The following is a 57,031-nucleotide window of genomic DNA, read 5'->3' as shown; positions in this document are numbered from 1 at the left end:
GTTGCTTTGGGAATTGGCGGCCTTCCCCGTGGCCGCGTTGTTGAAATCTACGGGCCGGAGTCCTCCGGTAAGACCACCGTGGCCCTCCACGCCGTAGCCAATGCCCAGCGCCTGGGCGGCATCGCCGCCTTCATTGACGCCGAGCACGCCCTGGACCCCGAATACGCCGCGAAGCTTGGTGTGGACACCGACGCCCTCCTCGTCTCCCAGCCGGACACCGGCGAGCAGGCCCTGGAAATCATGGACATGCTGGTGGGCTCGGGCTCGCTGGATGTCATCGTGATCGACTCCGTCGCTGCGCTGGTGCCGCGTGCCGAAATCGAAGGCGACATGGGTGACAGCCACGTCGGCCTCCAGGCCCGACTCATGAGCCAGGCCCTGCGTAAGATCACCGGGCGCCTGAGCCAGACCAAGACCACCGCGATCTTCATCAACCAGCTCCGCGAGAAGATCGGCGTTTTCTTCGGCTCCCCGGAAACCACCACCGGTGGTAAGGCCCTGAAGTTCTACGCCTCCATCCGTATCGACGTCCGTCGCATCCAGACCCTGAAGGAAGGCGCCGACTCCGTCGGCAACCGGACCAAGGCGAAGATCGTCAAGAACAAGATGGCTCCGCCCTTCAAAGTGGCCGAATTCGACATCATCTACGGCCAGGGCATTTCCCGTGAGGGCGGCATCATCGACATGGGTGTGGAGCACGGCATCATCAAGAAGTCCGGCTCCTGGTTCACCTACGACGGCGACCAGCTCGGCCAGGGTATGGAAAACTCCCGCAGGTTCCTCCGGGACAACCCAGAGCTTGCTGCAGAACTTGAGCGGCTGATCAAGGAAAAGCTCGGCGTGGGCGTCAAGCCTGCAGAGCCGGAGTCCAAGGACTCCCCGAAGCTGAAAGCCGTTGACGGGTTCTAGCAGTTGACGGATTTTGACACTCCGCGTCCCCGCCGTGCGAAAGCCGGCGGGCGGCGCGGCGTTTCACATGGCGGCGCGTTCCAAGACGGCCCGGATCCAGGTTCCTCCGTTGCCGGGGATGCCGAGGCGGATCCGGTGTCCGTTGCGCAGAACATCGTCTACCGGCAACTGACCGCATCGGCGAAGAGCAGGCTGCAGCTTGCCAGAAAACTAGCCGAGCGAAACATCCCGGAGGACGTCGCCGAGGCAGTCCTGGACAGGTTCCAGGAAGCACGCCTGATCAACGACGCCGACTTTGCGGACATGTGGGTGAGGAGCCGGTCCCAGTCGCGGAAGCTGGCCAAGGGAGCCCTCCGCCGCGAACTCGCGGAAAAGGGCATAGACCAGGACACCGCGGCCGCAGCGTTGGAACAGTTGACGGATGCGGATGAGGAAGCCGCCGCACGGCAGCTTGTGGAGCGGAAGCTCCACCCGGGAACGGATTTCGAGGACCGGGCGGAGAGGGACAAGGCAACCCGGCGGCTTGCATCAATGCTCGCCCGGAAGGGCTATCAGCCCTCGCAGGCGTTCCGGATTGTCAACGAGGTCCTGGAGTCCTGCGCCGGACCCGATAGTGCGAACCTGTAAAACCGGTACCCTTAACAGGTGAGTTTGACCATCCCTTCCCCCCTTTCCGGTACAAGCCCCTTCGCAGAAGCTGAAGGTGCCCCGCAAGCCGACGGCCCCAGGCCCCGCACGTACCAGGTGCGTACGTTCGGCTGCCAGATGAACGTCCATGACTCAGAGCGGATGGCCGGCATGCTGGAGGACGCAGGGTATGTGCCTGCGGAGGATGAGCAGGCCGACGTCGTGGTGTTCAACACGTGTGCGGTGCGGGAGAACGCTGACAACAAGCTCTACGGCAACCTGGGCATCCTGGCTCCTGTGAAGGCCGCAAACCCGGGCATGCAGATCGCGGTGGGCGGCTGCCTGGCGCAGAAGGACAGGGAAACCATCCTGAAGAAGGCGCCGTGGGTGGACGCTGTCTTCGGCACCCATAATGTTGGCGCCCTGCCCGCACTGCTGGAACGTGCGCGGCACAACAACGAGGCGCAGCTGGAAATCCTGGAGTCGTTGGACGTCTTCCCGTCCACGCTTCCCACCAAGAGGGACTCCGTCTACTCAGGCTGGGTATCCATCTCCGTCGGCTGCAACAACACCTGCACCTTCTGCATCGTGCCCGCCCTCCGCGGAAAGGAGAAAGACCGCCGGCCCGGAGACATCCTTGCCGAGATCCAGGCGCTGGTGGACGACGGCGCCATCGAAGTCACCCTCCTGGGCCAGAACGTCAACTCCTACGGTGTGGAGTTCGGCGACCGGCAGGCCTTCTCCAAGCTCCTCCGGGCCTGCGGGGACATCGAAGGCCTGGAACGCGTCCGCTTCACCAGCCCGCACCCAGCCGCGTTCACCGACGACGTCATTGATGCCATGGCCGAGACCCCCAACGTGATGCCGCAGCTACACATGCCGCTGCAGTCGGGGTCGGACAAAGTACTCCGGGACATGCGGCGTTCCTACCGGTCCAGCAAGTTCCTGGGCATCCTGGACAAGGTGCGCGACAAAATCCCGCACGCGGCAATCTCCACCGACATCATTGTGGGGTTCCCCGGCGAAACCGAAGAGGATTTCCAGGCAACACTGGATGTGGTGGAGAAGTCACGCTTCGCCACCGCCTTCACGTTCAAGTACTCCAAGCGCCCGGGCACACCCGCCGCTGACTTGCCGGACCAGCTGCCCAAGGCCGTGGTGCAGGAACGGTTCGAGCGCCTGACCGCCCTTCAGGACCGGATTGCGGCGGAGGAGAACCGGCGCCAGCTCGGACGCCGGGTTGAGGTCATGGTCACGGCGCAGTCCGGACGGAAGGCAGGGGAGACGCACAGGCTCTCCGGCCGTTCCCAGGACCAGCGGCTTGTGCACTTCTCGGTCCCTGAGGGTGCGCCTGCGCCGCGGCCAGGAGACCTGGTCACAGTCACCATCACCGAGGCCGCAGCTTTCCACCTCGTCGCCGATCCCGCGCCCGGAGATTACAGCCTTCGCCGTTCCCGCGCCGGTGACGCCTGGGACAGGTCGCAGGCAGACTCCTGTGGAGCACCCGCACCGGGGTCCGGTGGCGGCGGCAAGGGCGTATCGCTGGGCATGCCATCGTTGCCCGTCCGCACCCGCTGACCCGTGGGCTCACCGCCTGTCATCGCCGTCGTTGGTCCCACCGGGTCCGGCAAGTCTGACCTCGCCGTCAACCTTGCCCTGGAACTGGACGGCGAAGTCATCAATGCCGACGCCATGCAGTTCTACCGGGGCATGGACATTGGCACGGCAAAAATCACCGACGCTGAACGCAAGGGCGTTCCCCACCACCTGCTGGACATCCTGGAGGTAACCCAGGAAGCCAGCGTGTCGCAGTTCCAGCAGCAGGCCCGGGAGTTCATCGCGGACATCCACGCCCGCGGCAAGCGCGCCATCCTGGCCGGCGGCTCCGGCCTGTACGTGCGGGCCGCGCTGGACGTTCTCGAGTTCCCGGGCACTGATCCGCTGGTACGCCAAAGCCTGGAATCCGAACTCGCCGGCCAGGGGACCGCAGTGCTGCTGGACCGGCTGCGTGCGGTGGATCCGGTGTCTGCCGGCCGGCTGTCAGATGACCGGAGGATTATCCGCGCCCTGGAGGTCCACCAGCTCACCGGACGGCCGTTCAGTTCCTTCATGCCGCAGCGCGAGTACTTCCAGCCTGCCGTCCAGGTAGGCCTGGCGGTGGACCGTGAGGCGCTTCGGGACCGGCTTGCCCGACGCGTGCACAGCATGGTGGACGCCGGCCTGCTCGCCGAGGTCCAACGGCTGGATGCCCGCGGGCTGCGGCAGGGAAAGACTGCCCCCCGCGCCCTGGGGTACTCGCAGTTCCTGCGTGTTATCGACGGCGAATGTACCGTTCCCGAGGCTGCGGAGGACACCATCGTGGCCACCCGCCAGTTCGCCCGGCGCCAGCTCACCTGGTTCCGGGCCGATCCGCGCATCCACTGGCTGGACTGGCAGGATCCGGCCCTGCTGGCCACAGCAGTGGGGCTCTGCCGTTTTTAGGGCTGCACCGCACGGCCGGTACCCTTGGAACCATGGACACAACCCTCGCAGAAACCACCGAGCCGGCCTTAAGCACCCTGAGCGGGCTCCGCTTCTCCAAGGGGCACGGCACAGGCAATGACTTCGTCCTGGTGGCTGATCCCGAAGGCGTCCACACCATCACGGCCGAAGCAGTTGCAGCCCTGTGCGACCGGCACCGCGGGATCGGCGGGGACGGCCTCATCCGGGCGGTCCCGTCGCGGTTCCTCCCGGAAGGCCGCGAGCTGCTGGCTGCCGCCCCCGACGCCGCGTGGTTTATGGACTACCGCAACGGGGACGGCTCGCTGTCCGAAATGTGCGGCAATGGCGTCCGCGTTTTTGTCCATTTCCTCCGGACCGAGGGCCTGATCGAGCTGCCCGACGGCGGCGCCCTCACCATTGGCACGCGGGCCGGGGTCAAAACCGTGGTGCGGACGGGCGAAGGCTATGCCGTGGACATGGGGCCCTGGGAGTTCATCTTCCCGGGTGAGGCCACGGCCAAGGCCATGGACTCACTGGTGACCGCCGAGGGCCTGGAGGTTCCACGCCCGGCCCTTTCCGTCAGCATGGGCAACCCGCACACGGTTGTTGCCCTCGCCGAGCTTTCCGAACTCGCGGGAACACGGCTGTTCACCGCGCCCGTGGTTGACCCCGTTCCGGCCAACGGGACCAACGTGGAATTCGTGGTTCCATCCGAGCCGCTGGTCCACGACGGCGTTGGCTCGGTAACCATGCGCGTGCATGAACGGGGAGTGGGGGAGACCCAGTCCTGCGGAACGGGTGCCTGCGCCGCCGCTGTGGCCATCCGCCACTGGGCGGGCGCTGAAGCCCCGGACGCCTGGCGCGTCCACGTTCCCGGAGGCGTGGTGGGAGTCAAGTTCTTCGCCGGTCCAGGAGGCCACGAACACGTGGAGCTCAGCGGTCCGGCAGTTATTGTGGCAAACGGGACGCTTTCCTGACCTTCAGGATCCGGAACGACTTCGAGGTTGACTCCCGGCTGACCGTGAACGATTCGTCCAGCTCAGCTGCAAGCCACCGCTGAAGCGAATCGGCCCCGAGGTTCTTCTGCACCACCAGCCAGGCCGTCCCGCCCGGAGCCAGGCGCGGAATCCACAGCTTCAGCAGTGAGTGCAGTTCGTCCTTGCCGATCCGGATGGGCGGATTGGACCAGATCGTGTCAAAGCGCAGCTCGGGATCCACGGCGTCGGGGGTGCTGGCTGTGACGTTGGCAAGCCCCAGTGCTGCGGCGTTCTCGTTCGTCAGCGTGATGCAGCGCTCATTGACGTCCACGGCGTAGACCCGGGCGGAGGGCGCCTTGAGGGCCATGGTCAGGGCAATGGGTCCCCAGCCGCAGCCGATGTCCAGGAGGTTTCCCTGGGGCGCGGGAGCGGGAACCTCGCTGAGCAGGATCGCCGTGCCTTTGTCGATCCCGTCGGGGCTGAAGATGCCGGAGGAAGTCTGCAGCCTGCGCGTCTGCCCGGCGAGCTCAACAGCCAGTGGCTTGCGGGTGAAAGGGCCGGCCGGTGTTGCGCTGAAATAATGTGCGGACTCCATAACTGGCCAGAGTAGTTCCCCTTGCAGCGTAAAGGGAAACCGCGGGTATGGCCCTCTGCTACGCTGGAGGGCATGTTCCTGATCTTCGAGTAGCCGGCTCGGGCCACGCCCGTCCCGAAGCCTGTCCTCAAGCGACAGCATGTCCCACCCAGCGATGCGGTTTCTCCGAATCTTCCGCTGCGTGCACCGGACCTGGCGGAATCCGCCTGTTCCGGTCGCCGGACACACTCGAAAGTCAGCTTCCTGCTGGACTTATCGCCGTTTCCGGCTGCTTCCTTCTCCGCCACGAGTCACCATGTGGCACCTCTGCCGTTGTTGCTCTCCGCAGCGCCGGCCCAGCAAGCCAGGAGGCTTGGATGACCGCAGGCCGTCAGCCCACCGCGAATACTTCCCCAACCACCAGCAATCGGCACTATTCTGGAACTGCCGAATCTTCAAAGGAGACCATGACCAGCCAGCCCAACACCGGATCAGATCCAGCCGCCCAGGACATGAGTCCCGAGGAAATCCAGGCTGTCATTGACCGGATTCTCTCCAAGGACGTACCGGCCAGGACCCCCAGCCCGCACAGCGGCGAGGCGAAGGGCAGCGACGGAAAGTCAGTGTTCGGCAAAGCCCAGGCAATTTCCCGTCTGGACGAAGAACATTCAACGTACGACGGCGACCAGCAGGACCTCGAGGAACGCCGCGCCCTGCGCCGTACCGCAGGACTGTCCACCGAACTGGAAGACGTCACTGAGGTCGAGTACCGCCAGCTGCGCCTTGAGCGCGTTGTCCTGGCGGGGCTCTGGTCCGAAGGCACGCTGGCCGACGCCGAGAACTCGCTGCGGGAACTCGCCGCCCTTGCCGAAACTGCCGGCTCCGAGGTCCTGGACGGACTGGTCCAGCGCCGGGACAAGCCGGACCCCGGAACGTTCCTTGGCTCTGGCAAGGCGCTTGAGCTACGGGACATCGTAATGTCCACCGGCGCGGACACTGTTGTTGTGGATGCCGAGCTCGCACCCTCGCAGCGCCGAGGCCTGGAGGACATCGTCAAGGTCAAGGTCATCGACCGGACAGCCCTGATCCTGGATATCTTCGCCCAGCACGCCAAGAGCCGCGAAGGTAAGGCGCAAGTGGAGCTGGCGCAGCTCGAATACCTCCTGCCGCGCCTGCGCGGCTGGGGCGAGTCGATGTCCCGCCAGGCCGGCGGGCAGGTGGGTGGCGCCGCGGCCGGCATGGGCTCACGTGGTCCCGGTGAAACGAAGATCGAGCTGGACCGCCGTCGCATCCGCACCCGGATGGCCAAGCTGCGGCGTGAGATCGCCGCAATGAAGCCGGCACGCGAGACCAAGCGGGCCAACCGCCGTCGTAATTCCGTGCCGTCCGTTGCGATCGCCGGCTACACCAACGCGGGCAAGTCCTCGCTGCTCAACCGCCTGACCGACGCCGGCGTCCTGGTGGAGAACGCACTGTTCGCTACCTTGGACCCGACTGTCCGCAAGGCGGAGACCGCGGACGGGCTGGGCTACACGCTCGCGGACACTGTGGGCTTCGTCCGGTCGCTGCCTACGCAGCTGGTGGAGGCGTTCCGCTCCACGCTGGAGGAAGTTGCCGACGCGGACCTCATCCTCCACGTGGTGGACGTCTCGCACCCGGACCCGGAAGGGCAGATAGCTGCAGTCCGCAAGGTCTTCAGCGAAGTGGACGCCCGCAAGGTGCCGGAGATCATCGTGCTCAACAAAGCCGACGCCGCCGATCCCTTCGTGGTGGAGCGGCTTAGGCAGCGCGAGCCGCGGCACGTCGTGGTGTCCGCCCGCACGGGAGAAGGCATCGCGGAGCTGCTCAAGGCGATCAGTGACGCCATTCCCAGGCCAGGCGTCAAGCTGGAGCTGCTCATTCCGTACGATCGCGGAGACCTGCTCAGCAAACTCCACGAGTCTGACGCCGAGATCATCAGCGTGGACCACGTGGAGGAAGGCACCCGGGCCGTGGTGATGGTCCGGGAGGGCTTTGCGGCCGAACTGGAACCCTTCGTCAGCAATGACTGACGTCGTGGCCCCGGAAGCCACGGAGACGGCCGGCGAGCAGTTCGTGATCGAACTGCTCGACCGGGCCGTTGCCGGCATGGGCGGACAAAGCCGTGAGGGCCAGCATGAGATGGCCAGGCAGGTGGCCCGTGCGCTGGGAACGGGGGACCACCTCCTGGTCCAGGCCGGCACGGGCACCGGCAAGTCGCTGGCCTACCTGATACCCCTCATCGCCCACGCCCTGGAAAGCAACAAGCCCGCCCTGGTGTCCACGGCCACGCTTGCGCTCCAGACGCAGATCGTTGGCCGGGACCTTCCCCGGCTGCTCAAAGCCATTACTCCCGCCCTGGACAGGCCGGTCAAGGTGGCCCTGGTCAAAGGGCGGTCCAACTATGTCTGCCTGCACAAGCTGGAAGGCGGCTTCCCCAGCGAGGAACCGGCGGAAGGCCAGCTGTTCAGCCTGGGCGAGGACACCAGTGTGCCGCACTTCGCGGCAGCCGCTGGCGGACCCTCGTCCCAGCTGGGCAAGGAAGTGGTGCGCCTGCGGGAGTGGGCGGAGAAGACTGCCACGGGCGACCGGGACGAGCTGCTGCCGGGTGTGACGGACCGCGCCTGGCGCCAGGTTTCCGTGACGTCCATGGAATGCCTCGGTGCCCAAAAGTGCCCCATGGCAGCAGAGTGCTTCAGTGAACTTGCCCGTCAGGACGCTGCGGAAGCCGATGTTGTGGTCACGAACCATGCGATGCTCGCCGTCAGCGCCTTTGAGGGGCTTGCGGTCCTGCCCGAGTACGACGTCGTGGTGGTGGATGAGGCGCACGAACTCCAGGACCGGGTCACGGGGGCGGTCTCCGGCCAGCTGTCCGTGGCCATGGTCCATGCCGCTGCAGCCGGTGCCCGCAAGCACACCGCCATCACCGTTGACGCGCTCAACGCCGCGGCCGCCAATCTGGAACTTGCCCTAGCAGGAGTGCCGAACGGACTGCTGCCCAACGGGCTGAATGACGAACAGCTGGATTGTGTGGACCAGCTGCGCGATGCCTGCCGGGCCGCCCTCTCTGATTCGAAGGGGGACGGCAATGCAGCGCCCGACGGCGGGAGGCAGCTTGCGCGGTCCCGCCTGATGCTCATCCTGGAACTTTGCGAACGGCTCCTCGCTGCCCGGGAGAACCGCGAAGTAGTGTGGTTTTCCCGCGCCAGCTCCTTTGATCCAGCGCAGGGGTTTTCCCAGCCCGATGAGACGGCGCCGGCTTTGATCAACGTTGCGCCCCTGTCCGTGGCCGGGCGGCTGCGGGAGGGCCTGTTTGCCGGGCATACGGTTGTGCTGACTTCTGCCACGCTGGCCATCGGTTCAGCGTTTGAGCCTGCCGCCGGCGGTCTGGGACTCGTGGGTGAGGGTGCCCCGCGCTGGAAAGGTGTGGACGTGGGGTCTCCCTTCGACTACCCCAAGCAGGGCATCCTTTACGTTGCCGGGCACCTGCCGAAGCCCGGAAGGGGTGCATCCCCGGAAGCACTGGACGAGCTCGAGGCCCTTATCCGTGCGTCCGGCGGCGGCGCACTGTGCCTGTTTTCCTCCCGGCGCGCCGCAGAGGAAGCCGCCGAAGCGCTGCGCCCCAAGCTGGACATGACGGTCCTCTGCCAGGGCGATTCCACCATGACCGCCCTGGTGAAGCAGTTCGCCGACGAGCCCGATACCTGCCTGTTCGGGACCATGTCCCTGTGGCAGGGCGTGGACGTCCCTGGGGGGTCCTGCCGGCTGGTTGTGATAGACCGCATTCCATTCCCGCGGCCGGACGATCCCCTTATGACTGCGCGTTCCCGGGCCGTGGCACAGGCAGGCGGAAACGGCTTCATGTCGGTTTCGGCCACCCATGCCGCCATCCGGCTCGCCCAGGGCGCAGGCCGGCTGATCCGCTCCACGGGGGACAAGGGAGTGGTGGCTGTGCTTGACTCCCGGCTGGCCACCGAGCGCTACGCCGGGTTCCTCCGGGGAGCGCTGCCGCCGTTCTGGTCCACAACGGACCGGAAGACGGCAATCGCGGCCCTGGAGAGGCTGGCGGGCGAGAACGCCTGATGCCCAGGCCGGGGCAGTGTTTGGCTGAGCGGAGTGTTTGGCCCTGCGCAGGGCCAAACACTGCCCGGACCTGCTGTATCCAGCGGGGAACCTGGCTACAGGGACCGGAGCACTGACACGACCTTGCCCATGATGGTGGCGTGGTCTCCGAGAATGGGCTCGTACTGCGTGTTCTGCGGGAGCAGCCAGGTGTGGCCGTCACGCTGCCGGAACGTCTTGACGGTGGCCTCGTCGTCGAGGAGGGCAGCGACGATGTCGCCGTTGGCTGCATCCGCCTGGCGGCGGACCACTACCCAGTCACCATCACAGATGGCCGCGTCCACCATGGAATCCCCGGCCACCCTGAGCATAAACAGCTCACCCTGGCCCACCAGCTGCCGGGGGAGCGGCATAACGTCCTCCACCTGCTGGTCAGCCAGGATGGGACCACCAGCTGCGATGCGGCCAACAAGGGGAACCATTGCCGTGTCCAGGGCCGTGGGCAAATCCGTGACAGTGGCGCCGCCGCCTGGTGGCGCCACTGATGGCTGACTTGCCGGCCTGGCCGCACCGCCGTCCAAAGTCAGGGGCATCAGGACCTCCATGGCGCGCGGACGCTTCGGGTCACGGCGGAGGTAGCCCAGTTTTTCCAGCTGGGACAGCTGGTGCGTGACGCTGGAAAGGCTCGCCAGGCCCACGGTATCTCCGATTTCCCGCATGGACGGGGGATAGCCGTTCTCATTGACGGAACGCTGGATGGTTTCGAGGATCTTCTTCTGCCGTGGCGTCAGGCCCTTGGCGGTCCTCTTCGGTTGCGCGGTTGCCCTGCCCCCGGCGGCTGCTGCTGCCATATTCGCCAATGCCTTTCGGTGTCCGCCGGGCCTCTCCACGGCAAGGCCCTGGACGATCCCGCCCCATAATGTCAGACCCTGCTGATCGACTGTCCGGGTGGTTGTTCTTTCGTTCAAAACTAGGCCAGCCACACTGCTTTTTCAAACATTTGTTCTAGCGAGTCTCGACAATGTTCGTTGATAGGTGCTAAAACAGAAGAAGCAAAGTTCGAACATATGTTCTACTGCGAACACCAGCCATTCGAAAATGGCACCGGAAAGCCCCAGGGGGCGTCGGAGCAGAACATCCGGGCAGCACAGTATGGTCCAGGAGGGCTCAGTTCATGTCAGCTACATCTGTTTCGCGGGGTTCACGTCCACAGCTGCTCTCTGTGCAGCACCTTCTGTCCCGGCCTGAAGAGCGGCAGCCGGAACGGCCGGCCCCCCTTCCGCCCCTGCGGCTGACCCGGCGCGGCCGCATCGTGCTGATCGGGATTCCCCTGGTTCTTCTGGCCGCCCTGCTGCTCTCGCTGGCAGGCTTCTTCAACTCCCCGGCAAAAGCCTCCGACTCAGCCGCGGAGCTCCAGACGACCTCCGCGGTCACCGTGACGGTCCAGCCCGGCCAGTCGCTGTGGGGGATCGCAGCCGCCGTGGCGCCTGATCGCGACGCACGCGATGTTGTTGCCGACATCGTGCAGCTCAACAACCTCTCCGCAGGCGCAGTCTTCCCCGGCCAGCAGTTGTTCGTTCCCGCCGGCTGAGCTGCCATAGCCGGCAGCAGAGTCCGGACCGGCGGATGCGGCTTCATGGAATCAGCCAGTGGTGCACGCCGAGGGCGAACAGGAAGCCGTCACATTTTCCGGCGTCCGGCACGGGCACTAAACTGTTCAGGTGAATGACCAGCTAGAACGCCTGAACCGGCTTCCCCTCCGCAGCAACCTCCGCGGGCTTACCCCTTACGGTGCGCCACAGCTGGACGTCCCCATCCTTCTGAACGTCAACGAGAATACCCATGGTGTCCCGGCGGACGTGAGGGCGGCCATCAGCGCCGCGGTATCCGAAGCCGCCGCGGGCCTGAACCGCTACCCGGACCGGGAGTTTACGGAACTGCGCAAAGCGCTGGCGGAGTACTTGGGCCACGGCCTGGATGAGACCAACCTCTGGGCCGCGAACGGCTCTAACGAGGTGCTCCAGCAGATTCTCCAGGCCTTCGGCGGTCCCGGGCGCACAGCGCTCGGCTTTCCGCCCACATACTCCATGTATCCGCTGCTGGCCAGCGGAACGGACACCGAATACATCGTCGGTGAACGCGCCGAAGGCTACGGCCTCAGCGCCGAATCCGCAGCGCGGCAGGTCAAGGAACTGCAGCCCAACATCGTTTTCCTCTGTTCGCCCAACAACCCCACGGGGACCGGGCTCGGGCTGGATGTCGTGGAGGCCGTGTACGAGGCAGGTGAAGCAAGCCAGACCATCGTCATTGTGGATGAGGCGTACCACGAGTTCGCACACGACGGGACGCCAAGCGCACTGACGCTGCTGCCCGGCCGGGAGCGGCTGATCGTGTCCAGGACCATGAGCAAGGCATTCGCGCTGGCCGGAGCCCGGCTGGGCTACATGGCTGCCGCACCCGAAGTTGCCGACGCCCTCCGCCTGGTCCGGCTGCCGTACCACCTCTCAGCCATCACGCAGGCCACTGCCCTGGCTGCCCTCCAGCACCGCGAGGCACTGATGGCGGATGTGGAAGACATCAAGAAGCAGCGGGACCGCATCGTGTCGGAGCTGACGCGGATGGGCCTCAAGCCAGCAGCGTCGGACTCCAATTACGTCTTTTTCGGCGGACTGGAGAATCCGCACCGGGTCTGGCAGGAGCTGCTGGACGCCGGAGTGCTGATCCGGGACGTGGGGATTCCCGGCCACCTCCGGGTCACGGCCGGAACTGAGGCCGAAACCACAGCCTTCCTCACATCCCTGGAAAGCATCCTTGCAAGCCAGGCCACGCTTCCCGCCTAGACTGGAAGCAGCGGCGCTGGACGCCCTGAACCACCCCATCTGCCCAAAAGGACCCAAAGCATGAGTACCACCGGATCGAACGTGGCTGCGGCCCGCACTGCGCGCATGGAACGTGCCACCAGTGAGTCGTCCGTGCTCGTGGAAATCAACCTGGACGGCACCGGCACCTCGGACATCGACACGTCGGTACCTTTCTACGACCACATGCTCACGGCGCTCTGCAAGCACTCGCTGATCGACATGACCGTCAAAGCCACAGGTGACATCCACATCGATGTCCACCACACCGTGGAGGACGTAGCCATCACCTTCGGGGAGGTGCTGCGCACCGCGCTGGGAAACAAGGCCGGCATCCGCCGGTTTGGCGAGGCCACCGTTCCCCTTGACGAGGCCCTTGCCCACGCCGTCGTTGACGTTTCCGGACGTCCCTACCTGGTGCACGGGGGTGAGCCCGCCGGCCAGGAATACCACCTCATCGGCGGCCACTTCACGGGATCCCTTACCCGGCACGTCTTCGAGGCCATCACGCTGCACGCGGGTATCTGCCTGCACATGAACGTCATCGCGGGCCGCGATCCGCACCACATCGTAGAGGCCCAGTTCAAGGCGTTCGCGCGGGCGCTCCGTGCTGCCGTGGAACCTGATCCCCGTGTTGAGGGGATTCCCTCCACCAAGGGTGCGCTGTGAGCGGCCAGGTCCTGCGGGACGGTGCCATCATCGATCCCTCTGCTTCCCACAAGCTGCCCTCGCCCGAGGGCAAGCCCACCGTCACCGTCCTGGATTACGGCTCCGGAAATGTCCGGTCCGCCGTGCGGGCGCTGGAACGGGCCGGGGCGGAAGTCATCCTGAGCTCCAAGCCCGAGGACGTCCTTAACGCCGACGGCCTGGTGGTTCCCGGAGTCGGGGCCTTCGAAACAGTGATGCGTGAGCTCAAAGCCGTGGACGGCATCCGCCTCATCGGCAGGCGGGTGGCCGGCGGCCGGCCGGTCCTGGGCATCTGCGTAGGCCTCCAGGTCCTTTTTGAGGCCGGCGTGGAGCATGGCACCGAAGCTGAAGGCATGGGTGAATGGCCCGGCAAGGTGGAACTCCTGCCGGCCGATGTGGTGCCGCACATGGGCTGGAACACCGTCAAGGTGCCCGAGGGGTCGAAGCTGTTTGCCGGCGTCGAAAACGAACGCTTCTACTTCGTGCACTCCTACGGGGTCCAGGAATGGAACTTCGATGTCATCCAGCCGCGGATGGCCGCGCCCCTGGTCACCTGGTCGGAGCACGGCGCCCCGTTCATCGCTGCCGTCGAAAATGGCCCGCTCTGCGCCACCCAGTTCCACCCCGAGAAATCCGGTGACGCGGGCGCGCGCCTGCTGCACAACTGGGTGGATGCCCTGCGCAGGCCCTCCGCTGGCGGCCAGGCTGACAGCACGCAGGCCAACAGCACACCTGCCAACAACACTCCGGCCGACGGCGGGGCGCCGGCTTCGGAAGAGGGCTCCGCCTAGATGTGGTCCGTTCTCCTGATGGGGCTCGCCGGCGTACTCGTCGGCGGCGCCCTGTCTTTCAGGCAGCAGCACAAGCCGCTCTGGACCCAAATATCGTTTTATGTTCTTGCGGGCATGTCCCTGCTCGCCGCCTACCTGCTGACGCTGCCTGGCAACTGACCGCGGCAGGCCATCCTGCCCCCATCCTGAGGATTCAACATGAGCACTGCAACTGACCTGCCCGTTCTCGAACTGCTGCCCGCCGTCGACGTCGTCAACGGCCAGGCCGTCCGGCTGGTGCAGGGCGAAGCAGGCAGTGAGACGAGCTACGGAACGCCGCTGGAAGCCGCACTGAACTGGCAGCAGCAGGGAGCTGAATGGGTTCACCTGGTGGACCTGGATGCAGCCTTCGGCCGCGGCTCTAACGCGGAGCTCCTCCGCGAAGTGGTGGGCCGGCTGGACATCAAAGTGGAGCTGTCCGGCGGGCTGCGCGACGACGAAACCCTTGAAGCGGCACTGGATCTCGGCGTTGCCCGCGTAAACCTGGGAACCGCAGCGCTGGAAAACCCCGAATGGACCCGCCGGGCCATCGAGCGGTTTGGTGACAAGATCGCCGTCGGCCTCGACGTCCGCGGAACCACCCTCGCCGGCCGCGGCTGGACGAAGGAAGGCGGAGACCTCTGGGAGGTCCTGGGCCGCCTCGAGGAAGCAGGCTGCAGCCGGTACGTGGTCACGGACGTGACAAAGGACGGCACCCTGCAGGGGCCCAACGTGGAACTCCTCCGCCAGATGGTTGAGAAAACGGGCAAGCCCGTTGTCGCCTCCGGAGGCATCTCCAGCCTCGACGACCTCAAGGTCCTGCGTTCCCTGGTGCCGCTGGGCGTTGAAGGGGCGATCGTGGGCAAGGCCCTCTACGCCGGCGCCTTCACGCTGCCCGAAGCCCTCGACGTGGCCGGCCGCCGCTAAGGGCGCTCGCCGTCATGGGCAACGAATCAGGCACTCCGCCGCCCCGCCAGCTGCCGGGGCATATCGCTGCGGCGCTGGCAGGTGCCGGCGGCGCCACGGACTCCGCAGGACAGCCCTGGGCGGGCCGGAGCCTGGCAGGCGACGACGCCAGGATCCACAACTTCGAGAACGACGACGGGACGGCCAGCGGCGCCTACCTCGCCGCCATCGCGGCACTCCGGAAGGGAAACGGGGACGAGGCGGGCGTCGTCGCCTCGCTCGCCACCGCACGCGTGTTCATTCCGATTGTTGCCCAGCTCGCGGAGGAAGCGGAAGGGCAGGACGGCCTGCAGGCAGACAAACAGGCGGACATGGCGCTGGTCACGCTCAAGGCCCCGGATGGCAGGACGGCGATGCCCGCCTTCACCTCCGCAGCGGCCCTGTCCGCCTGGCATCCGGACGCCAGGCCCGTTGCCGTGTACGCCGCCCGCGCCGCCCTCTCAGCCGTCTCCGAAGGCGCAGAGCTGCTGGTTCTTGACCCAGGCTCTGACTTCACCTTCGTGGTCCGGCGGCCGGCCGTGTGGGCGCTGGCCCAGCAGCAGCAGTGGACGCCTTCCTACAAGGACCAGGAACTCGCTGAGGAAATGGGCAGGGCCGCCGCCGGCTTTCCAGCCGTCCGCAACATCGAACTGGTGCCCGGCAGGGGAGTGGCCGCCCGTGCCGCCGACGGAACGGTGGTTGCTGGGGGCGGTGCCGGGCCTGAACTGCAGGTGGTGCTCTACCTCGAGGACGGGCTGGATGCCGAGGGGGTGCAGGAGCTCGTGTCCGGACTCCAGGCCCAGTGGTCCCGGAATGTATTGTTTGGGGAGCGCGTCGACTCGATCGACGTCAAGTTGAGGCGCGCAGACCACTAGCCGGCAGCCAGCGGGGTGATCCCCGGCCGCTGCGGCAGACCTAAGGATCGCTCCGTGAATTTCGCTCTCTACCGGGAGTTGCTCGCCGTCCGGCCAATCCGCCGGCTGCTGCTGGTGGGCATGGTTGCCCGCATTCCCCACTCCGCCGCCGGGGTGCTGCTGACGCTGCACATCGTCCTCACCCTCAACCAGGGGTACGCAGCCGCAGGCGCTGCCGCGGCCGTCATGACCATCGGCATTGCGGTGGGTGCACCATGGCGCGGCAGGCGGGTTGACACCGTGGGCCTCCGGACAGCACTTATCCCCTCGGTGATCTCGGAAGCAGTTATCTGGTCCGTTGTTCCGCATGTGTCCTACCAGTGGCTCCTTCCGCTGGTGTTTGTGGGCGGGCTGCTCACACTCCCCATTTTCAGCGTGGTTCGCCAGTCCCTGGGCGTGCTGGCCGACGGCGACCAGCGCCGTACAGCCTTCGCCCTCGACGCAATCACCACTGAGGTGGTGTTCATGATCGGTCCCGCAGCAGGCGCAATCGTCGCCACCAGCGGCTTCACGGTGCTGGGCCTCACCATAGTGGGGGTTTCCACGTCGCTGGCCGGACTGTTCCTGATGTGGTTCAACCCGCCCACCCGAAGCCCTGCGCAGGACGAGGAACGCAGTGCCGACGAGCGCCACGCCGCCGAAGCCGCCGTGGTGTCCGCCGCCCCCGCGCACCTGCAGGAGGCTGCGGCAGAACTGGTCCCTGCGGGCACCTCGCGTCCCGGACCAGGCCTGCGCGGCAAAGTGGCCCACAACTTCGCCTGGTTCACCGCCACCGTGGCGGCCGTCTTCGCTGTGGCAGCAGGGGCGGGAATGGTGCTGAGCGGGACCGACGTCGGCATCGTCGCCGCCCTGGAAACGGGAGGACGCCAGGCCGAAATCGGCATCGTCTTCCTCTTCTGGTGTGCCGCGTCCGTGGTGGGAGGCCTGATCTACGGGGCCATGCACCGCCCCGTCTCGCCGATCCTCCTGCTGCTCGGCATGGCGGCCCTAACCATTCCCATGGGGTTTGCGCACGATACCTGGTCGCTCGCGCTTGTCTCAATCCTGCCGGGACTGCTCTGCGCACCCGTGCTGTCCTCCGCATCGGAAAAAGTTGCGGAGCTGGTGGCTGAGGAACGCCGCGGCGAGGCCATGGGCTGGTACGGCTCGGCCCTGACCGGAGGCGTGGCCCTGGGTGCACCCCTCGCGGGCGTCTTCATCGACGGCACAGGGCCATCCGGCGGCTTCGTTGCGGTGGGCGCAGCCGGCGTCGCGCTCTGCTTCGCAGGCCTTGTCCTCCAGCAGCGCCGCCGGGTCAGGGTCGAGTAATTCCCACCCCGGCAGGCGGAGTTTTTGTCCACATATGCAGATTTCCGAGGCGTTAAAGTCGGCATATCTGGACAAAAACTCCTTAAATGGACGACGGCGGGACGACCTTTGAAGGCCGTCCCGCCGTCGTCGGGGGTTTAGAAAAGGGTGTTGCGGTCCGGTCAGTTAACTGCCCCGGTGTACTTCTCGCCCGGGCCCTTGCCCGGGGCGTCGGGGATCAAGGACTCTTCGCGGAACGCCAGCTGCAGGGACCGCAGTCCGTCACGCAAGGGTCCGGCGTGCTGTGAACCGATCTCCGGGGCGGCGGCGGTCACCAGGCCGGCCAGGGCGGTAATCAGTTTCCGGGCCTCGTCCAGGTCCTTCAGTTCCTCGGCATTGTCCTCGGCCGCCAGCCCCAGCTTCACTGCGGCTGCACTCATCAGGTGGACGGCCGCTGTGGTGATGACCTCGATCGCCGGCACTTCGGAAATGTCGCGGATCTGCTGCGAGACGTCGCCAGCGGCACCTGCCTCATCCGCCGCAGGCTCGAAAACGTATGAATTACTGTCTGGGGTGCTCATACTGGTAAGCTTGACACAGACCGACTGGATGTCGTTATTTCAGAGATTGTTCCAACGATCAAGGTTCCCACCGGCGCTGCACAGCGTTGACGGGAATTTTTTCTGTATGATGGCATGCAGTTTGCAAGCGGAGTTCTCTCCCACCCGCGCCAGCCGCTGTTCCGGATGTTTTGGAACTCAAGGTTGCCGGGTACCTGGTTGGGCATGGCCCCGGTATCAGCCGGAGCGGTGTGCGCAGTCCCTTCGCGGGATCTGCATCCGACCTATCAGAGGCCTTCGATTGCTCCGGCAATTGGGGGCCTTCTCTATTTGCCGGGATTCCACAACAACAACAGGAGCTTTAACATTAGCGAGCCAAGAATCAATGAGCGTATCCGCGTCCCCGAGGTGCGGCTGGTCGGCCCTGCAGGTGAACAGGTAGGAATCGTCCGTATTGAGGATGCCCTGCGTCTGGCTGCCGAGTCTGACCTTGATCTCGTTGAAGTTGCACCTCAGGCGAAGCCTCCGGTGTGCAAGCTGATGGACTTCGGCAAGTACAAGTACGAGGCCGCGGTTAAGGCACGTGAAGCGCGGAAGAACCAGACGAACACCGTTCTGAAGGAAATCCGCTTCCGCCTGAAGATCGACACCCACGACTACGAGACCAAGCGCGGGCATGCACTGCGCTTCCTCGGTGCCGGTGACAAAGTCAAGGCCATGATCCAGTTCCGTGGCCGCGAGCAGCAGCGTCCGGAGATGGGCATCCGCCTGCTCCAGCGCTTCGCCGACGACGTCGCGGAGGTTGGTGTTGTTGAGTCCAGCCCCCGCATCGACGGCCGCAACATGGTCATGGTGGTTGGTCCGCTGAAGAACAAGGCAGAGGCCAAGGCCGAAGCCCGCCGCGCTACGCAGCGTGCCGAAGCGAAGGCGCAGAACGAAGCCAAGGCTTCCGGCCGCGTTGACACCTCCGGCGACGACCAGGCACCCATGACCCAGTCACTGGCGGATCTGCTTCCCGAGGGATTCACCGTCTCGACCGAACCCGAGGCAGCAGCCGAGGCTCCTGTCCAGGAGCCGGCAGCCGTCGTCGAGCCCGCCGCAGCCGAAGCGCCGGAGCAGGAGGCCCCCAAGGCCGCTGCTCCGAAGCAGGAAGCCCCGAAGGCCGAAGCCCCGAAGGCCGAAGCGCCGAAGGCTGCCGCTGCACCCAAGGCGGCTGCTCCCAAGGCAGCAGAGCCCAAGGCCGCGCCGGCACCGAAGGCTGCTGCAGAGAAGCCTGCTGCAGCTGCTCCGGCCGCCGGGCCGAAGCCTGCGGCAGTGCCTGCTCCGCCGAAGCCGGTGGCCAGGCCCGCTGCGCCGAAGCCTGCCGCACGGCCCGCCCCCAAGGCAGCGCCAAAGCCGGCCAGCAAGAAGACCACTTAGTCCACAGCTGCCGGAGGTCGCCCTCCGGCAGTCAGCAACCAGCACGCCGCCCTGAGGGGCAGCTGCGCGATAGAGCTGCAGGCCCAGCCTGCGGAACGTAAGGAGATCGGTTCCCATGCCGAAGATGAAGACCCACAGTGGTGCCAAGAAGCGCTTCAAGCTGACCGGCAGCGGCAAGCTGCGCCGCCAGCAGGCCAACCGCCGCCACTACCTCGAGCACAAGTCCTCCAGGCTGACCCGCCGCCTCGCCGGCGACAAGATCGTCTTCAAGGGCGACGCCAAGGTCATCCGGAAGATGCTCGGCATCTAGTTTCCAAGTTCTTTGACTGACCACCACCTGGTGTAAGTCACCTACCAAAAAGCCTTCTCAGGCCGCCGGGACTACCGGCAGTAGATGCTTGGGAGCAGAATTTTCGAAGGAGTACGCACGTGGCACGTGTGAAGAGGGCGGTCAACGCCCACAAGAAGCGCCGGGTTATTCTTGAACGCGCAAAGGGCTACCGTGGACAGCGTTCACGCCTGTACCGCAAGGCCAAAGAGCAGCTGCTGCACTCGTTTGTGTACAGCTACGGCGACCGCAAGAAGAAGAAGGGCGACTTCCGCCGCCTGTGGATCCAGCGCATCAACGCTGCATCCCGCGCCAACGGCCTCACCTACAACCGTCTGATCCAGGGCCTGAAGGCCGCTGAGGTTGAGGTTGACCGCCGCATGCTCGCCGAACTGGCCGTTTCCGACGCCAACGCTTTCGCAGCGCTGGTCAAGGTTGCCAAGGATTCCCTGCCTGCCGACACCTCCGCCAAGAAGGTTGTTGCCTAGCAGCTGACTGTTCCCGCCAGGGACGGTTCAAGAACCGGTGGCAGCAGCCACTAAAGTTCTTATATGAACGAAACCGGGCGCCCGCAAGATTTTCCACTGTCCAATCCCCGAGCTGATCGGGTGAGGGACGTGGCGAAACTTGCCGGGCGCCCGGCCCGTTTAAAGCGCGGACAGTTCCTTGCCGAAGGGCCCCAGGCAGTGCGGGAAGCGCTCCGGCTCCATCAGCAGCGGGTGGCCGATGGCCAGCCCGGGGTGGTCACCGAAGTTTTCGCCAGTGAAAGCTGCCTTGACCGGCATCCGGAATTCGAGGAACTGTCCCAGGGAGTCAGTGCCCGCCTGGCCACGGATGAAGTCCTAGCTGCCATGGCGGACACCGTCAACCCGCAGGGCATCATCGCCGTCTGCCGTTTCCTTGACGTTGCCCTGCAGGAAGTGCTCGACGCCGGGCCCCGCCTGATTGCCGTGCTCTGCCAGGTCCGCGACCCCGGTAACGCCGGAACGGTCCTGCGCGCGGCGGACTCGGCCGGAGCCGACGCCGTTATCCTGACGGCCTCCAGCGTTGACATCTACAACCCCAAAGCCGTCAGGTCCACAGCAGGCTCACTGTTCCACCTTCCTGTGGTGCTGGGCGCGGACGTTGACGAACTTGCGGCCGCCTGCCGTGCCAGGGGGATCGGCGTCCTGGCAGCGGACGGTTACGGGACCCTCAACCTGGACACCCTGCAGGACGAGAACGCCCGGCGCCGGCTGACCGGCGAAGGCCCGGAATCCGAGTACGCCCTGGAGCAGCCGACGGCCTGGCTGTTCGGCAACGAGGCCCAGGGACTTTCGGAGGAAGAGCTCGCGCTTGCGGACCACCGGGTAGCCGTGCCGGTGTATGGTTCCGCGGAAAGCCTCAACCTGGGCACAGCGGCTACGGTCTGCCTCTACGCCAGCGCGCGTTCCCAGCACCTTCCGGTGCCGGTGACGGCCTAAGCATCCGGCCGCTTCAGCTTCCCAGGCCCAAGGCTGTGCGCGCTTCAAATAAATTGGGCACGCTTAAACATGTAAGGGCTCCGGTTCACCGGAGCCCTTGTTAGTTGATGTTCTTCCCGAGAGCGGATCAGGGTGCGCGGGTAGCCTTTCCGCGGCCGGTGATTGCTCCGTAGATGCCGGCCACAACCAGGCCGCCGACGATAGCGAGAATCCAGGTGCCGAGGTCGAAGAAGGCAAGATCGCCCCTGTTGAACAGGAGGCTTCCAATCCAGCCGCCCACGATGGCGCCAACGACGCCCAGAACCAGGCTGGTCACCCAGCCGCCGCCAACCCGTCCGGGCATGACGGCCTTAACAATGGCCCCTACGATGAGGCCCAGAATAATCCAAGCAAGAAAACCCATGTCTCCTCCTTATAGTGACCGGGATCTCATGGTCCCGATGTGGCTCAAGCTAACATAAGGGCCACGTAAAGTCAGCAGGCCTCCAGGCGGGGGATCCGTATGCCAGCGGGTAGGGCGGCCGGGTGCGGGGCGCGGGTGAATCAGCACTTCAGGGATCAGGCGGCCAGCGGCTTCTTCCGCTCGAGCAGTCCGCTGGCTATTGCGACGCCGAGCCCCAGCAGGGCGAGGACGGCACCCACCAGGGCGGGAGCTGTGTAGCCCCATCCCAGAGCGATCACCAGTCCGCCCATGAATGCCCCGAGGGCGTTGGCGACGTTCAGGGCCGCATGGTTCAGCGATGATGCCAGGGAGGGGGCATCCGGCGACGCGTCCAGGAGCCGGGTCTGCAGGGCCGGGATCAGCATGGACCCGGAAGCACCCACCACGAATACCATGACAAAGGCTGACCAGGGCCACTGGACGGCCACGGCGTACACCACCAGGGCAACGGCGATGCCGGGCAGCACCTTGTAGAGGGTGCCCATGACGGACCTGTCCGCAATCCGGCCGCCCACAATGTTGCCGGCCACCATCCCCAGCCCGTACAGGGCCACCACCATGGGAATCAAAGAGGACGGAATGCCCGCCACCATGGTCATGGTGTGGGCGATGTAGGTGTAGGTGGCAAAGAAGCCGCCAAAGCCCACAATGCCGATCAGAATGGCCAGCCACACCTGAAGGCGTTTGAGCGCACCCAGTTCACGCCGAATGCTCGCATCCGGATGGGCCTCATGGAAGGGGACAAACTTCCACACTAGGGCAAGGGTCAGCAGGCCGATCAGCCCCACCAGGATGAACAGGAGCCGCCATCCGTACGCCTGGCCCAACCAGGTGGCAAACGGAACTCCCACCACGTTGGAAATGCTCAGGCCGGCCATCACCATTGAAATGGCCCAGCCCCTCCGTGTGGGTGGCACCAGGGAGGCGGCGATGACTGCTGCCACCCCGAAAAATGCGCCGTGCGGCAGGCCGGCTGCGAAGCGCGACACCAGCATTGTTCCGTAATCCGGGGCCAGGAATGAGGCCAGGTTGGCCACCGTGAAGAACATCATCAGTCCGAGCGCCAGGTGCTTGCGTGGGAGCTTGGCGCCCACCGCGGCCAGCAGCGGGGCTCCCACCACGACCCCCAGGGCATAGGCAGAGATGAGGTGGCCTGCTTCGGGCGTGGAAACCCCAAGGCCCTGCTCGACTTCGGGCAGCAGGCCCATCATGGTGAATTCGGTAACTCCAATGCCCACCCCGCCCATGGCGAGGGCGAGGATGGCCATGGCCAGGTTGGTGGATCGGGCGGGGGCTGCCGTGGACGTTTGGAGGACGCTGCTCATAAGCCTGCTTTTCGAAGGAGGAAAGTAGTGATGGACCAATGCCACGGCAGTGGGGCAGGAGAAGTCCGGACCCTGCAGACAACCCGGAAAGGGGAACCAGTATTCCCGTTGCGGGTGGAGACTTGCAGCTGGTCCATTCATTGTCCCCCATAGAATGGGGCGGTGAATGGACTGATACAGGTAGTAGGCGGAGCCGTTGTGGACAGCCTGGCTGAACCTTCCATGCTGCTGGTGGCGCGGCGCAGCGCTCCGGAGCAGTTGGCAGGACTCTGGGAGTTCCCGGGCGGCAAAGTGGAGCCCGGTGAGGAACCGAAGGCGGCGCTGGCCCGCGAACTGCTCGAGGAACTGGGCGTCGGTGTCCGGCTCGGCGCCGAACTCGCGTCCCAGGTTCCGGGCGGCTGGCCATTGAACCCCCGCGCAAGCATGCGGGTGTGGTTCGCGGAGATCACCCACGGGGAGCCGCAGCCCCTTGAGGACCACGACGACCTTCGGTGGGTAAGACTGGACAACCACAGTGCGGTCCTGGACCTGCCATGGATTCCCGCGGACTTCCCCATAGTCCGGGCCCTGCTTGACGCGGTCGCCGTCAAGGCAGAAAGCACACTGCCCTAGAAAAGCGTTGCCTGCCCCCCGGAAGCACCGTTGCCCCCGGCTGCTGATGTGCCTGCGGCCGCTGACTTCCCTCGCGCCGCTGCCGCCTGGGGAATGATGCCTTCGGGATACTCGGCTTCCTCACCGCGGGGATCGTCCTCGAGGTCCCTGTGGCTGAAGCCGGAGGTGTTGGTAAACCCGTGGCGGGCTTTGAAGTACCGGACTTTGCCCGCAAGCCACGAGCGGTACTCCTTGGACGCGTACGAACCCGTCCCGTAGAGCCGGCGGTAGCGGCCTGCAAGCCCGGGATGGTTGGCCGCAATCCACTTCATGAACCACTCCCTGGTCCCCGGCTTGAGGTACAGGGCTCCGGCCGTGACGCCGGTGGACCCCGCGGCAGCCAGGGACGCAAACAACGCATCAAGGGCTTCATCGCTGTCCGAGAGCCACGGCAGGATGGGCATGGCCATGACGCCGCAGGGCAGGCCGGCTTCACGGAGGCGGGAAACGAGCTTCAGGCGTGCCCGGGGACCCGGTGTTCCGGGCTCAATGGCCTCGGACAGGGCTTCGTCTGTCATGGCCAGCGAGATGCCAAGGCCCACGGGCACTTGGGCAGCCGCGCTCTTGAGGAGGGGAATGTCCCGGGCAAGCAGGGTCCCCTTGGTGAGGATGGACAGGGGAGTGCCGGACTCGGCAAGGGCGGTGATGATGCCGGGCATGAGCTGGTATCGACCTTCGGCCCGCTGATAGGGGTCCGTGTTGGTACCCAGGGCAACCTGCTGGCGCATCCAGGATGGCTTGGCCAGTTCTTTCCGGAGTACCTCGGCCGCGTTGACTTTCACTACTACCTGGCTGTCAAAGTCCAGCCCGGCGTCGAAATCAAGGTAGGTGTGGCTCTTGCGGGCAAAGCAGTACACGCAGGCGTGGCTGCAGCCCCGGTAAGGGTTGATGGTCCATTCAAAGGGCATCCGTGAGCCGGCAGGCACCTTGTTGAGCACCGATTTGGCGGTGACCTCATGGAAGGTAATCCCTGCGAACTCGGGGGTTGTGATGGAGCGGACCAGGCCGGCCAAGGGAAGCAGCGCGGGGGACGGGGCATTCGCAGCCGATTCCGCGGGCCGGGCCATCAGTGCTTGGGCATCCCATCTCATGCCGTCCATTCGAATCTATGTTCGAACTAATGTCAAGCATTGGGGGTTGCCGCGGCTCCTGGTCTCTTTCCGGGAGTGTGCCTACGTGTCGGCCAGGAGTTCCCACTCCACGGCCACTGCCGCATCCACCACGGAATTGCCGGCCTCCACGCTGAGGGATTCCACGGCAGCAGCCCGCTGCATCCGCGGCAGCGGCACTGGACCGTGGACTGCGCCTTCCTCCGCTACCGAAAGCACGCGTCCCAGCCGGGCCGAGGCAAGCTGCGCGTACTGCCTGGCGGTGCTGAGGGCGTCAAGCCAGGCGGCCTCCCGGGCGCGTGCCCGCACAGCCGCGTCATCGCTGAAGGTGAGTTCGACGCCGTTCAGCCGGACGTCGTTCCCGCCCTCCTCTACGGCTTCCGAGATGGCGGCTGAGACGGAACCGGGAGCCCTCAGCTTCACGGTGAGGGTGCTGGACGCGACGTATCCGGTGACGCGCTGCCCTTCGCCTTCGCGCCAGGCGAGGTCCGCACGGACGTTGAGGCCCGATGTGCGGATGTCGGAGCCGGTAACCCCGTGGCTGCGGAAGGAGGCAGTAACGGCGGCCAGGCCGGCTCCGGCCCGGGCGTAGGCTTGCCCCACCGAATCGGCCCGGCATTCCACACCGATGGAAACCACCGTAAGGTCAGGGGCAGCTTCCGCCGAGCCTGTTCCCGATACGCGGACCGTGCCGGGGGAGACGCCGGCGCTGGTGGCGCCGCCCCTTTCATCGGCGTCATGAGCAGTGGGCATGCGTCAGACCTCCACTTCAGTCCGGGGGCGGCGCGAGGGCCGGCGGCGGGTTTTGTGTGCTGGATATCCGCCGGCTTCCAGTCCGGCGTGGCGCTCAAAGGGATTGCGCGTCCCCGGGTTGCCGGTGCGCACCAGCGACCACCCTGCGGCCAGGAGATACAGGGGAAGGAACGGCGCGCCCAGGCACCATGCGTATTGCGTGCAGTGCTTTTCCTCGTGGCCCAGCAGGGCCGGCCTGGACAACAGCTCAGCGGAGCTGCACCGGCACAGCACCACGTTGCCCAGTGTGAAGGCCCCGGCGACAGGCAGCCGCAGCCTGTACCCGGACGCCAGGATCAGGCCGCGTGGGCCCCTGCTGATCCGCGTGCGCGCGGCGAGGGCCACGGCGAGGCCAAGGACGGTGCTGCCGTTGGCCAGGTTCGCCGCCTGCCGCAGTCTCTGCGCAGCGGTGAGGCGCTTTTGGGCTACCGGGCGCCGCGGCACTGTCATGAGGCTATGGTAGCCGGAGCCTTCAATTAGACTGGAGGGCAGTGGCCGCCGGCTCAGCCGGTGTGCCCTGACCTGGTCATTGAATGAACCGGAATGCACAGTTGGCATTGGGGACATTCATCCATGACCTGCCAGTGACGGACGCGCCCCCGGGAAACCGTGCAGGGCTGCCCCGTTCACCGGCAGCCACGACTCGTAGCTAAGAACAGTAGATGACTGAAACTTTGCCGGGCGCCGCCATCCCGAACCCCACGGATGAAGCCGCCATCACTGCCGCTGTAGACCAGGCCATCGCCGCCATTGCCGGCGCTGGCACCCTTGACGAGCTGAAGGCGGTGCGGCTCGCCCATACCGGCGAGAAGTCCCCGCTCAGCCTTGCCAACCGTGAGATTGGCAAGCTGCCCAAGGACCAGAAGGCCCTCGCCGGAAAGCTGATGGGCGCTTCGCGCGGACGGGTCAACAAGGCGCTCGCCGACCGTACGGCGGAGCTGGAAGCGGAAAACGACGCCCGGATCCTCCTGGAAGAGACCGTGGACGTCACCGCCGCGCCCCGCCGCCGCCGTGCCGGTGCCCGGCACCCGCTCTCCACGCTCCAGGACCGCGTGGCGGACATCTTCGTGGGCATGGGCTGGGAAATCGCCGAAGGCCCCGAGGTCGAGTCGGAATGGTTCAACTTCGACGCCCTTAACTTCAAGCCGGACCACCCCGCCCGCGAAATGCAGGACACCTTCTTCGTGGAGCCGCCCGAAGCCCACCTGCTGATGCGCACGCACACCTCGCCGGTACAGGTCCGCTCCATGCTCGAGCGTGAGCTGCCCATCTATGTGTTGTGCCCGGGCAAGGTGTTCCGCACCGACGAACTCGATGCCACCCACACCCCGGTGTTCCACCAGTTCGAGGGCCTCGCCATCGACAAGCACCTGAGCATGGCTGACCTCCGCGGCACGCTGGAGCACTTCGCACGGCAGATGTTCGGCGACGAAGCCCAGATCCGGCTGCGTCCCAACTACTTCCCGTTCACTGAGCCGTCAGCGGAGCTGGACATCTGGCACCCCGGCGCCAAGGGCGGCCCGCGCTGGATCGAGTGGGGCGGCTGCGGCATGGTCAACCCCAACGTGCTCCGCGCGGCCGGCATCGATCCGGACGTGTATTCAGGTTTTGCCTTCGGCATGGGCATCGAGCGCACCCTTATGTTCCGCAACGAAGTGGGGGACATGCGCGACATGATCGAAGGCGATGTACGTTTCAGCGAGCACTTCGGGATGGAGATCTAACAGTGCGTATCCCACTTTCCTGGCTGCGTGAATTCGCAGAGGTACCGGCCGGAGCAACGGCAGAAGACGTCATGACCGAGCTGGTCAAGGTCGGTTTTGAAGAAGAGGACGTCCACCGCCCCACGGACACCTTGCAGGGGCCCATCGTGGTTGGCCAGGTCCTGAGCCTGGCCAAGGAGCCCCAAACCAACGGCAAGACCATCAACTGGTGCCAGGTCCGGGTGGTTCCCGAAGGCCAGGAGCAGACCCTCACCGGCGACGGCATCGACCCCTCCGGCGTGCAGGGCATCATCTGCGGCGCCCACAACTTCGTTGAGGGCGACAAAGTGGTGGTCACCCTCCCGGGCGCCGTGCTGCCGGGCAACTTCCACATCTCGGCGCGGAAAACCTACGGACACCTGTCCGCAGGCATGATCGCCTCCGTCCGCGAACTCGGCATCGGCGAGGACCACGACGGCATCCTGGTGCTGTCCCGCATCGGGCTGGACCCCGAAATCGGCACTGACGCCATGGAGCTCCTTGGCCTCTACGACCAGGCCGCCGAAATCAACGTCACGCCGGACCGCGGCTATGCGTTCTCCATCCGCGGGGTTGCCCGCGAGTACGCCCACGCCACCGGAACCACCTTCACGGATCCCGCCTCCCGGGTTACCGCTCCTGCAGAGCTTTCGGGCGGCTACGGCGTCAAGATCAATGACGATGCCCCCATTTACGGCAAGCCCGGATGCGACAGGTTCGTGGCCCGCACCGTCCGCGGCGTGGACGCCACCAAGCCCACGCCCCCGTGGATGGTTTCACGGCTGCGCCTTGCCGGCATCCGTTCCATCTCCCTGCCCGTGGACATCTCCAACTACGTGATGCTGGAACTCGGCCAGCCCACGCACTGCTACGACCAGGACACGCTGTCCGGGGACATCGTGGTGCGCCGGGCCCTGGCCGGCGAGAAGATCACCACCCTCGATGGCAAGGAACGCGCGCTCGACGCCGAGGACCTGCTGATCACGGACGCCTCCGGCCCGATCGGCATCGCCGGAGTGATGGGCGGCGCGGCAACAGAGGTGGGGGATTCGACTTCGACCATTCTGGTGGAAGCTGCGCACTTCGACGAGGTGTCCATTGCCCGTTCCCGGCGCCGCCACAAGCTGCCGTCTGAAGCGTCCAAGCGCTTCGAGCGCGGCGTGGACTGGCACGTGGCCGGCATCGCCGCCCAGCGGGTGGTTGACCTGCTCGTCGAGCTGGCCGGTGGAACGGCGGACCAGGCCGGAACCGATGTGGGGACCGCCCCGGACTCCGTCAGCATCGAACTGCCTGAGGCCTTCGCTGCCGCCCGCATCGGCATCGACTTCACCGAAGAGCAGATCGTCACGTCCCTGGAGGACCTTGGCGCGGCGGTGGAGAAGAACGACGGCGGCTGGACCGTTACGGCGCCCAGCTGGCGGAACGACTTGGAAACCAAGGAGGACCTCTCCGAGGAGATTGCCCGGCTGGTGGGCTACGACAAGATTCCCGCCACGCTTCCGGTGGCGCCTCCCGGTCGCGGCCTGACGCGGGTGCAGCAGCAGCGCCGCCGCCTGATCCAGGCGCTGGCGGATGCAGGCCTCACCGAAGTCCTGTCCTACCCCTTTGTGTCCAAGGCGGCCAACGACACCTTCGGTGTAGCCGAACAAGGAGCGGACCGGACCGCGGTCAAGCTCGCGAACCCGATCAGCGAAGAGCAGGGCTTCCTGCGCACGTCCATCCTGCCCGGACTCATCGAGGTGGCCAAGCGGAACCATTCGCGCGGTTTCCGCGACCTGGCACTCTTCGAATCAGGCCTGGTGTTCCTGCCCGGCGGCACAGTGGGCACTGCCTCCATCCCGCCGCTCGGCGTCAAGCCCTCCGATGAGGTGCTGGATGGACTCTACGACGGCGTCCCGGACCAGCCGTTCCACCTCGCCGCAGTGCTCACAGGACATGACTCCCCGGCAGCGGCCGGCCATGCGCCGCGGCCTTGGGACTGGGCTGACGCCCTGGACCTTGCCCGGGTTGCCGGGGACGTGCTGGGCGTGGAGGTGCTGGTAAGCCAGGGCACCCACCAGGCTTTCCATCCCGGCCGTGCAGCACAGTTGTCACTGCGCAACGGTGAGGTGGTGGGCTACGCCGGTGAGCTGCACCCCAAGCTGTTGGCGGCATCGGACATGCCCGCCCGCTCGGTTGCACTGGAGCTCAACGCCGACGCGCTGTTCGACGCCGCGCCGGACGTGATCGTGGCGCGCCACATCTCCACGTACCCGGTGGCCACCCAGGACGTGGCGCTGGTGGTTCCTGCTGAAGTCCCCGCCGATGACGTCCTGGCGGCCCTGCGCGAAGGTGCCGGTGAACTGCTGGAGGACGTGGCGCTCTTCGACGTCTACGCAGGCAAGGGCATCGAGGAAGGCAAGAAGTCACTCGCGTTCGGGCTTCGGTTCCGCGCCAACGACCGGACCCTCACGGCGGACGAGGCATCAGCCGCACGGGAAGGCGCAGTGGCCCTGGCAGCCGAACGCTTCGGCGCCGTCCAGCGCTAGCCGCAAACCTGCACCAACAGGAAAGGTCCCCGCAGCCACACGGCTGCGGGGACCTTTCCATGTCTGCGGAGGCTGCCCTACGGAACCAGGATGACCTTTCCCGTGGTGCGCCGCCCTTCCAGGTCCCGATGGGCCTGGGCAGCCTGCACCAGGGGGTACCGGGCACCGATGCGGACCTTCAAACTGCCGTCCGCCGCCGCTGCGAATACTTCGCCGGAGCGCCAGCGGCGCTCCGCGGCGTCCCTCAGGTAGTGCCCAATGGTGGGCCTGGTCAGGAACAGCGAGCCGCCGGCATTCAGGCGCTGGGGATCAACGGGCGGAACCGGGCCGGAGGCAGCACCGAAGAGGACCAGCATCCCCCTGACGCGCAATGCGGCCAGTGAGCCGTCGAAGGTGTCCTTCCCAACGCCGTCGTACACCACGTCCGCGCCGGTGCCGCTGGTGATGTCCCTGACCCGCGCAGCGAAGCCTTCATACCGCAGCACATGGTGTGCGCCGGCCTCGCGCGCGAGCTGCTCCTTCGCGTCTGTGGACACGGTGGTGATGACTTCCGCCCCGCGGGCCTTGAGCAGCTGGATCAGCAGCAGGCCCACACCTCCCGCGCCCGCGTGCAGCAGGACGGTGTGCCCCGGCTCCACCTTGAAGGTGGAGTTCATCAGGTAGTGGGCGGTGATGCCCTGCAGGGGCAGCGCGGCCGCCGTCAGGTCGTCCAGGCCGTGCGGAACCGGCAGGGCTGCGGCCTCATCAACCAACGCATAGTCCGCGTAGCAGTAGATGCCTTCCGCCGTGGCCACCCGGTCGCCGGGGACGAACCCCGTGACGCCGTCGCCCACCTCTTCAACGGTGCCGGCGGCTTCTGACCCTGGGGTGAACGGGAAGGGGACCTTGTAGGTGCCGCTGCGCTTGTACGTGTCGATGAAGTTAACGCCCGCTGCTCCCACCTTCACCAGGAGCTGGCCAGGTCCCGGGACAGGGCGTTCTATGTCCTCGTAGGTAAGGACTTCCGGTCCGCCTGCCTGACGTGCGACGATTGCGTGGGTCATTGCTCACCTTTCCCGGTCCCGGCGTTTCCGGCTCCGGCTGCTGCCACCATCCTAGGGACAGTCCACGGAAGCCCCATAGCGGCCACCTTCCGCTGCATGCATAAATATCGGCCTCAGTGAATACTTTTGCTGTATGGTTGTGGTCATGACTATTTCTGTTGCAGTGTCCGGTGCCAGCGGATACGCCGGGGGAGAGGTCCTGCGCCTCCTGGCTGGGCATCCTGGCGTCACCATTGGAGCCATCACAGCCCACAGCAATGCCGGTTCCCGGCTCGGCGAACTGCAGCCCCACCTGCACGGGCTGGCAAGCCGCATCCTCGAGGACACCACCGTGGACAACCTGTCCGGCCACGACGTCGTCTTCCTGGCCCTGCCGCACGGCGCCTCTGCTGAGATAGCAGCCCAGCTGCCGGCAGGGACCGTCGTCATAGATGCCGGCGCGGACCACCGGCTGGAGGACCCGGCGGCCTGGGAAAAGTTCTATGGTTCCGCCCACGCCGGCACGTGGCCCTACGGCCTGCCGGAGCTCCCGGGCCAGCGCGAAGCCCTCAAGGGCGCCAACCGCATCGCCGTGCCCGGCTGCTATCCGACGTCGGCCCTGCTGGCCTTGGCGCCCGGGTTCGCCGTCGGGCTCCTCCAGCCCGACGACGTCGTCATCGTCTCTGCCTCCGGCACCTCCGGCGCGGGCAAGGCCGCCAAGGTGAACCTCATCGGTTCAGAAGTCATGGGCTCCATGAGCCCCTACGGCGTTGGCGGCGGCCACCGGCATACGCCCGAGATCGAACAGGGACTGTCCAATGCCGCGGGTGAACAGGTCACCGTGTCCTTTACTCCCACCCTGGCACCCATGAGCCGGGGCATCCTCACGACGGCGACGGCGAAGGTCAAAGCCGGTACCACGGGGGAGCAGCTGCGCCAGGCCTGGACCGACGCGTACGACGACGAACCGTTCGTCCACGTCCTCCCGGAAGGCCAGTGGCCCGCCACGAAGTCCGTGCAGGGGTCAAACCACGCCGCCATGCAGCTGGCGTTCGATTCCCACACCGGCCGGGTGATCGTTACCTGCGCCATCGACAACCTCACCAAAGGGACCGCCGGCGGCGCCGTCCAGTCCATGAACATTGCCCTCGGCCTGGCGGAAACCGCTGGCCTTGACCTGCAGGGAGTTGCCCCGTGACCGTTACCGCCCCCCGTGGATTCCGGGCCGCCGGCGTCACCGCCGGACTCAAAGCCTCCGGCAAGCCGGACCTTGCCCTGGTAGTCAATGACGGCCCGTCCAAGGCCGCCGCCGCCGTCTTCACCAGCAACCGCGTCGCCGCCGCCCCTGTGCACTGGTCCCGCCAGGTGGTCTCGGACGGCCGCGTGGACGCGGTGGTCCTCAACTCCGGCGGAGCCAACGCCTGCACCGGGCCAGCCGGTTTCCAGAACACGCACAGCACCGCCGAAAAGGTGGCCAAGGTCCTGGACATCTCCGCCACGGACGTTTTTGTGTGTTCCACAGGCCTGATCGGCGAGCAGCTGCCCATGGACAAGATCCTTCCCGGCGTGGAGGCTGCGGCTGCCGCGCTGAGCGCCGACGGCGGCCCCGAGGCAGCGACCGCCATCATGACCACCGACTCCGTTCCCAAAGCGGCGCTGTTTATTGGCACCGATGCCGATGGCGAGGAGTTTTCCATTGGCGGCATTGCCAAGGGTGCGGGCATGCTGGCTCCCGGCCTGGCCACCATGCTGGTGGTCCTCACCACGGATGCGGCAGTTGACGCGGAACTGCTCGACGTCGTCCTCCGCGACGCCACCCGGGTCACGTTCGACCGGGCAGACTCGGACGGCTGCATGTCCACCAACGACACCGTCGTCCTGCTCTCCTCCGGCGCATCCGGCGCCGTGCCGTCAGCAGAGGTATTCGCTGCCGGCCTGACCCAGGTCTGCGCCGAACTGGCCCGGAAGCTGATCGCCGATGCCGAAGGTGCCAGCCACGACATCGCCATCCGCACCTTCAATGCCGCCAGCGAAGCGGACGCCGAAACGGTCAGCCGCTCCGTGGCCCGCTCCAACCTCTTCAAGGCCGCCATCTTCGGCAAGGACCCCAACTGGGGACGGGTGCTGTCCGCGGTCGGCACCACCGACGCCGTCTTCGAACCCGACCAGCTCAACGTGGCCATGAACGGCGTCCAGATCTGCCGCAACGGCAGCATCGGCGACGACCGCGGCCTGGTGGACCTGGAACCGCGCGAGGTCCTGGTGGAAATCGACCTCCAGGCCGGCAACGCCGAGGCCACCATCTGGACGAACGACCTGACCCACGACTACGTGCACGAGAACAGCGCCTACTCGAGCTGACAAACCATTTGAGCCGGCCTACCGGCGCCCGGCAAACCTGGAGAAACTCCCTGATGAACACCCGCACCCGCGAAACCACGTCCATGCTTGACGCCCAAAGCAAGGCCGGCACGCTGATCGAGGCGCTGCCCTGGATCCAGCGCTTTGCCGGCACCACCATGGTGATCAAGTACGGCGGCAACGCCATGGTCAACGACGAGCTGCGCCGTGCCTTCGCCGAGGACGTTGTTTTCCTGCACCACGTGGGCATCCACCCCGTGGTGGTGCACGGCGGCGGCCCCCAGATCAACGCCATGCTGGCCCGGCTGGGCATCGAGTCCGAGTTCAAGGGCGGCCTGCGGGTCACCACTCCCGAAGCCATGGACGTGGTGCGCATGGTCCTCACGGGCCAGGTGGGCCGCGAACTGGTTGGGCTGATCAACTCCCATGGCCCCTATGCCGTGGGCATGTCCGGTGAGGATGGCGGGCTGCTCCGCGCTGTGCGTACCGGCACCGTCATTGACGGCGAAGACGTTGACCTGGGCCTGGTGGGTGAAGTGGTGGGCGTGAACCCGGAAGGCATCCTGGACATCCTCGCCGCCGGCCGCATCCCCGTGATCTCCACGGTGGCCCCGGAGATCGACACCGACGGGTTCGCAGCCGACGGCAGCGTCCAGACCACGGGACAGGTGCTCAACGTCAACGCGGACACCGCGGCCGCAGCCCTGGCCGAAGCGCTCGGGGCCTCCAAACTGGTGATCCTCACCGACGTCGAAGGCCTCTATGCCAACTGGCCGGACAAGTCCTCGCTGATCTCCTCCCTGAAGGCCTCGGACCTGCGCGGGCTCCTGCCCTCGCTGGAATCCGGCATGATCCCCAAGATGGAGGCCTGCCTCAAGGCCATCGACGGCGGCGTGGAGCGCGCGCACATTGTGGACGGGCGGCTGGCCCACTCCATGCTGCTGGAAACCTTTACCACCGCGGGCATCGGCACCCAGGTGGTTCCCGACGAGGAGACGAATTCATGAACGACGCTGTTGACCTGAGCCCGGCGGTCGAAAAGGACGCCAAGGCTTCTCTGATGACCGGAACCGGAAGCGGCTCCGAGTGGCTCGCGCGGTACTCCAGCTCCCTCATGGGCGTGTTCGGCACCCCGCAGCGCGTCCTGGTCCGCGGTGCCGGCTGCCTGGTCTGGGACGCCGACGGCAAGGAGTACCTCGACCTGCTCGGAGGCATCGCCGTCAACGCGCTGGGCCATGCCAACCCCTTCGTCACGTCCGTGATATCCAGCCAGCTGGCCACCCTGGGCCACGTCTCCAACTTCTTCACCAGCCCCACCCAGATCGCGCTGGCCGAAAAGCTGCTGGCCATCACCGACGCCCCCGCTGGTTCCAAGGTGTTCTTCACCAACTCCGGCACCGAGGCCAACGAGGCCGCTTTCAAGCTGGCCCGCCGCAATACCGGCGGCAGCGGCGCCAAGCGGACCAGGATCATCGCCCTCGAAGGGGCCTTCCATGGCCGGACCATGGGCGCCCTCGCCCTGACCGCAAAAGAGGCCTACCGCGCGCCGTTCGAGCCGCTGCCCGGCGGCGTCGTCCACATCCCCTTCGGTGACGTGGAGGCGCTGAAGGACGCCGTGGACGAGACCGTGGCGGCCGTCTTCCTGGAGCCCATCCAGGGCGAGGCGGGCGTGCGCCCCCTGCCGCCCGGATACCTTCGGGCCGCCCGCGAGCTCACCGCCCGGGTGGGAGCGCTGCTGATCCTCGACGAGGTGCAGACCGGCATCGGCCGTACCGGAAAGTGGCTGGCCAGCGAGGATGCCGGGATCATGCCCGACGCCGTCACCCTGGCCAAGGGCCTGGGCGGCGGCTTCCCGATCGGTGCCCTGATCACCTATGGACCGGAGACGTCGTCGTTGTTGGCTGCGGGCCAGCACGGCACCACGTTCGGCGGGAACCCGGTGGCGACCGCGGCCGCCCTCGCCACCCTGCACGCCATCGAAAGCCAGCACGTGCTGGCCAATGCAACAGCCGTAGGCCAGTACCTGCGGGCCGGCCTGGCCGGAATTCCGGGCGTCACCGAGGTCCGCGGGGAAGGCCTCCTCATCGGCTTCGACCTGGACGCGGAGGTGGCCCCGGGAGTGGTGCAGGCCGGCCTTGACGCAGGGTTCATCGTCAACAGCCCCGGCCCCCGCACCATCCGCCTTGCACCGCCGCTGGTCCTGACCACGGCCCAGGCGGACACCTTCCTCGACGCCTTCCCGGCAATCCTCCAAGCAGCTAAGGACGCCCAGTGACACCAGCAGCGAGCACCACCCGGCACTTCCTCAAGGACACGGACCTCAGCCCCGCCGAACAGGCCGAGGTGCTTGACCTCGCGGCCCGGATGAAGGCGGCCCCCTACAGCGTCCAGCCGTATGCCGCCGAGGGCAGCGGCCGCAAGACCGTGGCCGTCATCTTCGACAAAACGTCTACCCGGACCCGGGTCTCGTTTGCCACCGGGATCGCGGACCTGGGAGGCAACGCCCTGATCATCAACCCCGGCGAGGCGCAGATCGGGCACAAGGAATCCGTGGAGGACACCGCCAGGGTCCTGGAGCGGATGGTCTCCACCATCGTCTGGCGGACCGGCGCGCATGCCGGCCTCGTGGCCATGGCGGAGAACTCCAGGGTTCCCGTGATCAACGCCCTGTGCGACGACTACCACCCCTGCCAGCTGCTGGCGGACCTGTTGGCCGTAAAGGAGCACAAGGGCGAACTCAAGGGCCTCACCATGAGCTACCTGGGGGACGCCGCCAACAACATGGCCAATTCCTACCTGCTGGCCGGTGTCACGGCCGGGATGCACGTGCGGATTGCCGGGCCGGAGGGCTACCTCCCGGCCGCGGACATCGTGGCCGCAGCCGAGGAACGCGCGGCAGAGACCGGAGGGTCTGTGCTTATCACCACTGACGCTGCGGAGGCTTTGAAAGGGGCCGACGTCGTCGCCACAGACACGTGGGTGTCCATGGGGCAGGAAGCGGAAAAGGAAGCCAGGATGCAGCTGTTCCGGGACTACGCCGTGGACGAGGCCGCCATGGCACAGGCCGCGGAAGACGCCGTCGTGCTTCACTGCCTGCCCGCCTACCGCGGCTACGAAATCTCTGCCGGCGTCATTGACGGTCCGCAGTCCATCGTCTGGGACGAGGCCGAAAACCGGCTGCACGCCCAGAAGGCCCTGATGGCCTGGCTGATGCACCGTTCCGGCCTGGCCTTCGTTGACGGGCTCGCACCCGTTGAAGGCACCGGAGAGAGCACGTTCTAGTGTCCGCCCAACCGGCGTCGCCGGGCTCCAGCCCGGCGACCAAGACAGCCCGCCAGGCGCGCATCACCGCCATCCTGACGGGGGAGTCCGTGCGTTCCCAGGCGGAGCTGGCCGCCTTGCTGGCGGACGACGGCGTGCAGGTCACCCAGGCGACGCTGTCGCGGGACCTCGTGGAACTCGGCGCTGTCCGGGTCCGCGGCAAGGAGGGCGTGCTCGTGTACGCCGTACCCGGGGAGGGCGGCGAACGGGCCGCCAGGAGCGGGGTGAGCCAGGAGATCCTGGACGCCCGGCTGGCCCGGCTGTGCAGCGAACTGCTGGTCACCGCGGAGGCCTCGGCCAACATCGCCGTGCTCCGCACCCCGCCCGGGGCGGCAAACTTCCTGGCACTGGCCATCGACCATTCGGTGATGCCGTCCATCCTGGGCACCATCGCCGGGGACGACACCGTGCTGCTGGTGGCCCGGGACCCGCAGGGCGGCCAGGACCTCGCCGCCAGGTTCCTGCAGCTGGCTGAAGAAGCCGGGCAATAAGCTTGAAGACAACATCAACAAACCCCAATCACAAGGAGCATTCGAAGTGACTGAACGCATTGTGCTCGCCTACTCAGGCGGCCTGGACACCTCAGTAGCCATCGGCTGGATCGGTGAAGCCACCGGCGCCGAGGTCATCGCCGTGGCGGTCGACGTCGGACAGGGCGGCGAGTCCCTGGAGACCATCCGCCAGCGCGCCCTCGGCTGCGGCGCCGTCGAAGCCTACGTGGCCGACGCCTCCGACGAGTTCGCCAACGAATACTGCATGCCCACGCTGAAGGCCAACGGCCTCTACCAGGGCCACTACCCGCTGGTGTCCGCCATCTCCCGCCCGGTCATCGTCAAGCACCTGGTCAAGGCTGCCCGCGAATTCGGCGCCACCACCGTGGCCCACGGCTGCACCGGCAAGGGCAACGACCAGGTCCGCTTTGAAGTGGGCATCCAGACCCTCGGCCCCGACCTGAAGTGCATCGCCCCGGTCCGCGACCTCGCGCTCACCCGTGACAAGGCCATTGCCTTCGCCGAGGAAAAGGGCCTGCCGATCGAGACCACCAAGAAGAACCCGTATTCGATCGACCAGAACGTCTGGGGCCGCGCCGTGGAAACCGGCTACCTTGAGGACATCTGGAACGCCCCCACCAAGGACATCTACGACTACACCGCCACCCCGGAGTTCCCGCCGGCACCGGACGAGGTCGTCATCTCCTTCGAAGCCGGCATCCCGGTAGCGATCGACGGCGTCAAGGTCACCCCGCTGCAGGCCATCAAGGAACTCAACCGCCGTGCCGGTGCCCAGGGTGTGGGCCGCATCGACGTCGTCGAGGACCGCCTGGTGGGCATCAAGTCCCGCGAAATCTACGAGGCTCCCGGCGCCATGGCCCTCATCACGGCCCACAAGCACCTCGAGGACATCACCGTGGAGCGCGAGCAGGCCCGCTTCAAGGCCACCGTTGGCCAGCGCTGGTCGGAGCTGGTGTACGACGGCCAGTGGTTCTCGCCGCTGAAGCGCTCCCTGGACGCCTTCATCGAGGACACCCAGAAGTACGTCTCCGGAGACATCCGGATGACCCTGCACGGCGGCCAGGCCATCGTCAACGGCCGCCGTTCGGACACCTCGCTCTACGACTTCAACCTGGCCACCTACGACACCGGCGACACCTTCGACCAGTCCATGGCCCGCGGCTTCATCGAGCTGTGGGGCATGTCCGCCAAGGTTGCCTCCGGCCGCGATATCCGCGTCGCAGGAAAGTAGCCCCGGTGGCTGAGCCAAAGACCGAAGCAACAAATGCGGGCGCACTGTGGGGCGGCCGGTTCGCCGGCGGCCCCGCCGACGCCCTGGCGGCACTGAGCAAGTCCACGCACTTTGACTGGCGGCTGGCCCGCTATGACATTGCCGGGTCCAAGGCGCACGCCCGCGTGCTGCACAAGGCCGGGCTGCTTGACGACGCCGAACTCGAGGGCATGCTGGCCGCCCTCACGCAGCTGGATGAGGACGTGGCCTCCGGCGCCTATGTGCCGGCGGAGTCCGACGAGGACGTGCACGGCTCGCTGGAGCGGGGCCTGATCGAGCGCGCGGGGACCCAGCTGGGCGGCAAGCTCCGCGCCGGCCGTTCCCGGAACGACCAGGTGGCCACCCTTGGCCGCATGTTCCTGCGGGACCATGCCCGGATCATCGCCCGCGGTGTCCTGGCTACGGTGGATGCCCTGGTGGAGCAGGCCAAGGCTCACCACGGTGTCGCCATGCCGGGCCGCACCCACCTGCAGCACGCCCAGCCCGTCCTGCTCAGCCACCACCTGCTGGCCCACGCCTGGGCCCTGCTGCGCGATGTGCAGCGGTTGCAGGACTGGGACAAGCGGGCCGGCGTCTCACCGTACGGTTCGGGCGCCCTGGCCGGCTCGTCGCTGGGGCTGGACCCGGAGGCTGTGGCCGCGGACCTGGGCTTCTTCTCCGCCTCCCACAACTCGATCGACGGCACCGCCTCGCGCGACGTCTTCGCCGAGTTCGCCTGGGTCTGCGCCATGATCGGCGTGGACCTGTCCCGGGTGTCGGAAGAAGTCATCCTGTGGGCCACCAAGGAGTTCTCCTTCGTCACGCTGCACGACTCCTACTCCACGGGCTCGTCCATCATGCCGCAGAAGAAAAACCCGGATGTGGCGGAACTGGCCCGCGGCAAGGCGGGCCGCCTGATCGGCGACCTGACCGGGCTGCTGGCGACCCTCAAGGGCCTGCCGTTGGCGTACAACCGCGACCTGCAGGAGGACAAGGAACCGGTGTTCGACGCCGCCGACACCCTGGAGCTCCTGCTTCCGGCGGTCTCCGGCATGATCGCCACCCTGAAGTTCAATACCGAACGGATGGAATCGCTGGCACCGCAGGGCTTCGCGCTGGCCACGGACATCGCCGAATGGCTTGTCCGCCAGGGCGTACCGTTCCGGGAAGCCCACGAGCTCTCCGGTGCTGCCGTGAAGCAGGCAGAATCCCGCGGCGTGGAGCTGTGGGACCTGACGGATGAAGAGTACGCGGCCATCTCGGAGCACCTCACGCCGGAGGTCCGCACCGTCCTGTCCACGGAGGGCTCGCTCAACAGCCGCAACTCCCAGGGCGGAACCGCGCCCGCCGCCGTTGAACGCCAGCTGGTTGCGCTGGAAGCCGAGCTTGCCGGCGTGCGGGAGTACGCGGGGTAAAACGCTCTCTCACTTGATGTGCCTTTCTGGGCAACGCTCCTGCACCGGGTGCAGGAGCGTTGCCGGTTTTCACGCATTAACTGAGAGAGCGTTCGCCGGATGGGGCCCGGCTAGCATGGAGCAATGAGCGAACCGTTCCGCCGGCAACTCCGCGCGCTTCCCGATTTCCCGGACACGCTGCCGACCTTTGACCCGGAGAGCGCACCCAAGGATCCCGCTGAGCTGTTCAGGCAATGGCTGGGCGAGGCGCTGGCGGCGGGGGAGCGGCAGCCGCATGCGTGCAGCCTGGCCACAGCGGGCGGCGACGGCAAACCGTCGTCGAGGATGCTGATCCTGAAAAACATTGACGACGACGGCTGGCACTTCGCGACGTCCCGCACCTCACGCAAGGGCAGGGAACTGGGTGCCAACCCGCACGCTGCCATGACCTTCTACTGGCCCTCCCAGGGCCGGCAGATCCGCGTTGCCGGGGCCGTCGTCGAACTGTCCGCCGAGGCCTCCGCGCAGGACTGGGCGGAGCGGCCCCGGGCGGACGGCAGCACGAACCTCCACTGGCAGCTCTACGCCCTCCGGCCCGCCGAGATCGAGTTCTGGCAGGCCAGCCACGACGGCGCGCATGTCCGGCACCGCGTCGGTCCCGACGGTTCACCCCTGGGTTAGGCTGTCGCCATGACAGCTCCCGCACCAGACGAACTGCTCCCTGCGCTCCACACAGCCGCGGAAAACGTTGCCGCCGACGCTGCGCGGTTAAGCGATGAAGACGCGAAGGCGCCCTCAGCCCTGCCCGGCTGGACGAGGGGGCACGTGCTGGCCCATCTGACCGGAATTTCCAACGCCATGGCCCGGCAGCTTGAGTACGCGGCGCGCGGAGAGGCCGTGGAGCTTTACGACGGCGGCATGGAAGGCCGGAACAAAGCCATCGACATGGCGGCGGGCCACGACGCCGCTACCCACCTCGCGGACCTCACCGCCGCAATGGACCGGGCGCTCAAAGCCTTCGACGCGCTGCCCGGCGTCAAGGATTCATCGGCGAACCGGACCGGCTGGTACGCCCCCATCACCTTTCGCGGGGGCGTGGTCCTGGACGGCGGACTGGCGCTGTGGCGGGAACTGGTCATCCACGCGTCGGACCTGCTGACGGGGAGGGGCCCGGAAACTTGGAGCCGGCCGTTCTGCGAGCACCTCTTCGATTTTCTGGCGGCCCGGGTCCAGCCGGACGACAAGCTGGTGCTGCAGCCACTGGGACTCCAGCCGGTCAGCATTGGCAGCGGCAACCGGTCCACTGTCATCAGCGGCATGATCACCGATATCGCAGCCTGGCTCGCCGGCCGCGAGCCGACGCTGGGCAGCCTGAGGGCCTCGGCCGCAGCTGACGGCGTGAACCTGCCCGAGCTGCTGCCGTGGCCTTCCGGAACCCCCGCCGCCGGCAGGACCGGCTCGAAGGCCTAAGCGGCTTCGCGCGCCAGCAGGCTCTGCTTGATGGGAAGCCCCCAGCGAAAACCGCCCAGGGAGCCGTCAGTCCGGATCACCCGGTGGCAGGGCACAAACAACGCGGCGGCATTGAAGGCGCAGGCGCTGGCGGCTGCCCGCACCGCTTTGGGGTTGCCGGCGAGCTCCGCGTACTGGGTATAGGTGACGGGCTGACCCGGCCGCACCAGCCGCAGGACATCCCAGGCATGGGCCCGGAAAGGTCCTGACACCTGCCGCACGGGAACGCCCATCGCCGGCGCGGGGTCACCGGCGTAAAAGGCTTCCACGGCGGATGAGATTTCTCCCAGTCCCGTGACCGTTTCCAGCGTGCCGGGCCGCAAGGACGGATGGATCTGGCCGGTCAGCTCGCCGGGGTTGCCTGTCCAGCCGCTGGAGAGCACGACGCCGTCCTGGGCAATGACGGTGAACGGGCCGTCCGGGGTGGTCATCTGAAGCAGTTGGGCCTTCATCTGTTCGCTTTCTCTGCTGGTCTGGCGTCTTGGTTTGTAGGGGCCGTTGCTGTGCCCCTGCGCGTGCCGGCCGCAGACTGGGCTTCCGCAGCGTGGGCTGCCGCCCGCCACAGGTGCATGGTGGCGTACGAGCGCCAGGGACTCACTTCCCGGAAGTCCGGGGTGGACGTTGTGGCCTCCGCCGCGAGGGCACGGAGCCCGTTCCGCACGGCCGCGTCGTTGGCCAGGAAAACGTCCGGGGCGCCAAGGACGCGCATGGCCAGGTACCCCGTGGTCCATGGTCCCACGCCGGGCAGCGGCAGCAGCTTGCAGGCCAGGCTTTCCGGGCTGTCGCCGTAGCCAAAGTCGAGCCTGCCGTCCGCCATTGCGGCAGCTGCCGCGAGGAGGGCCGCGATCCGCCGTTGCGGTCCCCGCAGGACGGCGGACCCTCCGCCGGCGATCTCGGCGGGGGTGGGAAACATCCGGTCCAGGCCCTCGCCGGGGCTTCGGCTTGGACGTCCGACGGCGGCCAGCTGGCTGAGGGCGGTCCGCGCCGCTGCCACGGTGATCTGCTGCCCGGCCATGGCCCGGATCAGCATTTCCGCGGGATCCATGGCACCCGGCATCCTGATTCCCGGAGCGGACGCTACAACGGGCGCAAGCCTGGCATCCCCTGCCAGTGCGCTGTCGATGGCCACCGGATCAGCGTCCAGGTCAAAGAGCCGCCGCACCCGGCTCAACAGTGCCGGCAGGTCCCGAAGGTCCACCGCGCCGATGGTGAGCGTCAGCGGCCGGCCCGGAGCGCCGGCGTCGTAATCCACCCGGAACCTCGCGTCACCCTGGGGCAGCCGCAGCGTGCGCGCATAGGAGGTGGACGTTCCTGATTCAATCCCTGGGATGGCCCGGACGGCCAGGAAGGTGAAGACCCCGGGGTCGAAAGGTTCACGGTAGGGGAGGTTGAGGGTGAGGGCGGTGGAACCGGCGGGGGCTTTCGGATGCCTCGCGGTGCGGAGCGCAGTGGGAGTCATCCCAAAAACTTCCGCCATGGTCTCGTTGAACTGGCGGACGCTGCTGAAGCCGGCCGCAAAGGCAACGTCCGCGAGCTTCATCGAGGTGGACACCAGCAGTGTCCGGGCAGTCTGCGCACGGCCGGCCCGGGCCAGCGAGAGCGGTCCCGCCCCCAGCTCCTGGCTGAGGATGCGGTTGAGCTGGCGGGAGGAATAGCCCAGGCGGGCCGCCAGGCCGTCAACGCCGTCCCTGGTGACCACGCCGTCACTGATCAGCCGCATGGCACGCCCGGCAATGTCCTGGCGAAGATTCCAGGCGGGCGTGCCGGGAACCGCCTCCGGAAGGCAGCGCTTGCAGGCCCGGTAGCCGGCGTCGTGCGCTGCTGCCGAGGTTTCATAGAACGTGACGTTGGAAGCCTTCGGAGTCCTGGCCGGGCAGGACGGGCGGCAGTAGATGCCCGTGGTCCGAACGGCAGTGTAGAACTGCCCGTCGAACCGGGTGTCCCGGGCGTCGATCGCCCGGTAGCGCTGCCAGAAGTCCATTCCTCAATCGTGCCAGCCCTCCGGTGTACCGGCTAGCGGAAATCGGACACGGCCGTGGGGCGTCAAATATGTGAGGGGCGGGGCCGGCGTTGGATAGAGTCTGGCCATGAACAGAAATCCGATGGGGGCCGGCCAGCCGCTGCGGGAGTTCCTTTCCGGAGACGCCCGCCAGTTGGCGCCGCTGCTGCTGGGAGCCGTCCTGACCCATGACTCCAGGGACGGTGCGGTATCCGTCCGGCTTACCGAAGTGGAGGCCTACCTGGGGCCCGAGGACTCCCTGCACCCGGATCCCGGATCGCACACCTACCGCGGCCCCACGCCGCGCAACGCCCCCATGTTCGGCCCTGCGGGCCACCTGTACGTCTATTTCACCTACGGGATGCACCACTGCACGAATATCGTGTGCGGTCCGGAAGGAACGGCATCGGCCCTGCTGCTGCGGGCAGGGGAGATCGTGGACGGGATTGAACTTGCCCGGCACCGCCGGACAACGTCCAAAAGCCCCGCCGACCTTGCGAGGGGGCCTGCCCGGCTGGCCAAGGCCTTGGGCCTGACGACCGCGGACAGCGGCCGTGATGCACTCGCGCCGCCGTTCGGGCTGGCGCTTCCGCCCAGGCCCGTGGGACAGGTGAGCTCCGGACCAAGGGTGGGAGTCTCCGGCGCAGGAGGAACAGACCAGTACTCATGGCGCTTCTGGATCACCGGCGACCCTACCGTCTCCCAGTACAAGGCGGCCAAGCCAAGGGGGGCCAAACCGGATCCTGCAACGTTTCACGGGCGTTAACGGAAATGGTTGTAGAATGGTAGGTCTGTCTTTTGCGATAGGGGAACGTTAAATGCTCGACGCCGATTTGGCCCACGAACGCGACTATGTAGCCGGCCTGTACGCCCGGCTGGAAGAGCTGCGCGAGGAAAAGCGCCGGCAGCTGGCGCAGGTCCGCCGGGCCGGGGCCGTGGGCACCATGCAGAACGTCTCCGAACGCGACGCATTCGCTGCCCTCTATGAAGACCGTCTCGCCCAGCTGGACGCGGTGGATGACCGGCTGGTCTTCGGCCGGCTGGACCTGGACTCCGGCGAAGCGCAGTACATTGGCCGCATTGGCCTCACCACCGAGGACCTGCAGCGGCTCATGGTGGACTGGCGCGCGCCCGAAGCCGGCCACTTCTACCAGGCCACGGCCTTTGACCGGCAGGGTGTGCGCAGGCGCCGGCACCTGATCCTGCAGGGCCGCGAGGTCAAGGCCATCGAGGATGACGTCCTTGACGCCGGGATGCTGGCCGACAACGAATCCCTGCAGGGCGAAGGCGCCCTCCTCGCTGCCCTGAACTCCAAGCGCACCGGCCGTATGTCGGACATCGTCAGCACCATCCAGTCCGAGCAGGACCGCATCATCCGCTCCTCCATCTCCGGTGCCCTGGTGGTGCAGGGCGGACCCGGCACCGGCAAGACCGCCGTGGCCCTCCACCGTGCCGCCTACCTGCTCTATACCCACCGCGACCGCCTCAAGACCGCAGGCGTGCTGCTGGTGGGGCCGTCGTCGTCGTTCATGAAGTACATCGAAAGGGTGCTGCCCTCCCTGGGCGAGACCGGCGTCGTGATGGCCAGCGTGGGCCGCCTGATGCCAGGCATCCACGCAGTGCCGGAACCGGATGCCGACGTCGCTGCCATTAAAGGCCGCCTGGACATGGCCACCGTGGTGGCCAACGCCGTGGCCAACCGCCAGCGGATTCCCGCGGAAGACCGGATCCTGGAGGTGGACGGCCGCAGGCTGGTGCTGACGCCGCGCCAGGTCCGCCGTGCCCGCGAGCGTGCCCGCTCCACCGGCAAGCCGCACAACGAGGCACGTGTGACGTTCGTCAAGATCCTGCTGCGCGAACTTACGGAACAAATGACCGAGCTGGTGGAAGCCGGGAACATCGGCAACAACGCAGACCGCTCCTACCTTGCCGAGGATGTCCGCTCCGCGCGGGACGTACGCATTGCCCTCAACCTCTGCTGGATGCCCATGACGCCGGAGAAGCTGATCTCCGAGCTCTTCAGCAAGCCGGCCATACTGGAATTCTGCACACCGAACATGTCCCCGGCCGAGCGGGCACTGCTGCAGCGCCCCGCCGACGCCCCCTGGACCGAGTCCGATGTGCCGCTTCTGGACGAGGCCGCCGAGCTGCTCGGCGAACTGGATCCGGCCGCGGGGCGTGGACTTGCCCAGCAGGAGCACGACCGTGCCCGCGATCTTGCCAACGCCAAGCAGACCCTGGTGAACATGCAGGCGGCAGGGGTGGACCCGTTGATGTCCGCAGAGGAACTGGCCGAACAGAACCAGGAGCAGGAAACACGGCAAACCGCCGCAGAGCGAGCCACCAGCGACCGCACCTGGGCATTTGGCCACATCGTGGTGGATGAGGCTCAGGAACTTTCACCCATGCAGTGGCGCCTGCTGGTCCGCCGCTGCCCCCTGAAATCCTTCACCATCGTGGGGGACATCGCGCAGACCAGCTCGGTGGCCGGCGCCAATTCCTGGCAGGGAGCGCTCGCCCCCATGTTCGGGGACCGCTGGCAGCTGGAGGAGCTAACGGTGAACTACCGGACGCCGTCCCAGATCGCCGAAGCCGCCGTCCGGATGGCCAACGCGGCGGGGCTGGTGGTCTCAGCGCCCAAGGCCGTCCGCGAAGGGCGCTGGTCACCCGTCATCGACGAGGTGGATCCCGGACAGGTGGTCAGCCGACTTGTTGAGGTCCTGCCGGAGGAATTGGATGCGCTCGACGGCGGCCTGCTCGCCGTGATTGCCGACGGGCACTTCCTGCCGGAGGCCACGGCAGCGCTGCGGGCTGCCTATGGACGCCGCGTGGGCACCGGTGCCGGCAGTTACGAGCAGGACATCGTGGTGATCAGCCCCCGCGAAGCCAAGGGGCTGGAGTTCGACGGTGTCGTGGTGCTCGAGCCGTCCATGATGCTCAACCATGAGCACGGAAAGGTGGGGGACCTGTATGTGGCGATGACCCGGGCCACCCAGCGGCTGCGGCTTATTGCTTCAGAACCTGTTCCGGCAGGCATCAAACGCTGATCTGGCACGCCGCCTACTGCTAACTTAGAAGGCGTGCCAGAACTCAACAGCCTCGAATCGCAGCAGAACGACCCCACTTTTGCCAACGTATGGCAGGAGCTGAAATGGCGTGGCCTGGTCCACGTGTCCACCGACGAGGCAGAGCTTGAAAAACTCCTCGCCGGCGGGCCGGTTACGTACTATTGCGGGTTCGATCCCACCGCGCCGAGCCTCCACCTGGGAAACCTGGTTCAGCTGCTCCTCATGCGCCGGCTGCAGCTGGCCGGCCACAAGCCCCTCGGGCTTGTGGGCGGCTCAACCGGCATGATCGGGGACCCGCGTCCCACGGCCGAACGGACCCTGAACACCAAGGACACCGTGGCCGAGTGGGTGGGCTACCTTCAGGCCCAGGTCCGCCGGTTCCTCAGCTTCGAGGGGGACAACGCGGCCCGGATGGTCAACAACCTGGACTGGACGGCGCCGCTGAGCGCCATCGACTTCCTGCGTGAAGTGGGCAAGCACTACCGCGTGGGAACCATGCTCCGCAAGGATGCAGTGGCCTCACGGCTGAGCTCGGATGAGGGCATCAGCTACACCGAATTCAGCTACCAGATCCTCCAGGGCATGGACTACCTGCAGCTGTACCGGGACTACGGCTGCGTGCTGCAGACCGGCGGCTCGGACCAGTGGGGCAACCTCACCAGCGGCACGGAGCTGATCCGCAAGGTGGAGGGCAAGAGCGTCCACGCCCTCGGAACACCACTGATCACCAACGCTGACGGCACGAAATTCGGCAAGAGCGAGGGTAACGCCATCTGGCTGGACGCCGGCATGTGCAGCCCTTATGCCTTCTACCAGTTCTGGGTTAACACCGCGGATGCTGACGTGGTGAACCGGCTGAAGGTCTTCACCTTCCTAAGCAGGGCTGAGATCGAGGAGCTTTCCGTTTCCGTGGCGGAACGGCCGTTCGCCCGTGAAGGCCAGCGGAAGCTTGCCTACGAAGTGACGTCCCTTGTTCACGGTGTGGAAGCCACGGAGAAGGTCATCGCGGCATCCGCCGCGCTTTTCGGGAACGGTGACCTGACCGCCCTGGACAAGCCCACTCTCCAGGCGGCAACCTCGGAGCTGCCCTCCGCCACGGTTCAGGTGGATGAGATGGGGATTGTGGACCTGCTGGTTGCTTCCGGTTTGTCCGACAGCAAGTCAGCGGCCAGGCGCACCGTTGGTGAAGGCGGCGCCTACGTCAACAACGAGAAGGTGTCCGACCCCGAAGCGGTGATTCCAGAGTCCGAACTGCTGCATGGGCAGTACCTGCTTCTGCGCCGGGGAAAGAAGAACCTGGCCACCGTGGAGGTCCTGGTTCCCTAGGTCTTCCGCCGCTCTACATAGCCACCTGCACGCTCCTCCGCAGCCGATTTGCACGGCCGCGGGGGAGCGTGTAATGTTTTCTGAGTCGCCGCCGCTGAAGCGGAAAAATAGCGACCAACCCCCACCAAAAAGTGAAGCAACTTCACCATGTGCGGAAGCGCAAGAAGAAGAATTGCTGCACTTTATGATGGGCGGATTCATTCCACCGAGTGAATTCCGGGAAAACAACCGGATTTGCAAAGTGAAAATGAATGAAATAAGATTGAAACATCGCAGCGAAGAAATACGAAATAAGAATTCATTGAACTGAATTGCTTCGGGAATATTCGAATGTGTCTGTTGTTTGAGAACTCAATAGTGTGCCAAGTTTGTTGATACCAATTGTTTATTGATTGGTTGTTTTGGCCAGGTCCGCCACCCCGTGGTGTGGTCTGGTTTTTACAGCTGGTTTCAAATTTTGCAGTGTGGTGGCCGCGTTTTCCCGTGGTGCCATGTTGTGTTCGTTTTTGTTTTACTTCAACGGAGAGTTTGATCCTGGCTCAGGATGAACGCTGGCGGCGTGCTTAACACATGCAAGTCGAACGATGAAGGGAGCTTGCTCCTGGATTAGTGGCGAACGGGTGAGTAACACGTGAGTAACCTGCCCTTAACTCTGGGATAAGCCTGGGAAACTGGGTCTAATACCGGATATGACTCCTCATCGCATGGTGGGGGGTGGAAAGCTTTTTGTGGTTTTGGATGGACTCGCGGCCTATCAGCTTGTTGGTGAGGTAATGGCTTACCAAGGCGACGACGGGTAGCCGGCCTGAGAGGGTGACCGGCCACACTGGGACTGAGACACGGCCCAGACTCCTACGGGAGGCAGCAGTGGGGAATATTGCACAATGGGCGCAAGCCTGATGCAGCGACGCCGCGTGAGGGATGACGGCCTTCGGGTTGTAAACCTCTTTCAGTAGGGAAGAAGCGAAAGTGACGGTACCTGCAGAAGAAGCGCCGGCTAACTACGTGCCAGCAGCCGCGGTAATACGTAGGGCGCAAGCGTTATCCGGAATTATTGGGCGTAAAGAGCTCGTAGGCGGTTTGTCGCGTCTGCCGTGAAAGTCCGGGGCTCAACTCCGGATCTGCGGTGGGTACGGGCAGACTAGAGTGATGTAGGGGAGACTGGAATTCCTGGTGTAGCGGTGAAATGCGCAGATATCAGGAGGAACACCGATGGCGAAGGCAGGTCTCTGGGCATTAACTGACGCTGAGGAGCGAAAGCATGGGGAGCGAACAGGATTAGATACCCTGGTAGTCCATGCCGTAAACGTTGGGCACTAGGTGTGGGGGACATTCCACGTTTTCCGCGCCGTAGCTAACGCATTAAGTGCCCCGCCTGGGGAGTACGGCCGCAAGGCTAAAACTCAAAGGAATTGACGGGGGCCCGCACAAGCGGCGGAGCATGCGGATTAATTCGATGCAACGCGAAGAACCTTACCAAGGCTTGACATGAACCGGAAATACCTGGAGACAGGTGCCCCGCTTGCGGTCGGTTTACAGGTGGTGCATGGTTGTCGTCAGCTCGTGTCGTGAGATGTTGGGTTAAGTCCCGCAACGAGCGCAACCCTCGTTCTATGTTGCCAGCACGTGATGGTGGGGACTCATAGGAGACTGCCGGGGTCAACTCGGAGGAAGGTGGGGACGACGTCAAATCATCATGCCCCTTATGTCTTGGGCTTCACGCATGCTACAATGGCCGGTACAAAGGGTTGCGATACTGTGAGGTGGAGCTAATCCCAAAAAGCCGGTCTCAGTTCGGATTGGGGTCTGCAACTCGACCCCATGAAGTCGGAGTCGCTAGTAATCGCAGATCAGCAACGCTGCGGTGAATACGTTCCCGGGCCTTGTACACACCGCCCGTCAAGTCACGAAAGTTGGTAACACCCGAAGCCGGTGGCCTAACCCCTTGTGGGAGGGAGCTGTCGAAGGTGGGACTGGCGATTGGGACTAAGTCGTAACAAGGTAGCCGTACCGGAAGGTGCGGCTGGATCACCTCCTTTCTAAGGAGCACCTACAGTTCCCATGTCCTGTGTATGCGGGGTGTGGGGGTTGTCAGGAGTAAAGGCCCGTTGCGCAGACGTTTGTTCTGCGGCGGGTGCTCAAGGGTGGAATATCAACAAATAGGTGCCTGGTGGCACGGACCGGTTGTTAGTACGGATGTTCTCTTTTCCTTTGGGAAGGGCGGGTGTTCAGGAACGCGGCTGGTGCGGGTTGTGGGGTAGTGTTTGGCACACTGTTGGGTCCTGAGGCAACAGGGCCGTGGTTCTTCCCTTTTGGGGAGGGGTGCGGGTTTGTTTGTTTCTGGTTTCCTGGCTGCACCGATCATGCATGTTGTGTGTGTGGGGTGTGTGGTACGGGGTTGTTGTTTGAGAACTACATAGTGGACGCGAGCATCTTTTATAAGAAGCAATTTCCAAGAATATGAACCTGGATCTGTCCGTGGCTTGCTGCACTTTGGTGTGGTTGGTTTGCGGTCCGGTTCCATGGTTTTCTCGAAAATTAGCGTTTTTGATCTTTTGTGGTCAAGTTTTTAAGAGCACACGGTGGATGCCTTGGCATTAGGAGCCGAAGAAGGACGTAGGAATCTGCGATAAGCCTGGGGGAGTCGATAACCGGACTGTGATCCCAGGGTGTCCGAATGGGGAAACCCCGCCAGGGGCGCGAGTTGCCTGGTGACCCGCATCTGAACACATAGGGTGCGTGGAGGGAACGCGGGGAAGTGAAACATCTCAGTACCCGCAGGAAGAGAAAACAATAGTGATTCCGTTAGTAGTGGCGAGCGAACGCGGATCAGGCTAAACCGTTCCATGTGTGATAGCCGGCGGGCGTTGCATGGTCGGGGTTGTGGGACTTTCCATACCAGTTCTGCCGGACTGGTGGGGTGTGATGTGCAGGCATAGGTGAACGGTTTTGAAAGGCCGGCCAGAGAGGGTGTTAGCCCCGTAACCGTAATGTTGTGTACCGCCCGGATGAGTATCCCAAGTAGTACGGGGCCCGAGAAATCCCGTGCGAATCTGTCAGGACCACCTGATAAGCCTAAATACTCCCTAATGACCGATAGCGGACCAGTACCGTGAGGGAAAGGTGAAAAGTACCCCGGGAGGGGAGTGAAACAGTACCTGAAACCGTGTGCTTACAATCCGTCGGAGCCAGTCTGATTCTGGTGACGGCGTGCCTTTTGAAGAATGAGCCTGCGAGTTAGTGTTACGTCGCGAGGTTAACCCGTGTGGGGCAGCCGTAGCGAAAGCGAGTCTGAATAGGGCGTTGCAGTGGCGTGATCTAGACCCGAAGCGAAGTGATCTACCCATGGCCAGGTTGAAGCGACGGTAAGACGTCGTGGAGGACCGAACCCACTTCAGTTGAAAATGGAGGGGATGAGCTGTGGGTAGGGGTGAAAGGCCAATCAAACTTCGTGATAGCTGGTTCTCCCCGAAATGCATTTAGGTGCAGCGTTGCGTGTTTCTTGCTGGAGGTAGAGCTACTGGATGGCTAATGGGCCCTACAAGGTTACTGACGTCAGCCAAACTCCGAATGCCGGTAAGTGAGAGCGCAGCAGTGAGACTGTGGGGGATAAGCTTCATAGTCGAGAGGGAAACAGCCCAGACCACCAACTAAGGCCCCTAAGCGTGTGCTAAGTGGGAAAGGATGTGGAGTTGCGAAGACAACCAGGAGGTTGGCTTAGAAGCAGCCATCCTTAAAAGAGTGCGTAATAGCTCACTGGTCAAGTGATTCCGCGCCGACAATGTAGCGGGGCTCAAGTACACCGCCGAAGTTGTGGCATTCAGATATTAGCTAAGCCCTTGTGGTTCAGGCGTCTGGATGGGTAGGGGAGCGTCGTGTGGGCGGTGAAGTCGCGGTGTAAACCAGCGGTGGAGCCTACACGAGTGAGAATGCAGGCATGAGTAGCGAAAGACGGGTGAGAAACCCGTCCGCCGAATGATCAAGGGTTCCAGGGTCAAGCTAATCTGCCCTGGGTAAGTCGGGACCTAAGGCGAGGCCGACAGGCGTAGTCGATGGACAACGGGTTGATATTCCCGTACCGGCGAAAAACCGCCCATGCTGAACAGGGGATACTAACTGCCCGAGACCTGCCCGATCGCCCTTGTGGTGTGAGGGTTTTGGTGGAGCGCAGGACCTGATCCTGGGAGGCAAGCGTATTAACAGGTGTGACGCAGGAAGGTAGCCAAGCCGGGCGATGGTTGTCCCGGTCTAAGGATGTAGGGCGAACGGTAGGCAAATCCGCTGTTCATGATGCCTGAGATCTGATGGGACCCCCGTTTGGGGGGATTTGGTGATCCTATGCTGCCGAGAAAAGCATCGACGCGAGGTTTTAGCCGCCCGTACCCCAAACCGACACAGGTGATCAGGTAGAGAATACTAAGGCGATCGAGAGAATTATGGTTAAGGAACTCGGCAAAATGCCCCCGTAACTTCGGGAGAAGGGGGGCCCCAACCTTGATGGACACTTGCTGTCCGGAGGGGATCGGGGCCGCAGAGACCAGGGGGAAGCGACTGTTTACTAAAAACACAGGTCCGTGCGAAGTCGCAAGACGATGTATACGGACTGACTCCTGCCCGGTGCTGGAAGGTTAAGAGGACCGGTTAGCCGCAAGGCGAAGCTGAGAATTTAAGCCCCAGTAAACGGCGGTGGTAACTATAACCATCCTAAGGTAGCGAAATTCCTTGTCGGGTAAGTTCCGACCTGCACGAATGGAGTAACGACTTCCCCGCTGTCTCAACCATAAACTCGGCGAAATTGCAGTACGAGTAAAGATGCTCGTTACGCGCAGCAGGACGGAAAGACCCCGAGACCTTTACTATAGTTTGGTATTGGTGTTCGGAGTGGCTTGTGTAGGATAGGTGGGAGACGTTGAAGCCCGGACGCCAGTTCGGGTGGAGTCATCGTTGAAATACCACTCTGGTCACTTTGGACATCTAACTTCGGCCCGTAATCCGGGTCAGGGACAGTGCCTGATGGGTAGTTTAACTGGGGCGGTTGCCTCCTAAAAAGTAACGGAGGCGCCCAAAGGTTCCCTCAGCCTGGTTGGCAATCAGGTGTCGAGTGTAAGTGCACAAGGGAGCTTGACTGTGAGAGAGACATCTCGAGCAGGGACGAAAGTCGGGACTAGTGATCCGGCGGTACATTGTGGAATGGCCGTCGCTCAACGGATAAAAGGTACCTCGGGGATAACAGGCTGATCTTGCCCAAGAGTCCATATCGACGGCATGGTTTGGCACCTCGATGTCGGCTCGTCGCATCCTGGGGCTGGAGTAGGTCCCAAGGGTTGGGCTGTTCGCCCATTAAAGCGGTACGCGAGCTGGGTTTAGAACGTCGTGAGACAGTTCGGTCCCTATCCGCTGCGCGCGCAGGAAATTTGAGAAGGGCTGTCCTTAGTACGAGAGGACCGGGACGGACGAACCTCTGGTGTGTCAGTTGTACTGCCAAGTGCACCGCTGATTAGCTACGTTCGGATGGGATAACCGCTGAAAGCATCTAAGCGGGAAGCTCGCTTCAAGATGAGATTTCCATACACCTTGTGTGTGAGAGGCCCCCAGCCAGACCACTGGGTTGATAGGCCGGATGTGGAAGCGAGGACTAACGACTCGTGAAGCTGACCGGTACTAATAGGCCGATAACTTACACCACACACCCTCTTCCGTGAACGGATTCAAAAGACGTTCACACCAGGAAAGGGTAAGAAGATAACAAGACTGCTTGCGTCCACTATGTGGTTCCCAACCAACAAACCCACCCGTTTGCTGGCAAGGAACCAACAACTACATAACAACACCACAATGTTGTAACCACACAGATTTCCCACACCCGAACGTCCCTTACGGACACACAGGTGGCGGGTAACAGGGTTACGGCGGTCATAGCGTGGGGGAAACGCCCGGTCCCATTCCGAACCCGGAAGCTAAGACCCACAGCGCCGATGGTACTGCACCCGGGAGGGTGTGGGAGAGTAGGTCACCGCCGGACACACATTAACGGTCGAGGCCCCAACCACCATGGTTGGGGCCTCCCACATTTAACACACACACCACAGAAACCACCCCCAAAACCCAACCCCAAAGACCACCCCCCGGACCCACCCCCCGGACGCTCTCTCACCTCATGCCGCTTCCCGGGGGACGCTCTCTCACCTCATGGCGCTTTCCCCCTCGATGCTCTCGCACTTAATGGGGCTTTCACGTGGGATCCTCCCTCACCTCATGGGGCTTTCCCGGGGGGATCCTCTCCCACTCCCTGCCGGCAACAAACCCCCACCACCCACATCGAGTGAGAGAGCATCCGGGGAAACCCGCATCACCTGATAGAGGATCCCGGGAAACCCCGCATCATCTGAGAGAGCGTCCCGCGGAACCCCGCATCGAGTGAGAGGGGGTGTGAATCTTCCCACGATGCGGCCGCCTGGGCTTCGGTCGTGATGCTCTGCGGGATGGCTCCTCTAGAATTGATGAAGATGTACGGACTTCGAAGCGCTTGATTTCGGGTTGCGTAGGAAACGAAACACGGATACGAGCGGCTGCAGTTGCGCCAGTGGTCGGCTCACAACAGGAGGAATCCACATGGCTGAGCACAACGGCGGCAATCGCGGCGGGAATGACCGCGGCGGGTTCCGCGGCAATAACAATTCAGGCGGGGATCCCCGGGGTTTCCGGTCCCGCGCCAGCCGTGACGGCGGCGACTCATCCGGCCGTCCGTCCGGCAGTGGTGAGCGGAAGCCGTTTGGTGACCGTGATCGTAAGCCCTTCAGCGGTGGTGGTGAGCGGAAGCAGTTCGGTGATCGCGATCGTAAGCCGTTCAGCGGCGGTAGTGAGCGTAAGCCGTATGGTGATCGGGATCAGAAGCCTTTTGGTGATCGTTCGCGCCGTGATGGCGAGGGGGACCGTCGCGGTTTCGGTGGTGGTGAGCGGAAGCAGTTCGGTGATCGTGACCGTAAGCCGTTCAGCGGCGGTGGTGAGCGTAAGCCGTATGGTGATCGGGATCAGAAGCCTTTTGGTGATCGTCCGCGTCGTGATGGCGAGGGGGACCGTCGCGGTTTCGGTGGTGGTGAGCGGAAGCAGTTCGGTGATCGCGATCGTAAGCCCTTCAGCGGTGGTGGTGAGCGTAAGCCGTATGGTGACCGTGACCAGAAGCCTTTTGGTGATCGTCCGCGCCGTGACGGAGATGGGGACCGCCGCGGATTCGGCGGGGGAGAAAACCGGAGGCCCTTCGGAGAACGCAGCGAGCGGGCCGGCCGCGGTGACCGCCAGGACCGCGCACCCCGCAGTTTCGATCGTGGACCGGGCCGCGGAGACGCAGGTCCCCGCACCTTCGGCCGGGACCGCCAGGAAGACCGCCCCGTTCGCGAACCCAACGTCCGTGACCTCCGCAGCGCGAACCGTCCGGACCGGGAGAGGTCTCCGCAGATCGATGAGGACGTCACGGGCAAGGAACTCGACCGCGCCACCCAGCACCAGATCAAGACGCTCGAAGCGAAGAGCGCGGAATGGGTTGCCCGCCACTTGGTGATGGCCGGCCGGCTCATTGATGAAGAACCGGAACTCGCCTTCCAGCACGCCCTCGCGGCAAGCCGTCGCGGCGGCAGGCTGGCGGCGGTCCGCGAAGCCGTGGGCCTGACCGCCTACGCAGCCGGCCACTACGGCGAAGCCCTCCGCGAATTCCGCACCTACCGCCGCATCAGTGGCTCCAACGTCCACCTTCCAGTCATGGCCGACTGCGAGCGGGGACTGGGACGCCCTGACCGCGCCCTTGACGTTGCCCGCTCCGAGGAAGCCCAGGACCTGGACGCCCCCGGCAAGGCAGAACTCGCCATTGTGGCAGCAGGGGCCAGAACCGACCTTGGCCAGCTGGACGCTGCGGTAGCCGAACTGGAAATCCCGCAGCTGGACATCAACCGGGCGTTCTCCTACAGCCCCCGGCTGTTCCGTGCGTACGCCGACGCCCTGGCCGGCGTGGGCCGCAACGACGAAGCCGAGAAGTGGCGGAAACAGGCAGTGCTTGCTGAAAAGGCGCTGGGCCAAGGCGTGGATGAAGAACCGGACATCATCGACCTCGGCTGGGACGAGGAGGAAGAGGCGAGGGAGGAAGCAGAGCGCCGCCGTCTCCTCGACCGTGCGTCACAGGCATCCGAGACTGCTCCCAAGGCCGCATCAGCTGAAGGTGCCCCCGCCGCGCAGGCGGCAGAACTGCACGCAGCAGAGGCCAATGCGGAGCTGCAGGACTCTGAACCGCAGGATGCGAGCATCGACGACCAGGAAGCTGACTACTTCGTTTCCGACGACGCCGAGTCTGACGAGGACTCGGTGGAGCAGGACGAACTGGAATCCGCCGGAACGGCCGCAGGCAGCGCCGCCGACGACCATGATGACGCTGCGGAGTACCAGGACCAGCCGGACCGCCGGGAAGACTGAAGAATGGCCGACGTTCCCCTGATTTCCCTGTTCGATGCACTACTGGCGGACCTGGACGGCGTGGTCTACGCCGGTCCGCATGCCATCCCCGGTGCCATTGAATCGTTAAAGCAGCTCGCCGGCATCGGCGTGGGCCTGGGATACGTGACGAACAACGCGTCGCGTTCCCCGGCCCAGGTTGCTGCCCACCTCCGCGAGCTGGGGGCGCCGGCCGAGGACCACCAGGTGGTGAGTTCCTCGCAGGCCGCCGCGGATCTGCTTGCGTCCCTGCTGGCTCCCGGCTCGCGGATCCTCATCACCGGCAGCCCGGCCCTTGCCGCCGAAATCGAACTCGTTGGCCTGGTGCCGGTGTACAGCCAGGACGAGGGCCCGGTGGCGGTTGTCCAGGGCTTCAATCCCGAGATTGGGTGGAAAGACCTGGCCGAAGCCACCTACGTGGTGAACGCCGGCGCACTGTGGGTGGCCACGAACACGGACATGTCCATACCGCAGGCCCGCGGCATCGCCCCCGGAAACGGGACGTTGGTGGCAGCTGTTGCGGCAGCCACGGGCCAGACGCCCCGCGTGGCCGGCAAACCGGAGGCCCCGCTCTTCCACTCAGCAGCCAAACGGCTCGGGGCCGAACGGCCGCTGGTGGTGGGGGACCGGCTGGACACGGACATCCTTGGCGGCAACAACGCCGGCTTCGCCACCGTGGCGGTGCTGACCGGCGTCGACACCCGCCAGACCATCCTGGCCGCCCGGGCCGCCGAACGCCCGGACTACATCATCAGCAACCTGGCGGACCTGCACCGGCCGTACCCGGAAGTGGCGCACCACGACGGCACATACACGTGCGGCGTTGCGACGGCGCGCGTGGCCAACGGTGCGGTGGGCATTATCGGCAGCCAGGACAGCCTGGACTCCTGGCGCGCCGCGTGCGCAGCCTGGTGGGCGGCAACGCCTGACGCCTCCACGCCCCAGGCGCCCGATCTGGTGTGGATGGATCACTAGACTGGTGCAATGACTGAGCTGACCGAACCGGAATCCGCAGCAGCCCAGCCTTCCCCGGACTGGCCCGGCAGCGGGGATGCGGGAGTGACGGATACCGTGGTGGCACAGGCACTGGCGCGGCTTGGCACCCTTCCGCGGATCCCGGTGTCCGACCATGAAAATGTGTACAACGAACTCCACGACGAACTGCTGGCCGCGCTGAACACAGTTCCCAACAACAGCGCGCCCACAGGTGCGGTCCCGACGAACGGTCCCGCCTGATGCCGGTACGCCTCGACCAGGCTTTGGTTGCCCGCGGGCTCGCAAGGTC

52 protein-coding genes and 3 rRNA genes (2 of these 55 running past the window's edge) are annotated in these 57,031 nt (G+C 65.4%); 43 read left to right on the top strand and 12 right to left on the bottom strand.

From position 1 onward, the window contains the following. From recA to dapF, 5 genes are all read left to right on the top strand, one after another. Nucleotides 1-909 carry the 3' portion of a recombinase RecA gene (gene recA / locus WHH00_RS11665; protein ID WP_066274884.1) on the top strand. It extends 147 nt beyond the left edge of the window, so 909 of the gene's 1,056 nt are visible here — the last part of the coding sequence; its start codon lies beyond the left edge, outside the window; the stop codon is at nt 907-909. Between the two features lie 135 nt (nt 910-1,044). Beyond that, nucleotides 1,045-1,536: a regulatory protein RecX gene (locus WHH00_RS11660; RefSeq protein WP_406632934.1), complete on the top strand. Its 492-nt coding sequence runs from the start codon at nt 1,045-1,047 to the stop codon at nt 1,534-1,536. 18 nt (nt 1,537-1,554) lie between these two features. Continuing rightward, nucleotides 1,555-3,114, top strand: coding sequence for a tRNA (N6-isopentenyl adenosine(37)-C2)-methylthiotransferase MiaB (miaB, locus tag WHH00_RS11655; protein WP_406632932.1), 1,560 nt, complete (start codon nt 1,555-1,557; stop codon nt 3,112-3,114). A gap of 3 nt (nt 3,115-3,117) precedes the next feature. Next, the gene (gene miaA, locus WHH00_RS11650) at nt 3,118-4,017 is read left to right on the top strand and encodes a tRNA (adenosine(37)-N6)-dimethylallyltransferase MiaA (protein ID WP_406632930.1); all 900 of its coding nucleotides are present in this window, start codon (nt 3,118-3,120) and stop codon (nt 4,015-4,017) included. 32 nt (nt 4,018-4,049) lie between these two features. Beyond that, the gene (dapF, locus tag WHH00_RS11645; RefSeq protein WP_406632928.1) at nt 4,050-4,994 is read left to right on the top strand and encodes a diaminopimelate epimerase; all 945 of its coding nucleotides are present in this window, start codon (nt 4,050-4,052) and stop codon (nt 4,992-4,994) included. On the opposite strand, the gene WHH00_RS11640 is transcribed toward dapF, so the two are convergent. After that, nucleotides 4,966-5,589: a class I SAM-dependent methyltransferase gene (locus WHH00_RS11640; protein WP_231456917.1), complete on the bottom strand. Its 624-nt coding sequence runs from the start codon at nt 5,587-5,589 to the stop codon at nt 4,966-4,968. The two genes, dapF and WHH00_RS11640, sit on opposite strands and share 29 nt — an antisense overlap. A 446-nt stretch (nt 5,590-6,035) precedes the next feature. Here WHH00_RS11640 and hflX point away from each other — a divergent pair, with 446 nt between their 5' ends. Next, nucleotides 6,036-7,619, top strand: a complete 1,584-nt coding sequence (gene hflX, locus WHH00_RS11635) for a GTPase HflX (RefSeq protein WP_406632926.1) — start codon at nt 6,036-6,038, stop codon at nt 7,617-7,619. Continuing rightward, nucleotides 7,612-9,669 (top strand): ATP-dependent DNA helicase, encoded by a 2,058-nt coding sequence (locus WHH00_RS11630; RefSeq protein WP_406632924.1) that lies wholly within the window; start codon nt 7,612-7,614, stop codon nt 9,667-9,669. Before hflX ends, WHH00_RS11630 begins: the two co-directional genes overlap by 8 nt. A 95-nt stretch (nt 9,670-9,764) precedes the next feature. On the opposite strand, the gene lexA is transcribed toward WHH00_RS11630, so the two are convergent. Then, entirely contained in the window at nt 9,765-10,499 is a 735-nt protein-coding gene (gene lexA, locus WHH00_RS11625; RefSeq protein WP_406632922.1) for a transcriptional repressor LexA, read from the bottom strand. A 323-nt stretch (nt 10,500-10,822) separates the two neighbouring features. Here lexA and WHH00_RS11620 point away from each other — a divergent pair, with 323 nt between their 5' ends. From WHH00_RS11620 to WHH00_RS11585, 8 genes are all read left to right on the top strand, one after another. Beyond that, nucleotides 10,823-11,239: a LysM peptidoglycan-binding domain-containing protein gene (locus WHH00_RS11620; protein WP_406632920.1), complete on the top strand. Its 417-nt coding sequence runs from the start codon at nt 10,823-10,825 to the stop codon at nt 11,237-11,239. Between the two features lie 130 nt (nt 11,240-11,369). After that, nucleotides 11,370-12,488, top strand: coding sequence for a histidinol-phosphate transaminase (locus WHH00_RS11615; RefSeq protein WP_406632918.1), 1,119 nt, complete (start codon nt 11,370-11,372; stop codon nt 12,486-12,488). A 60-nt stretch (nt 12,489-12,548) separates the two neighbouring features. Then, nucleotides 12,549-13,175 (top strand): imidazoleglycerol-phosphate dehydratase HisB, encoded by a 627-nt coding sequence (gene hisB, locus WHH00_RS11610; RefSeq protein WP_066274905.1) that lies wholly within the window; start codon nt 12,549-12,551, stop codon nt 13,173-13,175. Further along, nucleotides 13,172-13,984, top strand: a complete 813-nt coding sequence (gene hisH, locus WHH00_RS11605) for an imidazole glycerol phosphate synthase subunit HisH (RefSeq protein ID WP_406632915.1) — start codon at nt 13,172-13,174, stop codon at nt 13,982-13,984. The genes hisB and hisH overlap by 4 nt, the downstream gene beginning before the upstream one ends. After that, complete coding sequence (locus WHH00_RS11600) at nt 13,985-14,143, top strand: hypothetical protein (RefSeq protein ID WP_181038237.1); 159 nt, start codon at nt 13,985-13,987, stop codon at nt 14,141-14,143. Nucleotides 14,144-14,182: 39 nt separating this feature from the next. Then, nucleotides 14,183-14,929, top strand: coding sequence for a bifunctional 1-(5-phosphoribosyl)-5-((5-phosphoribosylamino)methylideneamino)imidazole-4-carboxamide isomerase/phosphoribosylanthranilate isomerase PriA (priA, locus tag WHH00_RS11595; protein ID WP_231456923.1), 747 nt, complete (start codon nt 14,183-14,185; stop codon nt 14,927-14,929). 14 nt (nt 14,930-14,943) lie between these two features. Beyond that, nucleotides 14,944-15,822 carry an SseB family protein gene (locus WHH00_RS11590; protein WP_406632912.1) on the top strand — a complete coding sequence of 293 codons (879 nt, stop codon included), beginning with the start codon at nt 14,944-14,946 and terminating at the stop codon, nt 15,820-15,822. A gap of 54 nt (nt 15,823-15,876) precedes the next feature. Then, nucleotides 15,877-17,169, top strand: coding sequence for an MFS transporter (locus WHH00_RS11585; RefSeq protein ID WP_406632910.1), 1,293 nt, complete (start codon nt 15,877-15,879; stop codon nt 17,167-17,169). A 161-nt stretch (nt 17,170-17,330) separates the two neighbouring features. Here WHH00_RS11585 and WHH00_RS11580 read toward each other — a convergent pair whose 3' ends face one another. After that, nucleotides 17,331-17,729, bottom strand: coding sequence for a DUF1844 domain-containing protein (locus WHH00_RS11580; RefSeq protein WP_174180349.1), 399 nt, complete (start codon nt 17,727-17,729; stop codon nt 17,331-17,333). Between the two features lie 387 nt (nt 17,730-18,116). Here WHH00_RS11580 and infC point away from each other — a divergent pair, with 387 nt between their 5' ends. From infC to WHH00_RS11560, 4 genes are all read left to right on the top strand, one after another. Beyond that, nucleotides 18,117-19,127, top strand: a complete 1,011-nt coding sequence (gene infC, locus WHH00_RS11575) for a translation initiation factor IF-3 (RefSeq protein ID WP_406632908.1) — start codon at nt 18,117-18,119, stop codon at nt 19,125-19,127. Between the two features lie 115 nt (nt 19,128-19,242). Next, the gene (rpmI, locus tag WHH00_RS11570) at nt 19,243-19,437 is read left to right on the top strand and encodes a 50S ribosomal protein L35 (protein ID WP_009358635.1); all 195 of its coding nucleotides are present in this window, start codon (nt 19,243-19,245) and stop codon (nt 19,435-19,437) included. Nucleotides 19,438-19,556: 119 nt separating this feature from the next. After that, nucleotides 19,557-19,943, top strand: a complete 387-nt coding sequence (gene rplT, locus WHH00_RS11565; RefSeq protein ID WP_066274920.1) for a 50S ribosomal protein L20 — start codon at nt 19,557-19,559, stop codon at nt 19,941-19,943. 63 nt (nt 19,944-20,006) lie between these two features. Further along, nucleotides 20,007-20,918, top strand: coding sequence for a TrmH family RNA methyltransferase (locus WHH00_RS11560; protein WP_406632904.1), 912 nt, complete (start codon nt 20,007-20,009; stop codon nt 20,916-20,918). Between the two features lie 127 nt (nt 20,919-21,045). On the opposite strand, the gene WHH00_RS11555 is transcribed toward WHH00_RS11560, so the two are convergent. Together WHH00_RS11555 and WHH00_RS11550 are read right to left on the bottom strand one after the other, a co-directional pair. Then, on the bottom strand, nt 21,046-21,321 hold the full coding sequence (locus tag WHH00_RS11555) for a GlsB/YeaQ/YmgE family stress response membrane protein (protein ID WP_009358633.1): 276 nt from the start codon (nt 21,319-21,321) through the stop codon (nt 21,046-21,048). Nucleotides 21,322-21,476: 155 nt separating this feature from the next. After that, nucleotides 21,477-22,685 carry an MFS transporter gene (locus WHH00_RS11550; protein ID WP_406632901.1) on the bottom strand — a complete coding sequence of 403 codons (1,209 nt, stop codon included), beginning with the start codon at nt 22,683-22,685 and terminating at the stop codon, nt 21,477-21,479. Nucleotides 22,686-22,847: 162 nt separating this feature from the next. Here WHH00_RS11550 and WHH00_RS11545 point away from each other — a divergent pair, with 162 nt between their 5' ends. After that, the gene (locus WHH00_RS11545; RefSeq protein ID WP_406632899.1) at nt 22,848-23,297 is read left to right on the top strand and encodes a (deoxy)nucleoside triphosphate pyrophosphohydrolase; all 450 of its coding nucleotides are present in this window, start codon (nt 22,848-22,850) and stop codon (nt 23,295-23,297) included. Here WHH00_RS11545 and WHH00_RS11540 read toward each other — a convergent pair. The 3 genes from WHH00_RS11540 to WHH00_RS11530 form a co-directional block, all read right to left on the bottom strand. Next, on the bottom strand, nt 23,294-24,427 hold the full coding sequence (locus WHH00_RS11540; RefSeq protein WP_406632897.1) for an Rv2578c family radical SAM protein: 1,134 nt from the start codon (nt 24,425-24,427) through the stop codon (nt 23,294-23,296). The two genes, WHH00_RS11545 and WHH00_RS11540, sit on opposite strands and share 4 nt — an antisense overlap. An 81-nt stretch (nt 24,428-24,508) precedes the next feature. Next, nucleotides 24,509-25,198: an SIMPL domain-containing protein gene (locus tag WHH00_RS11535; RefSeq protein ID WP_406632895.1), complete on the bottom strand. Its 690-nt coding sequence runs from the start codon at nt 25,196-25,198 to the stop codon at nt 24,509-24,511. Nucleotides 25,199-25,201: 3 nt separating this feature from the next. Further along, complete coding sequence (locus WHH00_RS11530; protein ID WP_406632893.1) at nt 25,202-25,687, bottom strand: hypothetical protein; 486 nt, start codon at nt 25,685-25,687, stop codon at nt 25,202-25,204. 212 nt (nt 25,688-25,899) lie between these two features. On the opposite strand from WHH00_RS11530, the gene pheS reads away from it, so the two are divergent. Continuing rightward, nucleotides 25,900-26,961 carry a phenylalanine--tRNA ligase subunit alpha gene (pheS, locus tag WHH00_RS11525; RefSeq protein WP_174180341.1) on the top strand — a complete coding sequence of 354 codons (1,062 nt, stop codon included), beginning with the start codon at nt 25,900-25,902 and terminating at the stop codon, nt 26,959-26,961. A gap of 2 nt (nt 26,962-26,963) precedes the next feature. After that, complete coding sequence (pheT, locus tag WHH00_RS11520; RefSeq protein WP_406632891.1) at nt 26,964-29,507, top strand: phenylalanine--tRNA ligase subunit beta; 2,544 nt, start codon at nt 26,964-26,966, stop codon at nt 29,505-29,507. Between the two features lie 77 nt (nt 29,508-29,584). Here the strand turns inward: pheT and WHH00_RS11515 are convergent, their stop codons facing one another. Further along, on the bottom strand, nt 29,585-30,550 hold the full coding sequence (locus tag WHH00_RS11515; RefSeq protein WP_406632889.1) for a quinone oxidoreductase family protein: 966 nt from the start codon (nt 30,548-30,550) through the stop codon (nt 29,585-29,587). Nucleotides 30,551-30,695: 145 nt separating this feature from the next. Between WHH00_RS11515 and argC the strand changes: the two genes are divergently transcribed. The 10 genes from argC (at nt 30,696) to WHH00_RS11465 (ending at nt 40,836) form a co-directional block, all read left to right on the top strand. Further along, entirely contained in the window at nt 30,696-31,727 is a 1,032-nt protein-coding gene (gene argC / locus WHH00_RS11510; RefSeq protein ID WP_406632887.1) for an N-acetyl-gamma-glutamyl-phosphate reductase, read from the top strand. Beyond that, nucleotides 31,724-32,890, top strand: coding sequence for a bifunctional glutamate N-acetyltransferase/amino-acid acetyltransferase ArgJ (argJ, locus tag WHH00_RS11505; protein ID WP_406632885.1), 1,167 nt, complete (start codon nt 31,724-31,726; stop codon nt 32,888-32,890). Before argC ends, argJ begins: the two co-directional genes overlap by 4 nt. 53 nt (nt 32,891-32,943) lie before the next feature. Then, nucleotides 32,944-33,897, top strand: coding sequence for an acetylglutamate kinase (gene argB, locus WHH00_RS11500; RefSeq protein WP_406632883.1), 954 nt, complete (start codon nt 32,944-32,946; stop codon nt 33,895-33,897). A gap of 53 nt (nt 33,898-33,950) precedes the next feature. Further along, nucleotides 33,951-35,165, top strand: coding sequence for an acetylornithine transaminase (locus WHH00_RS11495; protein WP_406638578.1), 1,215 nt, complete (start codon nt 33,951-33,953; stop codon nt 35,163-35,165). Beyond that, on the top strand, nt 35,162-36,172 hold the full coding sequence (gene argF, locus WHH00_RS11490; protein WP_406632881.1) for an ornithine carbamoyltransferase: 1,011 nt from the start codon (nt 35,162-35,164) through the stop codon (nt 36,170-36,172). The genes WHH00_RS11495 and argF overlap by 4 nt, the downstream gene beginning before the upstream one ends. Continuing rightward, on the top strand, nt 36,172-36,702 hold the full coding sequence (locus tag WHH00_RS11485; protein WP_174180327.1) for an arginine repressor: 531 nt from the start codon (nt 36,172-36,174) through the stop codon (nt 36,700-36,702). The genes argF and WHH00_RS11485 overlap by 1 nt, the downstream gene beginning before the upstream one ends. Before the next feature lie 46 nt (nt 36,703-36,748). Beyond that, on the top strand, nt 36,749-37,954 hold the full coding sequence (locus tag WHH00_RS11480) for an argininosuccinate synthase (RefSeq protein ID WP_188732038.1): 1,206 nt from the start codon (nt 36,749-36,751) through the stop codon (nt 37,952-37,954). 5 nt (nt 37,955-37,959) lie between these two features. Continuing rightward, on the top strand, nt 37,960-39,387 hold the full coding sequence (gene argH / locus WHH00_RS11475; RefSeq protein WP_406632878.1) for an argininosuccinate lyase: 1,428 nt from the start codon (nt 37,960-37,962) through the stop codon (nt 39,385-39,387). 123 nt (nt 39,388-39,510) lie between these two features. After that, nucleotides 39,511-40,047, top strand: a complete 537-nt coding sequence (locus tag WHH00_RS11470) for a pyridoxal 5'-phosphate synthase (protein ID WP_406632876.1) — start codon at nt 39,511-39,513, stop codon at nt 40,045-40,047. A gap of 9 nt (nt 40,048-40,056) precedes the next feature. Next, nucleotides 40,057-40,836, top strand: a complete 780-nt coding sequence (locus WHH00_RS11465) for a maleylpyruvate isomerase family mycothiol-dependent enzyme (protein WP_406632874.1) — start codon at nt 40,057-40,059, stop codon at nt 40,834-40,836. Here the strand turns inward: WHH00_RS11465 and WHH00_RS11460 are convergent. Together WHH00_RS11460 and WHH00_RS11455 are read right to left on the bottom strand one after the other, a co-directional pair. Then, on the bottom strand, nt 40,833-41,327 hold the full coding sequence (locus WHH00_RS11460; protein WP_406632872.1) for a methylated-DNA--[protein]-cysteine S-methyltransferase: 495 nt from the start codon (nt 41,325-41,327) through the stop codon (nt 40,833-40,835). The genes WHH00_RS11465 and WHH00_RS11460 overlap by 4 nt on opposite strands. Then, nucleotides 41,324-42,856, bottom strand: a complete 1,533-nt coding sequence (locus tag WHH00_RS11455) for an AlkA N-terminal domain-containing protein (RefSeq protein WP_406632870.1) — start codon at nt 42,854-42,856, stop codon at nt 41,324-41,326. Before WHH00_RS11455 ends, WHH00_RS11460 begins: the two co-directional genes overlap by 4 nt. A 106-nt stretch (nt 42,857-42,962) precedes the next feature. On the opposite strand from WHH00_RS11455, the gene WHH00_RS11450 reads away from it, so the two are divergent. The 7 genes from WHH00_RS11450 to rrf all read left to right on the top strand — a co-directional run bounded on the left by WHH00_RS11450 (nt 42,963) and on the right by rrf (nt 53,290). After that, the gene (locus WHH00_RS11450; RefSeq protein ID WP_406632868.1) at nt 42,963-43,640 is read left to right on the top strand and encodes a DNA-3-methyladenine glycosylase; all 678 of its coding nucleotides are present in this window, start codon (nt 42,963-42,965) and stop codon (nt 43,638-43,640) included. Nucleotides 43,641-43,692: 52 nt separating this feature from the next. After that, nucleotides 43,693-45,921, top strand: a complete 2,229-nt coding sequence (locus WHH00_RS11445) for a HelD family protein (RefSeq protein WP_406632865.1) — start codon at nt 43,693-43,695, stop codon at nt 45,919-45,921. 33 nt (nt 45,922-45,954) lie between these two features. Continuing rightward, nucleotides 45,955-47,268 (top strand): tyrosine--tRNA ligase, encoded by a 1,314-nt coding sequence (gene tyrS / locus WHH00_RS11440; RefSeq protein WP_406632863.1) that lies wholly within the window; start codon nt 45,955-45,957, stop codon nt 47,266-47,268. A gap of 73 nt (nt 47,269-47,341) precedes the next feature. After that, nucleotides 47,342-47,578: a hypothetical protein gene (locus WHH00_RS11435; RefSeq protein WP_406632861.1), complete on the top strand. Its 237-nt coding sequence runs from the start codon at nt 47,342-47,344 to the stop codon at nt 47,576-47,578. Between the two features lie 206 nt (nt 47,579-47,784). Next, nucleotides 47,785-49,307, top strand: a 16S ribosomal RNA gene (locus WHH00_RS11430). 520 nt (nt 49,308-49,827) lie between these two features. Then, nucleotides 49,828-52,954: ribosomal RNA gene (locus tag WHH00_RS11425) — 23S ribosomal RNA — on the top strand. A gap of 219 nt (nt 52,955-53,173) precedes the next feature. Next, nucleotides 53,174-53,290 (top strand): 5S ribosomal RNA (gene rrf, locus WHH00_RS11420). The 16S, 23S and 5S rRNA genes sit together here, the layout of an rRNA operon. Before the next feature lie 710 nt (nt 53,291-54,000). On the opposite strand, the gene WHH00_RS11415 is transcribed toward rrf, so the two are convergent. Further along, on the bottom strand, nt 54,001-54,819 hold the full coding sequence (locus WHH00_RS11415) for a hypothetical protein (RefSeq protein WP_406632859.1): 819 nt from the start codon (nt 54,817-54,819) through the stop codon (nt 54,001-54,003). Nucleotides 54,820-54,825: 6 nt separating this feature from the next. Here WHH00_RS11415 and WHH00_RS11410 point away from each other — a divergent pair, with 6 nt between their 5' ends. The 4 genes in view from WHH00_RS11410 to WHH00_RS11395 are tightly spaced (at most 9 nt apart) and all read left to right on the top strand, a layout consistent with a single transcriptional unit that may run on beyond the window. After that, nucleotides 54,826-55,728 carry a hypothetical protein gene (locus tag WHH00_RS11410; RefSeq protein WP_406632857.1) on the top strand — a complete coding sequence of 301 codons (903 nt, stop codon included), beginning with the start codon at nt 54,826-54,828 and terminating at the stop codon, nt 55,726-55,728. A 3-nt stretch (nt 55,729-55,731) separates the two neighbouring features. Beyond that, the gene (locus WHH00_RS11405; RefSeq protein WP_406632855.1) at nt 55,732-56,721 is read left to right on the top strand and encodes an HAD-IIA family hydrolase; all 990 of its coding nucleotides are present in this window, start codon (nt 55,732-55,734) and stop codon (nt 56,719-56,721) included. Nucleotides 56,722-56,730: 9 nt separating this feature from the next. After that, nucleotides 56,731-56,982 (top strand): hypothetical protein, encoded by a 252-nt coding sequence (locus WHH00_RS11400; protein ID WP_406632853.1) that lies wholly within the window; start codon nt 56,731-56,733, stop codon nt 56,980-56,982. Next, on the top strand, nt 56,982-57,031 hold the 5' portion of the coding sequence (locus WHH00_RS11395; protein WP_406632851.1) for a TlyA family RNA methyltransferase. Its footprint extends 766 nt past the window's final position; only the first 50 of its 816 coding nucleotides appear in the window; the start codon lies at nt 56,982-56,984; its stop codon lies beyond the right edge, outside the window. Before WHH00_RS11400 ends, WHH00_RS11395 begins: the two co-directional genes overlap by 1 nt.

It is taken from the genome of Pseudarthrobacter quantipunctorum, assembly GCF_045291495.1.
Classification (GTDB): domain Bacteria; phylum Actinomycetota; class Actinomycetes; order Actinomycetales; family Micrococcaceae; genus Arthrobacter; species Arthrobacter quantipunctorum.
Note: the sequence above shows the minus strand (reverse complement) of the source record. Positions and strands in the feature narration are given on the sequence as shown.

Bases quoted from the DNA above. Each gene is read 5' to 3' on its own strand.
- WHH00_RS11435 (WP_406632861.1), top strand. From the start codon at position 47,342: ATGTTTTCTGAGTCGCCGCCGCTGAAGCGGAAAAATAGCGACCAACCC.
- WHH00_RS11445 (WP_406632865.1), top strand. From the start codon at position 43,693: ATGCTCGACGCCGATTTGGCCCACGAACGCGACTATGTAGCCGGCCTG.
- WHH00_RS11515 (WP_406632889.1), bottom strand. From the start codon at position 30,550: ATGACCCACGCAATCGTCGCACGTCAGGCAGGCGGACCGGAAGTCCTT.
- WHH00_RS11410 (WP_406632857.1), top strand. From the start codon at position 54,826: ATGGCCGGCCGGCTCATTGATGAAGAACCGGAACTCGCCTTCCAGCAC.
- priA (WP_231456923.1), top strand. From the start codon at position 14,183: ATGAGCACTGCAACTGACCTGCCCGTTCTCGAACTGCTGCCCGCCGTC.
- WHH00_RS11455 (WP_406632870.1), bottom strand. From the start codon at position 42,856: ATGGACTTCTGGCAGCGCTACCGGGCGATCGACGCCCGGGACACCCGG.
- lexA (WP_406632922.1), bottom strand. From the start codon at position 10,499: ATGGCAGCAGCAGCCGCCGGGGGCAGGGCAACCGCGCAACCGAAGAGG.
- hflX (WP_406632926.1), top strand. From the start codon at position 6,036: ATGACCAGCCAGCCCAACACCGGATCAGATCCAGCCGCCCAGGACATG.
- WHH00_RS11550 (WP_406632901.1), bottom strand. From the start codon at position 22,685: ATGAGCAGCGTCCTCCAAACGTCCACGGCAGCCCCCGCCCGATCCACC.
- WHH00_RS11640 (WP_231456917.1), bottom strand. From the start codon at position 5,589: ATGGAGTCCGCACATTATTTCAGCGCAACACCGGCCGGCCCTTTCACC.
- hisB (WP_066274905.1), top strand. From the start codon at position 12,549: ATGAGTACCACCGGATCGAACGTGGCTGCGGCCCGCACTGCGCGCATG.
- WHH00_RS11530 (WP_406632893.1), bottom strand. From the start codon at position 25,687: ATGACAGTGCCGCGGCGCCCGGTAGCCCAAAAGCGCCTCACCGCTGCG.
- WHH00_RS11450 (WP_406632868.1), top strand. From the start codon at position 42,963: ATGAACAGAAATCCGATGGGGGCCGGCCAGCCGCTGCGGGAGTTCCTT.
- WHH00_RS11630 (WP_406632924.1), top strand. From the start codon at position 7,612: ATGACTGACGTCGTGGCCCCGGAAGCCACGGAGACGGCCGGCGAGCAG.
- WHH00_RS11470 (WP_406632876.1), top strand. From the start codon at position 39,511: ATGAGCGAACCGTTCCGCCGGCAACTCCGCGCGCTTCCCGATTTCCCG.
- WHH00_RS11555 (WP_009358633.1), bottom strand. From the start codon at position 21,321: ATGGGTTTTCTTGCTTGGATTATTCTGGGCCTCATCGTAGGGGCCATT.
- WHH00_RS11405 (WP_406632855.1), top strand. From the start codon at position 55,732: ATGGCCGACGTTCCCCTGATTTCCCTGTTCGATGCACTACTGGCGGAC.
- WHH00_RS11540 (WP_406632897.1), bottom strand. From the start codon at position 24,427: ATGAGATGGGATGCCCAAGCACTGATGGCCCGGCCCGCGGAATCGGCT.
- pheS (WP_174180341.1), top strand. From the start codon at position 25,900: ATGACTGAAACTTTGCCGGGCGCCGCCATCCCGAACCCCACGGATGAA.
- dapF (WP_406632928.1), top strand. From the start codon at position 4,050: ATGGACACAACCCTCGCAGAAACCACCGAGCCGGCCTTAAGCACCCTG.
- WHH00_RS11465 (WP_406632874.1), top strand. From the start codon at position 40,057: ATGACAGCTCCCGCACCAGACGAACTGCTCCCTGCGCTCCACACAGCC.
- rpmI (WP_009358635.1), top strand. From the start codon at position 19,243: ATGCCGAAGATGAAGACCCACAGTGGTGCCAAGAAGCGCTTCAAGCTG.
- WHH00_RS11400 (WP_406632853.1), top strand. From the start codon at position 56,731: ATGACTGAGCTGACCGAACCGGAATCCGCAGCAGCCCAGCCTTCCCCG.
- WHH00_RS11620 (WP_406632920.1), top strand. From the start codon at position 10,823: ATGTCAGCTACATCTGTTTCGCGGGGTTCACGTCCACAGCTGCTCTCT.
- WHH00_RS11590 (WP_406632912.1), top strand. From the start codon at position 14,944: ATGGGCAACGAATCAGGCACTCCGCCGCCCCGCCAGCTGCCGGGGCAT.
- argB (WP_406632883.1), top strand. From the start codon at position 32,944: ATGAACACCCGCACCCGCGAAACCACGTCCATGCTTGACGCCCAAAGC.
- WHH00_RS11580 (WP_174180349.1), bottom strand. From the start codon at position 17,729: ATGAGCACCCCAGACAGTAATTCATACGTTTTCGAGCCTGCGGCGGAT.
- WHH00_RS11600 (WP_181038237.1), top strand. From the start codon at position 13,985: ATGTGGTCCGTTCTCCTGATGGGGCTCGCCGGCGTACTCGTCGGCGGC.
- argC (WP_406632887.1), top strand. From the start codon at position 30,696: ATGACTATTTCTGTTGCAGTGTCCGGTGCCAGCGGATACGCCGGGGGA.
- WHH00_RS11560 (WP_406632904.1), top strand. From the start codon at position 20,007: ATGAACGAAACCGGGCGCCCGCAAGATTTTCCACTGTCCAATCCCCGA.
- WHH00_RS11460 (WP_406632872.1), bottom strand. From the start codon at position 41,327: ATGAAGGCCCAACTGCTTCAGATGACCACCCCGGACGGCCCGTTCACC.
- WHH00_RS11495 (WP_406638578.1), top strand. From the start codon at position 33,951: ATGACCGGAACCGGAAGCGGCTCCGAGTGGCTCGCGCGGTACTCCAGC.
- WHH00_RS11535 (WP_406632895.1), bottom strand. From the start codon at position 25,198: ATGCCCACTGCTCATGACGCCGATGAAAGGGGCGGCGCCACCAGCGCC.